Here is a 55,456-nt window from a genome sequence, read left to right as displayed (position 1 = left end):
CGAGGACGCCCTCGACAACCTGTGCCAGGCGCTGCCCAACGTCGAGGTCCGCACCAGTTCCCGGGTGACGGCGCTGCACGACGACGGCCTGCGGGTGGTGCTGACCGTCGAGAACACGGAGCGGCCGGTCGAGGCCCGGTACGTCATCGCCTGCGACGGTGGGAACAGCTTCACCCGCCAGCATCTCGGTATCGAGATGGAGGATCTGCGGTTCTCCGAGCCCTGGATGGTGTGCGACTTCCGGCTCAAGCGACCGGTGAACCTGCCCATGGCGCGTCAGGTCTGCAACCCCGCCCAGCCCGAATCGATCATCTCCATCGGACCCGACCACCACCGGTTCAGCTTCATGCTGAACTCCGAGGCTGACTTCCCCGTCGAGTCGCAGCCCGAGAGAGTGTGGGCCCGCGTGGCGGATTTCATCGACGAGGACGTCGCCGAGATGATCCGGGTCGCCACGTACACCTTCCAGTCCCGGATCGCGCACCGCTGGCGCGAGGGTCGGGTGGTCCTCGCGGGCGACTCGGCGCACCAGATGTCTCCTTTCCTGGGGCAGGGCATGTGCTCGGGCATCCGCGACGCCCAGAACCTCGCTTTCAAGCTGGACCGCATCCTCGCCGGCCAGAGTGACGACGGGCTGCTCGACACCTATCAGACCGAGCGCGAACCCCACGTCCGCGCCATCATCCTCAAGGGCAAGGAGCTCGGCAGCGTCCAGACGATGCGCGATCCCGTGGCGGCCGCCGTCCGGGACGAGCAGTTCCTCGCTCGCCGCAGGGCCAACCACAAGCCCGACAAGTTCGTCTTCCCCGGCATCGGACCGGGTCTGCTCGCCACGGGAGCCACGCCTGCCCGCGGACAGCTCATGATCCAGGGCACGGTCACGGTCGACGATGCGACCGGGCGATTCGACGAGCGCCTGGGCTACGGCTTCCAGCTCCTCGTGGGTCCGGACCTTCACAGCGGAGTGACGCCGGAGCTGCTTGACGGCGCCGAGGCCCTAGGAGTCGGTGTGCATCTGCTCGACTCCGGCAGCGGCGTTCACCACGGCCCCGTCGAGACCACCGCCCGTGTCGTCGCCGATACCGAGGGCGCCTACGCCGACTGGTTCGCCGCCAACTCCGCGGCCGCCGTCCTCGTCCGGCCCGACTTCTACGTCTACGGCACAGCCACCACTCCCGCCGAGCTCCGGCAGCTGCTGGAGGACCTCGAGAGAGGCCTGACGGCCACCTCACACTCGCTGGCCTCGGCCAGGTAGGAAAGGACTCCCATGACCACCACCAGCGCCCGCCCCAAGCGGGCATCCCGTCGGGTCCTCGACGGCAGGCTTCTCCTTGTCATCGCCTGGGTCGTCTCCTCCCTCGAGGGCTTCGACCTCGCGGTCTACGGCGTTTCCGTGCCGGCCCTGCTGCAGGACCCCAGCCTCGGCGTCGACCCGATCGCCGCCGGTGCCATCGGTTCGATGGTCGGACTCGGAATGCTCGTCGGTGCCGCCCTGGCCGGCGCGGTCGTGCACCGGACCGGGCCCCTCCGTCTCATCATCGCCAGCGTCGGAGTCTTCTCCGTCGGCATGCTGCTCAGCGCCGCGGCGCCCAGCGCCGAGGTGTTCGGCGTCGGGCGGCTCGTGGTCGGACTCGGCCTCGGCGTCGCGCTGCCGACCGTCAACGCCTACGTCGCGGACCTCAGTGCCCCGGCACGCCGCAGCCGCAACATCGGCATCATCATGAGCGGCTATGCGGCCGGTGCGCTGCTCGCCCCGCTCACCGGGGCGGCGCTCCTGCCCGAGACCTCCTACCGGTGGCTCTACGTCCTCGGCGTGATCCCGGCCGTGCTCGTCGCCCCCTTCCTGCGGCGACTGCCCGAGAGCCCTGCCCACCTGCTCCGGCGCGGCCGGACGGACGAGGCCCGCGCCATCACCGAGCGTTACGGCCTCCCCGAGCCGAGGAACCACACGAGCCGCCCCGGGCGCTGGCTCGGGCTCGCGGCGCTGCTCGCTCCCGGCGTCCGCGGCGCCACTCTGCTCTTCTGGGTGATGTCCTTCTGCGGACTGCTGCTCGTCTTCGGTATCAGCGCCTGGCTCCCCAGCATGATGCAGGCCGCCGGCTACACCCTCGGGTCTGCGCTCCTGCAGACGGCCGCGATGTGGGTCGGCGTCGGGGTAGGGGTCATCGTCGGCGGGCACGTCGCCGACCGTATCGGCCCGAAGCGGGTGGTCGTCCTCGCATTCTTGGTGGGCACGTTGAGCCTTGTGCTGATGAGCCTCAACCCGACGGTGTGGATCCTCTACGTGCTGATGTTCGTCAGCGGGTTCGGGTTCATCGGCTCCCAGATCCTCGGCAACGCCTTCATCGTCACCCGGTACCCGGACGACCTTCGTGCCAGCGGCCTCCCATGGGCGCTGTCCGTCGGGCGGCTGGGTGCCATCGTCGGCCCCACCCTCGGCGCCCTCGTGCTCAGCTCCGGGCTGTCGACGCAGTGGAACTTCTACGCCTTCGCCATCCCGGCCCTGGTCGGTGCGGCGGCCACCGCGCTCGTCCCTCAGGTCCGGGTCCGACAGAAATGAGTGAGGCCCCGGCCGTGGAACCGACGGTCTTCGAGAGCTGGTCGCAGCGGGTCGTGCTCGGCACCGGTGCGGCGCGAACAGCCCTTGCAGGTGAGATCGAGCGGCTCTCCGCGAGCCGGGTCCTCCTCCTCGCCACCGAGCAGGAGCTGCCGTTGGCTCGCGAGCTCGCCGCCTCGCTGCCCGTGGTAGCGACCTTCACCGGTGTGCGTCCGCACGTTCCGGTGGAGGTCGCCGAGGCGGCGCGCGCACTGGCGAGGTCGAACGACGCAGACCTGCTGCTCAGCGTCGGCGGCGGCTCCACCACCGGCACCGCCAAGGCGGTCGCCCTCTCGGACAGGCTGCCGATCCTGGCTGTTCCGACCACCTACGCCGGGTCGGAGGCCACGCCCGTGTGGGGATTGACGGAAGGTGGTCGCAAGGTCAACGGCGCCGATCCTGTGGTGCTCCCCCGCGCAGTGGTGTACGACCCGCAACTGACCGTGACCCTTCCCGAGGCCATGACGGTTGCTTCCGGGCTCAACGCGGTAGCCCACTGCGTGGACTCGCTGTGGGCGCCCCAGGCGAACGCTGTCAGTACCGCTCTCGCGGTCGAGGGCCTGCGGTCCCTGGCACAAGCCTTACCGACCCTTGTCTCCGACGGAGGAGACCTGACCGCCAGGCGGCAGGCGCTCGAAGGGACGTACCTCGCCGCCGTGGCGTTTGCCGCCGCCGGCTCCGGGATGCACCACAAGATCTGCCACGTCCTGGGCGGGGCGTACAACCTGGAGCACGCCGCGATGCATGCAGTCGTCCTGCCTCACGTTCTCGCGTTCAACACACCCTCCGCTCCTGAGGAGGCGTCCCGGGTCGTGAGCGCGTTGGCCTCCGCAGGCTTCGGCGGACATGGCTCCGCCGTAGGGAGCCTGCTCGCCCTGTACGACGTGCTCGGGGCCCCCCGGTCGCTGGGCGCCCTTGGGCTGTCCGAGACCGACGTCGACGAGGCCGCCCGGCTCTGCCTGGAGAAGATCCCGCCATCGAATCCTCGGCCGGTGGGTGTGACTGATCTTCGAGCGCTGCTGCGCAGGGCGCAGGCGGGCCAGACCCCCACTGACCCGCCCGCAGCAACCTGACCGAACAAGACCCGGACAAGGAAGAAACCATGACCGACACCGTCGACATCGTCCCCGCGCCGCCCGAGGGCAGTGAGCAGGAAGCGCGCGAGCGGCTCGTCACCGAGCAGGTGCTCGCGAGCTTCGAGTCCTCCCCGGACGAGCGCCTCAAGGAGATCCTCCAGGCGGTTGCCCGTCACGCCCACGCCCTCGTCCGCGAGGTGCGGCTGACCGAGGCCGAGTGGGAGACGGCGATCGAGTTCCTGCGCGCCTGCGGGGACATCACCACCGACACCCGCCAGGAGTTCATCCTCCTCTCCGACGTCCTGGGCATCTCCATGGAGACCATCTGCGTCAACCAGCCCGCCACCGGAGACGTCACCGAGGCCACCGTGTTCGGGCCCTTCTTCGTCGACGACGCCCCGCTGGTCGAGCTCGGCGGGGACATCGCCCAGGGCGCGGCCGGGGAACCCTGCTGGGTGAGCGGCACGGTGCGCGACACCGACGGCAAGGCGATCCCCGGCGCCCGCATCGAGGTCTGGGAGGCCGACGACGACGGCTTCTACGACGTGCAGTACACCGACGGGCGCACCGCCGGCCGGGCGCACCTGTTCGCCGACGACGACGGCTCCTACCGGTTCTGGGGCGTCACCCCGACGCCGTACCCCATCCCGCACGACGGCCCCGTCGGGAAGATGCTCGAGGCCACCGGCCGCTCGCCCATGCGGGCCGCCCACCTGCACTTCATGGTCACCGCCCCCGGCTACCGGCGCCTGGTCACCCACATCTTCGTCGAGGGCGACCCCCTGCTGGCCACCGACGCCGTCTTCGGCGTCAAGGACTCCCTCGTCAAGACCTTCACCCAGCACCAGCCCGGCGAGCCCACCCCCGACGGCCGCCAGATCCACGGCACATGGAGCGAGACCACTTTCGACATCGTGCTGCCGCCTGCCGAAAGATAGGTTCGTGCCGTCACCGGCGGTGCGAAGGTCGTCGGGTATGAGCGGGGGAGAAATGGCCGCGAACGGTGGTGAGGACGGGCAGCGACAGGGAATTCAGTCGGTCGAGGTGGGGATGCGGGTGCTGACTGCCCTTGAGCGAGGTGGGCAGCCGATGTCGCTCTCACAGATCGCCCTTGGCAGCGGGATGCAGCCGAGCAAGGCGCACAGGTATCTCGTGAGCCTGTGCCGTACGGGCCTGACCTACCAGCTCCCGTCGGGTCTGTATGACCTCGGGCCGACGATGAGGCGGCTCGGAGCAGAGGCTCTTCGGCGCACGAACGAAGTTGCCGTCACCTCGGACTACGCCAGCATCCTGCGCGACACGACCGGGCACTCCGTCAACGTCGCCGTGTGGGGGGACGACGGGCCGATCGTTGTCAGATGGGCTCATGGGTCCCACCCGCTGGCTGTGACCGTCCGCGTCGGGGCCACGTTGCCGCTCCTCGCCTCCAGCATCGGGCTCGTCTTCGCGTCGTTCCTCCCTCAGCCCATGGTCGGCAGCGCCATCACGGCCGCCCAGAAACGGGCGGGCTCGACGTGGACGGACGAACGCGTACGCACAGAGACCGCGAAGGTGCGGGAGGCCGGATACGCCGTGACTTCCGGCGGCGTCATACCTGGCATCTCATCGGTGGCGGCCCCCGTCTACACGGCGACCGACCCACTTCCGCTGGCGATGTCGGTCGTCCTGCCCGACGACCAGGGGACGCCCGCCGAGCTCGAGCGCGTCGGCCGGGCTCTCCTCGACATGACCCTGACCATCTCGCGGGAGCTCGGCGTCGCGCGTTAGAGCGATTTCGCGCAGTCGCCGTCGAGGGCGAGGGGCGACGCGATGGCTGCGGTCTCTCGTCATCTCTCGGGCGGCTCCTTCGACGCCATCGAGGAGCTCGGCCGCGGTGCCGCTGCCGGTTCACCCTCGGAGCGGCACCTGAGCAGCAGGGCCAGGAGTCCCAGTCAGCTGCCCGTGCCGGGCTGAGTCCCGGCGGTCCCCGCGGTCCCGGCGGTCCTGCACGCACGTGCGGCCCCGCCTCGGCGGGGCCGCACGCTTGCCGGGTCAGGGCCCGGTCGTCATGCCTCCGGGACGCCGATCCGGTCCAGGAGCGTGCCGGCGACGTCCTGGAAGTACTCGGCACCCCACTCGGTGAGGTACCCCGCCTCGACCTGGGCGGCGTCGACCTCGGCGATGAGGGCGAGGTACTCGGCCCGGGTCCCGTACGTCGTCGCGAACTCCTCGGCGGTCATGAGCTCGTCCGAGCCGTAGACCGCACCCGGCTTGGCCCCGCCGAGGTACTGGCCGAGCGGGTGCTCGATCAGGCCGTAGCGCACGCCGCCGGTGACGTTGCCGTCCTCGGCGCGGACCAGCGCGCCGTCGGCCTGGTCGAACCACTGCGACGGCGCAGCCTCCTGGTTCTTCCCGCTCCAGGACACGAGCGCGTCGGCGGCCGCGATGATCGTCGGCTCGAGTGGGTAGAGGCTGAGCGCCTCCCGGAACGCCGGGTCGTGGACCTGGGTGTTGGGCAGCCGGCCGGACTGGTAGATCTCCTCGTCCGCCGGGATGACCGGGGAGAGCAGGTCGGTGTGCGGGGTGCCCGGCACCTGCCAGTGCCGGCGGTTCGCCGGCAGGTCCTTCTCCGCGAGGGTGCGCGCGCCGAAGAGGCCGGCGTCGCCCTCGGAGGTGACCGTGATGAACGGGACGTCCAGCTCCGGCTCGGACCCGGGCACCGTGACGAAGCCGTCGCTCTCACCCTGGCGCAGCGGTCGCTCGAGCACCGCGCCGACGCTGTTGAGGTAGCCGTCGAAGACCGGCCCGCCGTTGGCCTCGGTCACCGCCTCGTGGAAGTTCGTGGCGTAGGTGTTGAGGTAGACGCCCGACTGCGACTGGCCCATGAGCAGCACGGTCTTCGCCTTCTGGCCCCCGAGCACGTCGCGGCCCTCCTTGGCGTCCAGCAGCGTGCCGACCTGCGTGATGATGTCCCACGCGAGGCCCTCCTCGGCGCCGGGCACGACCATGAACGGGTTGAACGAGGCGGGGTCGGCCGGATCGGCGACGATCGGCTCGCGCTCGACGTCCGCGACGTCCCAGGTCAGCTCCGCGTAGCGCTCCGGGTCGTAGTTCTTCAACGCGTCCACCTGGATCGGCTTGGAGGTGACCCCGATGACGGTGTGCCCCTCCTCCATCGCCCAGTCCCACATGCGGCGCCAGTGGTCCTCGCCCGGGAAGCCGTTGGAGGCGTTCAGGATGTCCACCAGGACGACGCCCGAGGAGTCCGACCTCTCCGTGGGCCGCCGCACGAGGATGTTGTTGACGTAGGGCACAGCCTCGTCGACCACCTGGAGCTCGCCGCCGGCGCTGTCGTAGACGTTGGCGGTGCCGGAGAGGAAGTACTCCTCCTCGACGTAGCCGCGGTCGGCGACGTCGAACGGCTCGCGGGCGCGCTCCATCGAGGACCACAGGTGGCTCTCGTCGGTCTCGGCGACCGGTCCGGCGACCTCCGGCACGGCCGTGAGCGAGTCGACGAGCGGGTCGGGCTCGGCCGGCCGGTGGGCGGAGGCCGGGACGGCGGCGAGGGTCAGCCCGAGGGTGCCGGCGCAGGCGGCGCTCAGGCCGACGAGCAGCGGACGGCGAGGGGAACGGGGCACGAGGCTCTCCTTGGGAACGGCGGTGTTCGGTCGCCCCCGATGATGGACGGGCCCCTCGCGGATGGAAACCGGTTGCCATCATTTGCCCGCGCCCGGCGCGGACGTGGCCGATACGGCTCAGCGGTGCAGGTACGCCGCCGCCGCCCGCACGGCGCCGGTGATCCGGTCGACGGCGGGGGAGCGGAGCCGCCAGCGCTGCCAGTACAGCGGCACGTCGACGCGGTCGCGGGAGCCCAGCCGGACCAGGCGGCCGGTCTGGAGATCGTCGTCGAGCTGGTCCTCCGGCACCGCACCCCACCCGAGCCCTGCCCGTACCGCGGCCAGGAAGCCCTCGGAGGAGGGGACGACGTGGGTCGGCGGCGTCGTCGTCACCCCGCGTCTGGAGAGCAGCCGCTGCTGCAGGTCGTCCTTGGCGTTGAACCGCACGACCGGCATCCCCGCCCAGTCGACGGCGCGGCCCCTCGTCCAGCGCCGGACCAGGTGCGGCGTCGCCACGGGGAGGTAGCGCATCGTCCCGAGCCGCTCGACCGAGCAGCCCTGCACCGCGACGGGGTCCGAGGTGACGGCCCCGAGGACGGTGCCGGTGCGCAGGAGCGCCGAGGAGTGGTCCTGGTCCTCCACGTGCAGCCGCACGGTGACGTCGCCCCACGACGCGCAGTCCTCGAGCACGGCCCTGAACCACGTGGCGAGGGAGTCGGCGTTGACCGCGACGGGAAGGTTCGTGGCTCCGGCCTCGTCCCCGGCGGAGAGCTCGGCCAGGGCCTCGCGCTCCAGGAGCTGCTGCTGACGCGCCATCCGCAGCAGCACGGCGCCGGCCTCGGTGGTCCGGCTCGGCGTCGTGCGCAGCAGGAGCACCTGCCCCACCTGGCTCTCGAGCGCCCGGATGCGCTGGCTGATCGCCGACGGCGTCACCGACAGGCGCCGCGCCGCCGCGTCGAAGGTGCCCTCGTCCACGATCGCCACCAGGGCGGCCAGCTGCTCCGGTCTGGCGTGCATGAAGCGATCCTAATGACGGTGAAGAAAGTTTCGCTTCACTTAAGCGAGGCGCGCGGTTAGTTTCGATGGCGTGACCGCCGCCCTGCCGGGCCTGCTGACCGGCCTCTCGCTCATCGTGGCCATCGGCGCCCAGAACGCCTACGTCCTCAGGCAGGGGCTGACCCGCAACCACGTCGGTCTCGTCGTCGCCATCTGCGCCCTCTCCGACGCCCTGCTCATCGCGATCGGCGTCAGCGGCGTCGGCGCGCTCGTCCAGGACCACCCCACCGCCATGACGGCGCTGCGCTGGGTCGGTGCCGCCTACCTCGCCGGCTACGGCGTCCGGTCGCTGTGGGGCTCCCGGAAGCCCCAGGCGCTGGACCCGCTGGAGGGCAGGGCGTCGGGACGCCGGACCGTGGTCACCACCACCCTCGCGCTCACCTACCTCAACCCCCACGTCTACCTCGACACCGTTCTCATGCTCGGATCCATCGCGAACCAGCACGACGGCGGGCGCTGGTGGTTTGCGATGGGCGCCGCCGCCGGCAGCGTCCTGTGGTTCACCACCCTGGGCTTCGGTGCCCGCGCCGCCTCGCGCCTCATGAGCCGGCCCGCCACGTGGAGGGTCCTCGACGTCTGCATCGGCGTCGTCATGATCGCCCTCGCCGTCCGGCTGCTGCTCGGATGAGCCACGCCCCGGCGGTGCGAGCTCGGGCGGCGAAGCGCCGGCCGTAGGAGGACCCTGAGAGGGACATCCCCGGACCGGCTGGCCCTTGCCCTGGAGAACCATGGACACGACCACGATCACCGTCCGCCACAACGCCGACCGCCACCGCTTCGAGCTGATCGACGACGACAGGGTCATCGGGAAGGCCCACTACCTGCCCGGCGACGGCACGGGGGAGCGGGTCTTCTTCCACACGGTGGTCGACGAGGCGTACGAGGGGCACGGCCTGGGGTCGAAGCTCGCGACGTTCGCCCTCGACGAGACCGTCGCCGCCGGGCTGAAGATCGTCCCGGTGTGCCCCTACATCCACGCCTTCCTCGGCCGGCACCGCGAGTACGCCGCGGACGTCGTCGAGGTCCGGCCGGAGCACCTGGACACCTTGCGGCACTGAGGCGCCGAGCGACCTGCGCATCCGGGCGACGACCCGGGGGCGCCGCCGTCGGGACGGCGGCGCCTCGTGGTCAGGACTCCCGGAACAGCATGCCGGCGACGGCGCGCGCGGCGGCCTCGGGATCCTCACCGACGTCCGGAGGCAACGCGCCGTTGAGCCAGAGGCTGGCGAAGCCGTGGACGAGGGACCACGCGGCGATGCCGGCCACGCGCACGTCCGCCCCGCGCTGGCCGGTCGGGACCGATCCCGCCCCGGCGTAGAGGGCGGCGCCGGTGCGCTCCTGAGCGACCAGCAGGTCGGGATCGTCCCGGTGGTACAGATCGGGCCGGAACATCACCTCGAAGTGGGCGCGGTGCTCTACGGCGAAGCGCACGTACGCCACACCGACCTCGTGAAAGTCGTCCGTGCGCTGCTGCGCGTCCGTCAGCGCCTCCGCCAGCAGCTCGTACCCCTCGACCGCCACGGCGGTGAGGAGCCCCGCCTTGTCGCCGAAGTGATGGGCCGGCGCCGCGTGGGAGACGCCGGCACGCCGTGCCAGGTCCCGCAGGCTGAGCCCGGCCGGGCCGACCTCCGGGATCGCCGCCACGGCGGCGGCGAGGACGGCGCGGCGGAGGTCGCCGTGGTGGTACGGGCGGGTGGTGGACGGCACGAGGTGAGCATAGCGGTGATCTAGGCATTGACAAGTTAGAGGGTGGCGCCTAGGGTTCCTTGCACTGGCAACTTGTCAGTGGCTAGATCTCGCTGGAGGATCGCATGGCACCGCTCATCGTTCTCGTCGCCGTCACGCTGGCGGTCCGGGCGGCCGGGGCCGCCGGGGTCCCACGTCTCCGCTCGTGGCCCGTCGCCCTCCGGGCCGGCCTGGCCGCGATGTTCACCCTCACCGGCGTCAGCCACTTCGTCGGGATGCGGGAGGAGCTCATCAGCATGGTTCCTCCCGTGCTCCCGGAGCCGGGTCTCCTCGTCACCGTGACGGGCGCGCTGGAGCTGGCCGGCGCGGTCGGGCTGCTCCTGCCGCGGACCGTGGCCTGGGCGGCGGGTGGCCTGAGCGCCCTGCTCGTCGTGATGTTCCCGGCGAACGTCTACGCCGCCGTGAGCGGCGCCGCCCTGGAGGGGGCCCAGACGATGGGCCTGTTCCCGCGGACGCTCGTGCAGGTGGTCTTCCTCGCCGCGACGATCGCAGTGCTCAGGACCTACGTCTCGCGTCGCCGGGCTGCCTCCAGGACGGTCGCGGCGAGACCTGCGGTGCCCTGACGGGCCGCAGGTTCCGGGCCTGCGGGGCGCTGGGAATTTACTTCCGGGCAACTTGCTTGTATGGAGAGCATGTGTGTGCACCCATCTGTCCAGACCCGGAAGGGGCCTGATGAACGCCGGCACCAAGAAGACCGCTGCCCAGCGGACCGTCGACGACGACACGGCGGTCGAGCTCTGGGGGCGCGTGATTCGGGGCTTCGAGGCCACCAACGGGCGCGTGCACGCCGCGATCAAGGCCGCGTTCTCGCTCAACCCGGCCGAGGCGCAGACCATGCTGCAGCTCGGTGGGGATCCGAGGCGCCGAGCGCCGATGAACACGCTGGCTCGTGCCGCGTCCTTCACGAGCGGCGGCTTCACCAAGATCGCCGACAAGCTTGAGAACCGGGGGCTGGCCGTGCGGACGGCCTGCGCCGAGGACCGCCGGGTCACCTACCTCGAGCTCACGCCCGCGGGGGTCGAGATCGCCGCCGAGCTGCGCTGCCTCGTGGCGGACATCAACCGCTCCCAGTTCGTCGCGGTGCTCGGCGCCGAGCGGGCCACCCTGGTCGCCGACGCCATGCTCGAGCTGTACGGCGCGAACGGCACGAGCGGGGCCTGACGCCCGCCGAAGCGCCAGTTCCGGAGCCCTTCTCAGGGCGCCGGGGCTGGCGCTTTCTCGTACCCCCGTGCACTCGGTGACTGTCCTCACAGCGTCGCCCCGGAATGTGCTCAGGCTGAGAACACTTAGCGTCTATGTATCTTCCAAGAAAGGCGTTCGCTCCGAGTGGGCGCCCATGAGAGGGGCAGGACAATGAGTCAGCGGGTTCTCATCACGGCCGGAGCCAACGGCATCGGCCTCGCCATCGCGCAGGCCTTCGCCGCCGCCGGGGCCAGGGTTCATATCGCAGACGTCAACGCGGAGGCTGTCGAGGCCGTCACCTCGGCGAACGAGAACATCACCGGGTCCGTGACCGACGTGAGCGACCCTGCCGCCGTCGACGCCCTGTTCGCCGACGTCCGCCGTGAGCTCGCCGGGCTCGACGTCCTGATCAACAACGCCGGCATCTCCGGTCCCACCGCCCCGGCCGAGCAGCTTCCCTTCGACGCCTGGAACGCCGTCGTCAACGTCATTCTCCACGGCACCTTCCACGTCACCCAGCGCGCGATCCCGCTGCTCAAGGACTCCGACGCCGCGTCCGTGGTGACCATGTCGTCCCTCGCCGGCCGTTTCGGCTACCCCAACCGCATCGCCTACTCCACCACCAAGTGGGCGCTGGTGGGCTTCAGCAAGACGCTCGCTCTCGAGCTCGGCGAGTTCGGCATTACCGCCAACACGATCCACCCCGGCGCCGTCAAGGGTCCGCGCATGGCCGCCGTCCTCGAGGGCCGCGCCACGGCCAACGGCACCACCGTGGAGCAGGAGACCACCAACGCGCTGAACAACCAGTCGATCAAGGACTTCATCGACCCCGCCGACATCGCCGCGCTGGTCCTGTTCCTGACGGGCCCGCACGGTCGGACCATCTCCGGCCAGCTCTTCCCCATCGACGCGGACTCGAAGGCGGCGTCATGATCGCCGCCGACACCCGCACCCTCGCCTCCGCCGCCACGACGGAGAGCCGGACCGGCGCCGTGGACGCGGCCCCGGTGGCAGCTCCGGCAGCCCCGGCCAAGCAGCCCTGGCGGGGCCGCATCTTTTACCTAGTCGGCCTGATCCTGCTGGCGCTCTCCCTGCGCCACGCGGTCACCGGCATCTCCCCGCTGCTGGGCCGCATCGGCGCGGACGTCGCCCTGGGCGCCGTCGGCACCACGATCCTGGGCATGCTGCCGACGATCGCCTTCGGCCTCGCCGGGTTCATCGCCCCCGCGTTCATCCGCCGGTACGGCCCGGCCCGGATCGCCGTCGTCGCTCTCGGACTGGGCGCCGCCGGGACCATCCTGCGCGTGCTGGGGGACTCCCCGGTCGGCTTCCTGCTGTTCGGCCTGGTCGCGCTGTTCGGCATGGGCATGGGCAACGTGGTCGGCCCGCCGCTGGTCAAGCGGTACTTCGCGGACCGACAGGCCACCGCCATGTCCGTCCTGACCCTCATGACGCAGGCCGGCGCCACCATCCCCGCCATGCTCGCCGTGCCGATGGCCGACGCGGTCGGCTGGCGCACCTCCGTCGCCTCCTACGCCGGGCTCATGATCCTCGCGGCCCTGCCCTGGACCCTCGCGGCCGTGCGCTCGGGCAGGGCGGACAAGGCCGGCACGACGGCGGCCGCACCGGCGCAGAAGTTCGGCGCCCGGAAGCTGTTCACCAACCCGGTCTCCCTCGGGGGCGCCATCTTCTACGGCATGGCCGCCCTGAACACCTACGCCATGCTCGCCTGGCTGCCGACCATCTTCCAGGCGCAGGGCCTCAGCGAGGGCGAGGCCGCGGGGATGTACTCCATCTACACGTTCCTCACGCTGCCGATGGCCCTGATCACCCCGATCATCGCCTCCAGGCTGAAGAACCCCCTCCTTCTCGGCGCCGTGTTCCCGATCGCCTCGGCCGTCGGCTATCTCGGCATCATCACCGCCCCGGGCGCGGGCGCCGTGTGGGCCTTCGTCGCCGGCATCTCCGGCGGTGCGTTCCCCTTCGCGATGGTGATGTTCAACCGCCGCACCCGCACGCCCGAGGGCTCCGCCGCGGTCACCGGGTTCAGCCTGGGCATCGGCTACGCGTTCGGCACCGTCGGGCCGTTCCTCGGCGGGCTGCTGTCGAACCTCACCGGCGGCTGGACCGTCCCGCTGCTCGTCTTCGCGGCCACCGCCGCCGTCATGGTCCTCGGAGCCGCGCTCCTGAGCCGGGACCGCACGTTCGAGGACGTTCCGGCCACCAGCGCCACGCCCCGCTAGCACCAGCGCAACCAGCGCCACCCCAGGTGGCACGAGCGCAACCAGCGCCACCCCAGGTGGCACGAGCGCAACCAGCGCCACGGCCACCGTCAGTAGTCAGAGAGAAGTGACAGTCATGAGCAACACCTCCCGCACCATCGCCGTCGTCGGCACCGGCGTCATCGGCGCCAGCTGGGCCGCGTACTACCTCTCCCGCGGGTTCACCGTGGTCGCCGCCGACCCCGCCGGCGGCGCCGAGGACCGCCTGCGCACGTGGGTCGAGCAGTTCTGGCCCGCGCTCGAGACTCTCGGGCTCGAGGAGGGCGCGTCGAGGGAGAACCTCCGGTTCACCGCCTCGATCGCCGACGCCGTGCGCGACGCCGAGTTCGTCCAGGAGAACGGTCCCGAGCGCCTCGAGATCAAGCGCTCCATGCTCGCCGAGATCGAGTCCACCCTGGCCCCCACGGCCCTCGTCGCGACGTCGTCCTCGGGCCTGCTGATCTCCGACGTGCAGGAGGGGATGAAGCACCCCGAGCGCATGGTCCTCGGTCACCCGTTCAACCCGCCGCACCTCATCCCGCTCGTCGAGGTCCTCGGCGGCCGGCAGACCTCCGCCGAGAGCGTCGACCGGGCCCTCGCCTTCTACGCCGAGATCGGCAAGAAGCCCATCCGCATCAACAAGGAGGTGCCCGGGCACGTCGCCAACCGGCTCCAGGTGGCCCTCTGGCGCGAGGCGTTCCACCTCGTCCAGACCGGGGTGGCGAGCGTGACGGACATCGACACCGCAATCTCCTACGGTCCCGGCCTGCGCTGGGCCCTGCTCGGCCCCTTCCTCAACCTGCACGCCTCCGGCGGCGACGGCGGCATCACCCACGTGCTCGAGCACATCGGCCCGGCCCAGCGCGAGTGGGCGCGCACCCTGGGTGAGTACCCCGAGACCGACGACTACATCGCCGTCATGGCCGAGGGCGTGGAGGAGGAGCTCGCCGGGCACGACTGGGACGAGACCCTCCGCCAGCGCGACGAGGTGCTTCTCCAGCTCCTCGCCGCCAAGAAGGCCAAGCAGCAGCTCCCGTAGCCCCGCGACGCGGAGATCGGCGCCCCAGCGCTTCGTGCCTCCGCGCGATGCATCGAGCACGGCAGGCCGCCCCCGTCCGGGCGCGGCCTGCCGCTTCTGTGCGCGCCGGGGCGTCCGCCGTCGCTGTTCCCCGGGCCGCTCAGTCGGTGCCGGTGTAGGTGAAGGTGAGGATGGAGCCGGGGTTCTCGAGCTCGGTGGTGGCGTCGCCGTTGGTGCCGCGGGCCAGGCCGCTGCTGTCGGTGGCCACGAAGATGGTGCGGCCGTCGGGGGAGACGGCGGTGTCGCGGTAGCGGTTGACGCTCTCGAACAGCGGGAGCGGGCCGTCGATGCGCACGCCGTCGTCGTCGAGGACGGGCAGGCGGTACAGCGTGCCGTGCTTGAGGGTCGGCATGAGGAAGGAGTTCTCCCAGCCGGGGATGGCGTCGTCGTCGTAGAACTCCAGGCTCGACGGCGCGACGGTGGGGTAGCAGATGAAGAACAGCCCGGAGGGCTCGCAGGCCTCGCCGCTGAAGTCATGGCCCGTGGGCACGGTGAAGAAGGTGCGCAGCGGCGGCTGGAAGTCGGGGGAGTAGAACTCCGACTCCTGCATCTGCGGGACGGTACCGGGTATGTCGAAGGCGTTGTACTGCTCGGGGGTGCAGCCCTCCCAGGCGGCCCAGTTGCCGAAGACGTAGGCCTGGTCGTCCTGGTAGCCGGCCACGTACGGCCAGCCGTAGTTGCCGCCGGCGACGATGAGGTTGAGCTCGTCGTCGCTCTTGGGGCCCTGCTCGGAGGAGTAGACCTCGTCGTCCGGCCCGAGGCTGAGGCCCTGGGGGTTGCGGTGGCCGTAGCTGAAGACGTGGCTGCGCACGCCGTCGATGCGCGGGTTGTCCCGCGGGATGGTGCCGTCCTGGTTCAGGCGCAGGGACTTGCCCTGGTAGGCGATCCAGTTCTCGTCGTCGACCTCGTCCTGGGTGGGCAGGCGCTGGGCCCGGTTGACCTTGCAGGCGTTGAGGTCCTGGAGGTTGCCGCGGTCGCCGATCGTGTAGAGCAGCTTGCCGTCCGGGGCGAGGATCATGCGGCCGGAGTTGTGGTCGTCGCTGGCGTAGAGGCCGTCGATGAGGACCGTCTCGGAGTCGGGGTCGAGGACCTCGTCCTCGGCATCCCAGGTGTAGCGGGCGATGCGCTGGCGGCGGTCGATGGTCTCGTCCTCGGGCGGGGTGCCCTCGCCGTCGTAGGTGTAGGAGAGGAAAACGTACTGGTCGCGGTTCTTCTCGAGCAGGTCGGGGTGCAGCACCATGCCGAGCAGGCCGTCCTGCTCGCCCGGCGTGGCCAGCACGTCGGGGACGGTCAGGGCGAGGGACGTCTCGCCGGTCTCGGGGTCGACGCGGCTGACCTCGCCGCTGGTCCGCTCGGTGACCCACAGCATGTCGTCGGGCCCGTAGATCACCTCGAACGGGTCGGACAGGCCGGTGGTGAGCACCTCGCGGGTGAAGTCGTCCTCGATGGCCGGGGGGCCGCCGTCGTCGTCGCCGCGGGAGTGCGCCGCGGCGGCGGTGGAGGTCATGAGCAGAAGGGCGGCGCCGAGCGCCGCCGGAGCAGTCTTCATCGTCTGTCTCCGCCCGGGCGGGGCGCTGCCCCCGACCCGGGGTCATGGGGGATGTCGGGCTCGGCGACGGCGGAGCGGGCGGCTGGCGTCGTCACGGGCTGCGGCACCGTGGGCGCCGGCAGCGACTGCGGCAGGGCCATGGGTGGGCGACCGGTACTGGGGCGGGACGTCATGGTCCTGGGGAAGCGGGTCGCCGGTGCGACCCTACGTCCGCCTCCGGCGCGCCCGCTACGGGCCGGGGCCGGTCCGGTGGACGTCACCTCGGCGGGCCGCCACCCGCAGCCCGGGGACACCTACGCTGGCGTCATGACGAACCTCGAGACCCGGCCGCAGGAGCAGGTGTGCCTCACCGGCCCCGGCACCTCCGCCGTCGAGCTGATCGAGCCGCGCGACGTCCCCCTCGGCGGGCCGCGCGCGATGACGGTGCGGCGCACGCTGCCCTCGAAGCAACGCTCGCTGATCGGCGCGTTCTGCTTCGCCGACCACTACGGGCCCGACGACATCTCCGCCTCCGGCGGCATGGACGTGCCCCCGCACCCGCACGCGGGGCTCCAGACGGTCACCTGGCTCTTCGAGGGGCAGGTGCTCCACCAGGACGCGCTCGGTTCGGTCCAGACCATCCAGCCCGGCCAGCTCAACCTCATGACCGCCGGGAACGGGATCTGCCACTCCGAGGAGGGCACCCTCAGGCGGTTCCCGGCGCAGGGACGCCTCCACGGCGTCCAGCTCTGGACCGCCCTGCCGGACGCCGACCGCGCGGGCGAGCGCGCCTTCGAGCACGTCGCCGACGTGCCGGTGTTCGATATCGACGGCGCCCGCGTGCAGGTGTTCATGGGCACCCTCGGCGGCGTGACGTCGCCGGCGCGGGCGTACTCGCCGCTGGTCGCCGCGCAGCTCGACATCCCCGCGGGCGCGCGCGTGCGCCTGCCGGTGGACGGGGCGTTCGAGCACGGCATCCTGCTCGACGGCGGCGACCTCACCGTCGACGGCACCGCCGTGCCGGAGGCGTGGCTGGCCTACCTCGCGCCGGGGCCGGGCGAGATCCTCCTGGAGGCTGGCGAGGCCCCGGTGCGGGCGGTGCTCATGGGCGGCGTCCCGTTCGGCGAGCAGGTGCTGATGTGGTGGAACTTCGTCACCCGCACCCACGAGGAGGTCCTCACCGCCCGGGCGCAGTGGCAGGCGGCGATCGCCGGCGAGCCCGAGGGGGTCGCTCGGTTCGGTCGCGTCACCGGGTACGACGGCGCACCCCTGCCCGCCCCCGAGCTGCCGCAGGTGCGGCTCAAGCCCCGCGCCCGCTAGGGCGCCGAGCGGCGGAGAACCTCGCCGCGGATCACCGGGGCGTCGAGCGCTGCAGGGCCGCCGCCAGCGGCTGCCGGCCATCTGTCTAGGTCAGTCCGAGCGGCAGCCACGCGGGCAGCAGAGTCGGTGGCCCTGTGACCGACGCCACCGTCGGTGACGGAAGAGATTGAAGATTCATGCAGTTGCATGGAGCGAAGGGCGCGAGTCCTTATCGGAACGCCACGAACCACAGGAGAGTCATGACCAAGATCGCCATCGTCACCGGCAGCATCCGCCCCGGCCGTCAGAGCCTGAACGTCGCCAACTGGGTCAAGTCCATCGCGGACCAGCGCCAGGACGCCGAGTTCGAGATCGTGGACATCGCCGACTTCAACCTGCCGGTCTGGGCCGAGGCCACGCCGCCGTCGTGGGGCCCCGCAGCCTCCGCCGAGGGCCAGGCCTGGTCCGCGAAGATGGCCGAGTTCGACGGCTTCGTCTTCGTCGTCTCCGAGTACAACCACTCCATCACCGGCGCCCTGAAGAACGCGCTGGACTACCTGGCCGCCGAGGTGAACAACAAGGCCGCGGGCTTCGTCTCCTACGGCTCCGCCGGTGGCGCCCGCGCCGTCGAGCACCTGCGCGGCATCCTCTCCGAGATGCAGGTCGCGCACGTGCGCAACGCCGTGCTGATGTCCCTGTTCACCGACTTCGAGAACTTCTCAGTCTTCACCCCGACCGAGCCGGCGACCGCCTCGGTCGAGCCCATGCTGGACCAGCTCGTCTCCTGGACCAAGGCCATGGAGGCCGTGCGCGCGGGCGACTTCGCCCCGGTCGGCGCCAACGCCTGATCCTGCCGGAACGCCCGGGGCGTCGGCGACGGCGCCCCGGCTCCCGCACAAGAACCCGACGGCGGCACTTCCGTGCCGCCGTCGGGTTCTTCATGTCAGCCCGTGCTCAGTGCCTAACGCGCGGCGCGGAGCACCTCGACCTGGGCCGCGAGCGCCTCGACCAGCGCGGCCGCCTGCTCGACGTCGAGGCCGTCCTCGGTGCGGGCCTCGAGGTGCAGGCGCGGGCCGTTGCCGTCGTCGACGATGACCGTACGGAGCTCTCCGGCGCCGACCCGGGTGACGACGATGGGGGAACGGCGCATGTGCGCGGCCTTGTCCGCCGGGTCGGTGATCTGGGTCGGGTCGGCCCAGGCAGGGGCGAGCGCGGTGACGGTCACGGGAAGGTCCTTCCGAAGGTGTGGCGAGGAGAGCCTTAGGGTTCTGAGCGGAACGCTACTAGCCCCCGTCACTGGTTTCGACCCCGAGTTTTCGGCGCGATCCGGCCATAAACTCGCCCTCCGGCATCCCGTGAGGTCCGGGCCCCGGGGATGCGCGCGTCTGCGGGGCGCGGTGGCGCAACTCACAGGCGAGGTTCGACCCTGAGAGGAACCAGGGTCGGGCCGTGCCGGTTCCAGGGTCCGGTCAGGGCCCGTCCCGGATCCGCCGGTTCGGCCGAATCGGTTGACTCGTCGTGACATCCCCGGCGGGCGGCCCACGGCCGATCGCCCGGGGCGGACCGACCTGAGGGCAACCATGATCGAGGCACACAACCTCACCAAGCGCTACGGCAGCAAGACCGCCGTCGACAGCATCAGCTTCACCATCCCGCCCGGCACCGTCACCGGGTTCCTCGGCCCCAACGGCGCCGGGAAGTCCACCACGATGCGCATGATCGTCGGCCTCGACCGGCCGACCTCCGGCACGGTGACGGTCAACGGCAAGCACTACGCGCAGCACCGCTCGCCGCTGAGGGAGGTCGGCGCGCTGCTGGACGCCAAGGCCGTGCACAGCGGTCGCAGCGCCCGGTCGCACCTGCGGACCATGGCCGCCACCCACGGCATCCCCACCAGGCGCGTGGACGAGGTCATCGAGATGACCGGCCTCGCCGGGGTGGCGGGCAAGCGGGTCGGCGGGTTCTCGCTGGGAATGGGCCAGCGGCTCGGCATCGCCTCCGCCCTGCTCGGCGACCCGCGCACGCTGATCCTCGACGAGCCGGTCAACGGCCTCGACCCCGAGGGCGTGCAGTGGGTCCGCCACCTCACCCGGCAGCTCGCGGCCGAGGGCCGCACCGTCTTCCTCTCCTCCCACCTGATGTCCGAGATGGCGCAGACGGCCGACCAGCTCCTCGTCATCGGCCGTGGGCGGATCATCACGGCCGGTGCCGTCCAGGACGTCATCGACGCCGCCACCGGTGCCGTCGTCAGGGTGCGTTCGCCGCAGGCCGCCGAGCTCGTGCCGCTCCTGCGGTCCGCCGGCGCCACCGTCGAGCCGGCCGGCGACGGCGCGTTCGCCGTTCACGACTCCGCCGCCGAGCAGATCGGCGAGACGGCGGCCCGCCACGGCATCGTCCTGCACGAGCTCACGGTCCAGCGGGCGAGCCTGGAGGAGGCCTACATGACCCTCACCCAGGACGCCGTCGAGTACCGCTCCGAGACCACCCACGAGGCCATGGAGGCCGCCCGATGAGCACCACCACCACGACCCCGCCCGCCGGCCCTGGGGCCGGAGCGTCCGCCGTCGCCCCGTCCGCCGCCCGCCCCGACTCCACGACGACGACCGGGCCCGGCCCCGACGGGTCCGCCGTCGCCGACTCCGTCGGCGACGCCCGCCTCGGTTTCCTCGGCGTGATGAAGGGCGAGTGGATCAAGCTCCTCTCCCTGCGCTCCACCTGGTGGACGATGGGCATCACCGTCGCCGTGATGACCCTCCTCGCGCTCGCGATGTCCTCCTCGCTCGACGTGATGACCGTCGAGGGCATGCCCGCGGGGGTCCAGCTGCACGGCGCCGAGTTCGTGATCGGCGGGTACCAGTTCGGCACCGTCACGATCGCGGTGCTCGGCGCGCTCCTCATGACCGGCGAGTACTCCACCGGGATGATCCGCTCCACCCTCGCCGCCGTGCCGAGCCGCCTGCCCGTCCTCGCGGCCAAGGCCCTCGCGCTCGTCGTGCTGACCGTCGTGGTCAGCGCCGTCAGCATCGTCGGTGCCTACCTGGTCTCGCGCCCCTTCCTCGCCGACTACGACCTCGTGCCGTCCCTGGGCGACTCCCTCACGTGGCAGGCGTTCGGCGGCATGACGTTCTTCTTCATGGCGGCTGCGTTCATCGCCCTGGGCCTCGGGGCGGTGCTGCGCCACACGGCCGGCACGATCACCACCGTCCTCGGCCTGCTCCTGCTGCTGCCGGGCGTGCTCCAGTTCGTCCAGATCGATTGGGTCCAGGACCTCGTCGCCCTGCTGCCGCTTCCCGCCGCAGTGTCCTTCCTCGGCCTCAGCGGGATGTTCGGCACCAACGAGGTGCTCACCGCCTGGCAGGGCGTGGCCGTCGTCGGCGCCTGGGCCGCAGCCGCCCTCGCGGCGGGCGCGGTCAGCCTGCGCCGCCGCGACGCCTGACGGGGCGCCAGCAGCGAGCTGGCTGCTCCGCAAGATCGAGGTCCCGGCCGTGACGACCGGGACCTCGGTCGTGCCGTCTGGCGGCCCCCGCTCAGCACGCTGAGCCCGCTCTCACCTTAAAGAGCAGGAATAAGCACAACAATAAGGTGCGCGGCGGTGCGCTATCGTCGGCCGCAGAACTCGAGCCAGCGACGAGGGTGACGTGATGTCGGGCAGGAATCTCTACCAGAAGGTGCTCGAGGAGTTCGGTCACTCCATCGTCACCGGTGTCTTCCCGCCGGGCCACCACACGACCGTCGCCGAGCTCGAGGCGCGGTACGGCATCTCGCGCTCGGTCGCGCGCGAGGTTGTCCGCGTGCTGGAGAACCTCCGCCTGCTCCGCTCGAGCACCAAGGTGGGCATCGTCGTGACCGAGCCGTCCGAGTGGAACCTGCTCGCGCCCGAGGTGATCCGCTGGCGTCTGGACAGCTCCGGCAAGGCCTTCCAGCTCAGGACGCTCACCGAGCTGCGCCGGGGGATCGAGCCGACCGCGGCGCGCTACGCCGCCCAGCGCGTGACCTGGCAGCAGATCCAGGAGCTGCGCCGGTCCGCCGCGGAGATGAAGGAGCTGGGGCGGGCGGGGAAGGGGGACTCCCAGGAGTTCCTCGCCGCCGACATCCGCTTCCACGCGGCACTCCTCGCGGCCAGCGGCAACGAGATGCTCGCCGCCCTGGAGGGGACGATCAGCGCCATCCTCCGGGGCCGCAACGAGCTGGGTATGACCCCCGCCCTCCCGGCCGACGAGAACCTCGACAACCACGTCGCCCTGGCCGACGCGCTGGCCGACGGCGACGTCCAGCGCGCCGAGCGCCTCGCCGCCGCCATCGTGGACGTCGTCGAGCAGGAGGTCATCCAGCCGGCGGTGGGCTGACGCCAGAAAGGGGCCGGGCCGGCGGCTGCCGGCCCGGCCCCTTCCCGGAGGCCCGTCAGGCTACGGAGACCCCCATCATGTCGAGCAGGGACAGCAGGCCGACGGCGAACACGGCGATCGAGGAGATCACCAGGTAGAGGGTGAAGACCGAGCCGTCCTTGACGCGGTCGTCCGTCTGGGTCCGGCTCAGGTACCAGACGGCCACGACGATCGCGATGAGGAACAGGGCGTTGCCGATGCCGGCGATGACGATCATCGCGACGGGCGACTGGACGAAGAGGTAGAACACGCCCCAGACGATCGGAAGGGCGATGAGCAGGGCGCGCAGCCACTTGTTCCGGGCGTGCAGGTCGCTCCAGTCGAACGCGCCGAACAGCGAGAGCGTGTTGGAGATCTGCCGGGCGAAACCGGGCACGTTCGCCAGGACGGTCTTGATCAGTGCCGCAGCCGCGCCGAGCAGGAAGATGACCTTGGTCCACTCGCCCGCCACGTCGGTGAACATGCGGGAGAGAACCTCGAGCACCTCGCTGCCCTCGGGCACGAGCCCCTGCGGGTGCAGCACAGCGGCACCCAGCACGAAGAAGGCGGCGGTGGAGATCGTGTAGATGACCCAGGCGAGGAACGCGTCCTTCTTCATCACGGAGATCCAGCCGCGGGCACGGTCCACCCACGCCTGCGAGCCGTCGTTGGGACCGGTGAAGCGGGCGTAGCCCTTCTCGACGCACCAGTAGGTGTAGGCCGTGATCTCGCCGGCGCCCACGCCGGTCATGCCGAACATGGCCAGAGCGATGCCCATGGTCCCGGCCTGGATCTGGAACTGCATGCCCTCGGCGATGTCGGTGCCGGACCACGCGAACGGCGTGAACTGGATGCCCACGACCATCGCGATCACGAGCAGGGTCACCAGGGCAACGAGCACGGTGGAGATCTTCTCGACGACGCCGTAGCGGTTCGTCATGTGCAACGCGATGGCCATGACGACGATGACCGTCACCCAGGTGGCGATGGAGGCGAAGGAGAACGGGTCCCCTCCGACCGGCATGACCATGCTCAGCGCCAGGGCGCCGGTGCCCAGCACGCCGCCCTGGCCGATCACGATCTGGATGATCATGAGCAGGCCGATGTACGAGATCCAGCTGCGGCCCGCGATCTTCGGCGGGACGTCGTTGTAGCCGGTGATCGAGGTCTTCCCGGTGGAGATGGACCAGCGGGCGAGCTCGATCTGCACGGCCACCTTGACGAAGGTGGAGACGAGGACGAGCCAGAGCAGCAGGAAGCCGACCTCGGCGCCGAGCGCGGTGGCGGTGATCAGCTCGCCCGAGCCGACGACGGCGGCGCTGGTGACGAACCCGGGGCCGAAGAACTTCCAGCTCGCGCGCCATCCGCGCGGCGGGTCCAGCACATCGGCCGGGTCGAGCTTGTAGGGGTCACGAATGTTCGTGGGGGTGGACGAGGGATCCGCGCCACGGGCGCTGGTCGTCACTGACATGCCTGGTCCTCTCGGTGTGCGAGTTCAGGCCGACGGCAACGACGACCAACTGAACGTCGCTGTCGCAGGCTTCGGCTGCGGGGCCCGAACCGGTCGACGTTGAGACACGGCGAAGGCCCGCAGATTGGGAATACTAAACACGCCCTTTGAGCAACATCCAAATCGCTCCGCCCCGTGAGATACCGCACGCCAGGCTCCGAAACGCCTCGGTCGGTCGTGGCGCGGCCTACCGTCGAGGCATGTTGCGGAAGGCCGGGCCGAGGCGGCCCCCGAGGTGGCGCACGCCGCTGCTCGTCGCCGTCGCGGTGGCTGTCCTCGGTGGCGTGGCCGGGGCGTTCGACGACGCCGAGGCCCCGGCACCGGCGACCACGGTCGCCGTCGGAAGTGCGGCTCCGACGACGACGGGACCCGGCCCGGCGCCCGCACCGAGCGTTACGCCGAGCGCGACGCCGAGCGCGACGGCGGACGCGACGGCCGACGCGGCGCCGTCGGCCTCCGCGTCGGCCGGGGCGGTGACGCAGGCCCGGCCGGGGACCGCGCTGGCCGCCGTCGCCGGTCTGGAGGTCAAGGGACGCGCCCCGAAGACGGGCTACGACCGGGAGGCCTTCGCGTACCGCGCGTACGACCACGACCGCAACGGCTGCGACGTCCGCAACGACATCCTCCGCCGCGACCTCGTGGACCTGGTGATCGGCCCCGGCACGGGCGGTTGCGTGGTGGAGTCCGGCACGCTGCACGACCCCTATTCCGGCACCACGATCCCGTTCGTCCGCGGCGCCGACACCTCCGGTGACGTCCAGATCGACCACGTCGTCGCCCTCAGCGACGCCTGGCAGAAGGGTGCCCAGGGCTGGGACGCACCCACCCTGCGCGAGTTCGGCAACGATCCGCTCAACCTTCTCGCCGTCGACGGCCCGCTCAACAGCCAGAAGGGCGACGGCGACACCGCCACCTGGCTGCCGCCCAGCGCCGGCTACCGCTGCGAGTACGTCGCGCGGCAGGTCGCGGTGAAGGTGGAGTACCGGCTGTGGGTCACCGCCGCCGAGCAGGACGCCATGGTGCGCGTGCTCTCGGCGTGCCCGGACCAGCCACTGCCGGCACGCGAGACCGCGCCGCTGATGCCCGAGCTGGCGGCCGCACCCGCTCCCCAGCCCGCCCCGGTGCCGGAACCGGCCCCAGCCCCGGCACCGGGTGGCTCCGGCGCCGGCACCGATCCGCGCTTCAGTTCCTGCGCCAAGGCGCTGGACGCGGGCTACGGGCCCTACGTCTCCGGCGTCGACCCCGAGTACGGCTGGTACCGCGACGGCGACTCCGACGGGACGGTCTGCGAGTAGCCGCCGTCCCGGCGACGCCTAGACCGGCGGGTTCGCCGACGGCCCGCGAAGGCCCGTCCGTTCGCCCGCGAGGCGGAGGGAACGGGAATAGCCTCAGAGCCCTCGGGCGGCAGCGGCGCCACCCGCAGACGCCAGACGCTCCGGTACGCGGTGGGATCGATATGCGAACGAAACGGCATCTCAGGCGTGCGGCGGTGACGGGTCTCGCCGTCACGGCGATCCTTGTGCTGGGCGCTCAGGCGGCGGCGGCCCAGGGTAGTGAGGCCGGCGGGGCGGGGAACGCCTACCTCATGAACGACGACTGGCGTCGCAACGCCAACCGGGTCTTCACCTACGGCCGGGCCGACGACCGCGTCTACGTCGGTGACTGGAACGGCGACGGCATCGACACGCTCGCCGTGCGCCGCGCCAACGTCTACCACTTCGCCAACGGCCCGAGCGGCGGACCCACCTCCAACAGCATCGTCTACGGCAGCGCGGGCGACACGGTGCTGATGGGTGACTGGGACGGCGACGGCGACGACACCCCCGCCGTGCGCCGCGGCAACGTCTACCACCTGAAGAACAACCTCTCCAGCGGCCGGGCGGACCGGGTCGTCATGTACGGCCGGTCGAGCGACACGGTCGTCGTCGGCGACTGGGACGGCGACGGCAAGGACAGCTTCGGCGTCCGCCGCGGCAGCACCTACTACTTCAAGAACAGCCTGTCCGGCGGGCCCGCCGACTACACCGTCACCTACGGGGAGGGAACGGAGGTGGTGTTCGTCGGCGACTGGGACGGTGACGGCAGGGACACCCCCGCCGTCCGCCGGGGGAACGCCTACCACGTGTCCGACGACTTCTCCGGCGGTCCTGCCGACCGCGTGCTCAACTACGGCCGAACTGCCGACACCACGCTGGTCGGGGACTGGGACGGCGACGGGACCGACACTCTCGCCGTGCGCCGCAGTGCCGCGGCGGCCAGCCCCTTCGCCCCCGACCGGGCGTTGCGGGACGTGGTGCGCAAGGCGCTCCTCGGGGCCTCGCACCAGTTCCCGGACATGCTCGGCACCTACTCGACCGACGCCGGGTTCGCCGACCTCAGATGGGCCTTCCGCAACGTCGACACGCGAAGGAACAACTTCTTCTCGGTAGCCGGCTGCACGGTCGACGATGCCGGGGACGCGCGCTGCTCCGTGTACTACCGCGGTGCCAAGCGGTTCGGCCTCGACCCCGACGTCGTCGTGGGCACCGTCCACCTCGTCGAGGATGCGCGGACGGCCTGGCAGGTGACTCGTTACGACTCGTACGTCACCTGGTACGGCGACCTCCGGTACTACTGAGCCGCACCGACCAGAGTCGAGCGACCGGTGGGTGAGCCGAGCCGGGCCGTGCCGGCGCGGCCGGCGCGCCGGGCGACCACCGCCAGGACCGCGCACCCCGCGGCGAGCAGCACGCCGTGGCCGATGCGGCCCGCCGGTGCGACGAAGAACTGCGGCAGGTACAGCATCAGGCCGAGGCCGGCCATCAGCCCGCCGGCCCGGCTGAGCGCGCCCGCGTCCCGGAGCGCCGCCGCCAGGGCGACTCCCGCCGCGGCGAGAACGAGCAGGCCTGCGCCGAAGAAGGTGATCGCCACCGGCTGGTACCGGAAGGCGCCGGCGAGCTCGAGCAGGCCCGGGTCCGCCTCCGTCACGGCGCGCTCCGCGATCACCTGCAGCGCGAAGGTCTCCCCGCCGTAGTACGGCAGCACCAGGCTCACCCCCAGCCACGTCAGCACGGCCGCGACGGCGGCGGGCCGCTGCCGGAGGCCGGGCGCGGTGCGCCGCAGCGACCACACCGCGACGGTGAGCGCCATGAACGCCAGCATCCCGACGGAGTGGGCGAGCACCCAGGCGGTCGAGGACATGGCCTCGGCGCCCGCGAGAGTGACCTCGTCGCTGTAGGGGCGCAGCGCGGGGTAGACGACGAACGCGGCGCCGGCGAGGGCGAACGCGACCGCCGTGACGTCTCGGTCGGAGGGTCGGGGGACGGCCATGACGGTCTCCTGCCAGTCGTTGGAGAGCGGTGCTCTCGGTTTCCATCATGGTGACGCGTGGGGCCAGCAAAAGCAAGAGCGGTGCTCACATTTGTGACAAGCGCTCTCGGGCTTGGCATCATCGCTGCCATGGCCGAACCAGCCCCGCCCGTGACCGCCCGCGCCCGTGCACGCGCGGAGCTCAGCCGGGACATCAAGCGCCTCGCCCTGCGGCAGCTGGCCGACGAGGGGGCGGGCGCCCTCTCCCTGCGGGCGGTCGCGCGCGAGCTCGGCATGGTCTCCTCGGCCCTGTACCGCTACTTCGCGAGCCGGGACGAGCTTCTGACGGCGCTGATCGTGGACGCGTACGGCGATCTCGCGGAGACCATCAGCACGGCGACGGCGGAGGTGGAGCCTGGGCGGTTCCGGTCGCGCTGGGGCGCTGCCTGCCACGCCCTGCGCGGCTGGGCCCGGCGGGAGCCGCACCGGTTCGCGCTCATCTACGGCTCCGCCATCCCCGGCTACCGCGCGCCGGCCGACACGATCGCCCCCGCCACGGCGGTGATGACGGCGCTGGCGGGCATCGTCGACGGCGCGGCCCGCGCGGGAGCGCTCGCGGACGTGGACGGCGAGGCGGTCGGCGGCGAGCTCGCGGCCCAGCTCGACGGCGTGGCCCACGTCCTCGGCGAGCACAGCCCGGCCCCCGTGCTCGCCACGCTCGCCGGCGCGTTCGGGCAGCTCATCGGCATGGTCAACCTTGAGCTCGCGGGCCACTTCGTCGGCGGCTTCGAGCCCGCCGACGCGCTCTTCGACCGCACCGTGCGGCAGATGGCCGCCGGCCTGGGGCTGCAGGACCTCGACGAGCCGGGTCGCGCGGCTCCGGAGCCGCCGGCCTGACCGCCGCGGGCCAGCGTCAGAGCGCGTACTGCCAGACCAGCACCGCCAGCGCCGCGACGGCGGCGATGACCCCGACGATGGTGCCGACCCCCGGTCGCCTCGCAACCTGGTACTCGCCCGGACGCGGACCCGACGCGGGCGGCGCGGGCGGCGCGGCAGCGGCGCGGGCGACGGGTGACGCCCCACCGGCGCGGGCGACGGGTGACGCCCCACCGGCGCGGGCGACGGGTGACGCCCCACCGGCGCCGGCGACGGGTGACGCCCCACCGGCGAGGGCGCCGAACTGCTGCGCCAGGCGGGCGAGCAGGGCGTCCACCTGCTGCTGGTCGTACCCCTCCCGCAGCTTGGTCGGCTGGAAGCGCGCGGTGCGGCACAGCTCGGCGGCGGCGACGGCGTCGAGGGGACCGCCCGCCTCGTACGACCTGAGGATCTCCGTCACCGTGTCGAGGAAGTCGTCCACCTGGTCCTGGTCGTAGCCCTCGCGGAACCTGGTCGGCTGAAACTTCGTCATCAGCACGGCGTCGGCGGTGAGGCTCGTCATGCGCACTCCTTCGTGGGCTGGACGGCCGGGTGGTCTGCGGGTGGTCGGCCGGATGGTGGTGCGGTGCTGGGACCGATCCTTCCAGGGCGTCCCGCCCTGCGTGCCCAATTCGGACGGTGACGTGAGCGCGGGTCCGGGACCGCGTGCCCCACCCAGTCCGGCGTGGTGCATGACGGCCACCGACATGAGCCCGCGCCGCCCCGGCGCGCGGCGGGCCCTCCTCGGCCAGGGTTGTTGACGCGCGGTCAGACCCGCCGGCGCTCGGCTAGAGCTGTCGACGCCCGCGCACCCGCTCCGCGACGAGCTGCGCGGCCTCGCCCGGCTCGCTGTGCTCCCACACGCGCACCACCGCCCAGCCCGCGGCCTCCAGGAGGGCGGTGGTGTCCGCGTCGCGGGCCTGGTTGGCGGCGAGCTTCTGGGACCACCAGTCCGCGTTGGCGCGCGGCTGGGTGCCGTGCTCAGGGCAGCCGTGCCAGAAGCACCCGTCCACGAACACCGCGACCTTCGCCCGGGTGAAGGCGATGTCGATGGTCCGGCGGCGGTTACCGGGCACCGGGTAGTTCACCCGGTAGCGCAGGCCGGCCGCGTGCAGCTGCCGGCGCAAAAGCAGCTCGCAGCCGGTGTCCCGCCGAGCCGCGACGGACATCCGCCGCGAGACAGCCGCCGAGGAAGCGCCCGGATGGGGCGGCACGCGCAGGGTCATCGTGGTCCTCCGCCGCCCAGCGTAGGCCGGCGGTTCGCACGGTCCCCGCGGTCCTCGCGGTCCTCGCGGCGCTCGCCGCGCTTGCGGGCCTCGCCGGCCTCGCGGGGAGGAGGCGGAGGGCCGGCCAGTCCGCTCCCGCCCGGGCCGACGGCCGCTCGGATGAGCCACGCCGTCGCCCAGACCGCTCCGGCGACGACGCCGGCCAGCACAACCGTCGACACCACCAGAGCGCCGACGCCAGGGCCGGACGCGCCGCCGAGTTGGACCCAGATCGGGGCGAGGAGAAGGCCCAGAACGGCCACGCCACCTGCCACGAGCAGCACGCGCGCGCTCCGCCGTCGTTCCAGGGCCGTGGCGAGGGCGCCGGGAAGCAGCGCGACGAGGAACGTCATGGTGACCAGGAACGTCTCCGCCGTGCCCGCGTCCGGCCGGCTGCCGGTCGCCACGGCGAGCAGCCGCAGCAACCAGGCGACCGCTCCCCCCGCGGTTCCGCCGATCCCCAGCGTGACGACGACGGCGGTCAGCACCCGCGCGCCGGTCGTACGCCCGCGCCGGGGGAGCGAGGAGGGCGACATGGTGATCCGTTCTCGGGCCGACGCGGCTGCCGTCGCCCCCAGGCTACGGTCGCAGCCCGAGCGGGTCATCGGTAGCACACGCGACGGCACGTTCCTGTTGCAGATGAAGTGCTCCTGCGCAGACGAAGTGGTCCTAGGCACGCTTTTCGGGCCCAGAAGCACTTGGCCGTGCGGACGGCGCTATCACGGGCTCGCCGCTCGGCCGGCCGGGACCCACGGTGGTCGGGCGACGCCCATCCACGGGCACGCCGCTCGGCCGGCCGTGACGCGCGCCTCTACCCGGCCGGCCGGGACGCGCGCCCCTACCCGGCCGGCCGGGACGCTCGCCTCTACCCGGCCGCCGCCCGAGTGCCCGGCCCCAGCCGTCGGGCGAGCAGCGCTGCCGAGACGCCACCCAGGGAGAAGGTCAGCGTGGCGACGAGGACGAGCGCGAGCGGCGCCGTCCACCCGCCGGTGGCGGAGTTCAGCGCGCCGGCCAGGGGCGCCGCGAACGTGGCGGCCACGTACCCGCCGGCCTGCACGCGGGCCGACATCGACGCGGCCTCGCGGTCGGTCCGCGTGACCCGGGCGATGATGGACAGGATCGCGGTGAAGCCACCGCCCTGCGCGACGCCGCCCACGATCGACCACGTCGTGAAGGACTCGGGCGCCACCATCAGCCCCACCGGCAGGGTCGACCAGAGGATCCCGATGAGCGCCACCGGCACCCACGCCGGGGCGCGCCCGGCGATGGCCGGCACGCCGAGCGAGCCGGCGACGGCGGCGATCTGGAACAGCGACGCCGTCGCGCCCGAGGCGGCCTGGTCGAGGCCGCGGGTGTCCGCGAGCAGCGTGGGCAGCCAGGCGGTGACGGCGTAGTAGGAGAACGACTGCCCGCAGAACGCCAGGAGCAGCAGCCAGCCGATGCGCCTGATCTGCTCGGAGCTGCTCGCCGCCTGGTCGGCCGCGGCGTCCGGGGTGGCCCCCGCCGCGGATCTCGTGGTCGGTCCGGCCGAGTCGTCGCCGGCCGAGTCGTCGCCGGGCGTGGCTCCGCCGGGCGCGGGAGTGCCGGCGGGCCGGTGCCGCTTCGCCGCGTCGGACGCCGCCCGGCGGCGGGCGAGCCACAGCCAGAACGCCGCTCCGACGGCGGCCAGCACTCCCCAGGTCAGCAGCGCCCAGCGCCAGCCCACCGCCGCGGCGAGCGGGGCGGTGCCGAGCGAGGTGATCATCGAGCCGACGTTGAGCGAGGCGGTGTACACGCCGGTGACGGCCGAGGCCCGGCTCCAGTGCACGTCGCGCCGGATCACCACGGGGACGACGATGTTGCCGATCGTGATCGCGGCCCCGATCACCACCGTGCCGGCGAAGAGCGCCCACGCCGGCCCCGCCGAGCGGACGACCGTGCCCGCCAGGACGCCGAGCAGGCACGCGACGACGGCGAGCTCCGGCCCGGCCCGGCGGATCACCCGGGTCGCGACCGGGGTGGCGAGGGCGAAGAAGAGCACCGGGAGGCTTGTGAGCAGGCCCGCGGCGATGGTCGAGAGGCCGAGGTCCGCCCGGATGTCCCCGACGACGGGGGCCGGCGCGACGATCGGCCCGCGCAGGCTGAGGGCGACGAGCGCGACGCCGCCGACGACGGCCCACGGGAGGGCTCCCCGCTTGGGGGACGGCGGGGAGGTGGACATCGGCACCGATGGTAGGCGGCCGCCGCGGGGGCACCGGCGCCGGTCCGGCAGGCGGCCGGCGTGACAGCGCCCGCCGGCGTGGCCAGACTCGTGCCATGAGCGACGGCGCCACGCCCTGGGTGCTGCACGTGGACCTCGACCAGTTCATCGCGGCGGTCGAGATTCTGCGGCGTCCCGAGCTCGCGGGCCTGCCGGTCGTCGTCGGCGGGCGGGGGGACCCGACGGAGCGGGCGGTCGTGGCCACGGCGTCCTACGAGGCTCGCGCGTTCGGCGTCGGCTCCGGCATGCCCATGAAGATCGCGGTGCGCAAGGTGCCCGACGCCGTCTTCCTCCCGGTGGACGCGCCCGCCTACGAGGCGGCGTCCGAGCAGGTGATGGCGGCCCTGCGCGACCTGGGCGCCGTCGTCGAGGTGCTGGGCTGGGACGAGGCCTTCCTCGGTGCGGTCACGGAGGACCCGGAGGCCCTGGCCCGGCGCGCGCAGGAGGCGGTCCTCGCCTCCACGGAGCTGCACTGCACCGTCGGGATCGGGGACAACAAGGTGCGGGCGAAGATCGCGACCGGGTTCGGCAAGCCGCGGGGGATCTTCCGGCTCACGGCGGAGAACTGGTTCGAGGTGATGGGCGAGCGGCCTACGCGCGACCTGTGGGGCGTCGGAGCCAAGATCTCCCGACGGCTCGCCGACCACGGCATCGGGACCGTCGCGGAGCTCGCCGCGGCGCCCCGCGAGGCGCTCGTCGCGGAGTTCGGCCCGCGCATGGGTGTCTGGTACGGCGAGCTCGGCCGCGGCATCGGGCCGGCCGTCGTCGACGACAGCCCGTGGATCGCGCGCGGGCACAGCCGGGAGACGACGTACCAGCACAACCTCACGACGCCGGCGGAGGTGACGGCCGCCGTGCGCGAGCTCGCGGAGCAGGTGTTCGAGGACACGGCGCGCGAGGGGCGGCCGGTGTTCCGCGTGACGCTCAAGGTGCGCTACGCCCCGTTCGTCACCAAGGCGATCGGGCACAAGCTGACGGCGCCCACCAACGAGCGCGACGACGTCGTCGCCGCCGCCGTCGAGCTGGCGGGACGGATCGAGGCCGGCCGGGAGATCCGGCTGCTCGGGGTGCGTGCGGAGATGGTCATGCCGGAGGAGGGCGACACGGCCGAGCGGACCCCGGTGCGCGGGCGCCTGTGACGGGTGCGAGGAACTAGAATTGGCCGTGAGCTCACGACGGTGTGCGCAGTGAACTCACTGGGAAACTCGTGGCGTGGCGGACGGTCCCGCCAAGCTCGTCGGAAGGACATCCCATGTGGCTCAAGGACATGCTTCCCCCACCCCCGGCCGGTACCTCCTGGTCGCTCCACCGGCGCGGGGACTCGGTTCAGCTGCGGCTGCACGCCAAAGGAATTCTCGGGCACGAGCTCGCCCGCTGGGGTACCGAGACGTTCTCGCACCTGACCCCCGACCCGGTCACCGCCCTGACGGAGGTCGCGACCCAGATGGCCGCGGAGCACCGAGCACGGAGCGGTTCTCAGTCGGCCGCGTGACCTGAGAGCGCCTACGGGCGCAGCGGTCACCGGAACGACGGCGAGCCGCCGGCACGACGGCGACCGGGCACCGGTACGAGGGGGAACGTCGCGGCGTCCTACGCGCCGGCGAGGAACGCCCTCACGGCGGCGGTCAGCGCCGCGGGGTCGTTCACGTGCGCGAGCTCGCGGGCGGAGTGCATCGACAGCAGCGGCACCCCGACGTCGACCGTGCGGATCCCGAGCCGGGTCGCGGTGAGGGGGCCGATCGTCGACCCGCACGGGACGGCGTTGTTCGAGACGAACTCCTGCCACGGCACGCCGGCCCGCTCGCACGCCCGCGCCCACAGGGCGGCGCCGTGCGCGTCGGTGGCGTAGCGCTGCTTGGCGTTGATCTTCAGCAGCGGGCCGGCGCCCAGCACCGGGTGGTTGGCCGGGTCGTGGCGCTCGGGGTAGTTCGGGTGGATCCCGTGACCGGTGTCGGCCGAGACGCACCAGGAGCCGGCGTACGCGCGCCGGACCTCCTCGGCGGTGCCGCCCGACACGCGGGTGAGGACGCCGTCAAGGAGCGGCCCGGACGCGCCGGAGCGTGACTCCGAGCCCAGCTCCTCGTGGTCGAACGCGGCCAGCACGCTGACGTGCGCGGCGTCGTCGGGCGCGTCGACGAGGGCGACGACCCCCGCGTGGACCGAGACGAGGTTGTCCATGCGACCCGCCGCGAACAGGGAGTCGTCCAGGCCGAACCGGCGCGGCTCCTGCGTGTCGGCGGTCAGGACGTCGTACCCGGCGACGTCCTCCGCGACCAGACCCGCGCCGGCGGCCAGCCGCTCGAGGATGTCGCCGTGGTCCCCGACCCCGAAGACCGGGGCGGTGTGCCGCTGCTGGTCGAGGGTCACGCCCTTGTCGTTGACCGACCGGTCGAGGTGGATCGCCAGCTGCGGGATGCGCAGGAACGGACCGGTGCGCACGAGGTGCTCCCGGCCGTCGCGGTCCACGAGCCGGCCGGCCAGCTCGAGCTCGCGGTCCAGCCAGGAGTTCAGCAGGGGGCCGCCGTAGACCTCGACGCCGGCCTGGAGCCAGCCGTGCGCGGTGAGGGTGGGGCGGGGCTTGAGCTTGAAGCCGGGGGAGTCGGTGTGGGCGCCGATGATCCGGAAGGGGGTGATGGGCCCCGCCGTCGCCGGGCGGACCCACGCAACGACCGCGCCGTCGCGCACGACGTAGCACCGCCCGGTGCTCTCCCACCCGGCGGCCTCGTCGAGGCGCGTGAACCCGGCCAGGTCGAGGCGGCGGGCCACCTCGGCGGCGGCGTGGTAGGAGGACGGGGAGGCGGTGATGAAGTCGGCGAGGTCGGCGATGTGGTCGGCAGGAGCAGGCACCGCACCATCCAAGCACGCACCGCCGACCGCGTGGAGGCGGACCTCACCGCCGCGACCGTTGCCGCGGCGGACCGGACCGTGCCACCCTGGCAGGGCCCGGAACGGGCACCGGACGAGGGAGCTGTACCCGGCGAGCGACAAGACGGCCACGAAGGAGAGCTGTCATGTCCTGGATCGTCCTGGTGCTGTCCGGCGTCCTCGAAGCCGTCTGGGCGACTGCGCTCAGCAGGTCCGAGGGCTTCACCCGCCTCGTCCCGACCGTCACGTTCTTCGCCGCCCTCGGGCTGAGCATGGCCGGCCTCGCCTACGCCATGCGGTCGCTGCCGGTGGGCACCGCCTACGCCGTGTGGGTGGGCATCGGGGCTGTCCTCACCGTCACCTACGCCATGGCGACCGGGCAGGAGGCGGTCTCGCTGATCAAGATCCTGCTGCTCGGCGGGATCGTCGGCTGCGTCATCGGGCTGAAGCTGATCCACTGACGGTGGGCGCCGGTGCGGTGTCGGTGGCAGCGCGGCGATCCTGACCTCGGTGCCGGTGGCAGCCCCGTGATCTGCCGGTGCCGGTGCCGGTGCCGTTCCGGGCCCGGTTCCCCGCGCCCTGGCGCAGGCCCTTTGGCCGTCCTCCGTGCCTTCCGTCTGACTGCGTGTGGTGGGAAAATTCTGGTGGATCCCGGAAGTCAGCTCCGGGAGGTGGCTCATCGGCGGACGCGATCAGCAGCGATCAGGCGGGAGCGGGGCCGCTCCGGCCCCGGCGGTGTGCGGGCACCTCCTGTGCCCGCGAGACCAGGGATGACCGACGATGATGACGACGGACGAACGCACTGACCTGTTCCGGCGCACGATGGACGCCGTGTGGCACCGCGGCGAGATCGACGCCTGCGACGAGCTCTACGCGGAGCACTGCATGTTCCACGACCCGACGTTCCCGACGAACGGCGTGGCCGGCTTCAAGGAGTTCGCGCGCACGCTGCGGGCCTCCCAGCCCGACCTGCACATGGACATCCAGGATGTCGTCGCGAGCGGGGACATGCTGGCCTACCGGTACACCTTCGGCGGGACCGCGAGGGAAGAGTTCCGCGGTCTGCCGGCGACCGGCAAGTCGTACGTGATGAACGGGATGGGCATGTGCAAGTGGGAGGGTGACCGGGTTGTCGAGGAGTGGGTGGTCTACGACATGCTCGGCGCCCTGCAGCAGGTGGGGCTGATCCCCGAGCGGATCACGCACGAGACGAGTGCCTGAGCGCCTCGACCCGGGCCCGCGACGACCGCGTCGCGGGCCTTTCTCATGCGGCGGCGTCGCCGTCGACGTAGTACCAGCGCCCGTCCTCGCGCACGAACCGGCTGACCTCGTGCATCTGGCCGCGCCCGACGGCGGAGCGATGGTGGGCCACGAACTCCACCAGCCCCGTCTCGTCGAAGGGCCCGCCCGCCTCGGCGCGCAGCACGTCGAGGCGGCGCCACTCCGTGCCGTCGGCGAGGTCGAGATCGTCCGGCCGGGTGCTGGGGTGCCAGGTGGCCAGGAGGTACGCGGCGTCCTCGACGGCGAACGCGCTGTAGCGCGAGCGCATGAGCGCCTCGGCCGTCGGGGCGTAGGGGCCACCGGCCGCGAGGCCCGCGTGGAACCGGCCGCAGCAGTCCGCGTAGGTCTCGCCGGACAGGCAGGGGCAACGGGCGTCGTCGGCAAGGGCGGGCACGCGGCCATTCTGCCGCCGCCCCGGCCGAGACGCCCGGCCGGGGCGCCTCGCCCGGGGCGCCCGCCGGGGGCGCCCGCCCCGGACGTTCGGCACGGGGACCGGCCGGGTGCCCCGGTGGGGAGCCCGAGCGACCGCCTACTCGCGTGCGGCGAGGCGTGCAGGACCGGCGCGCGCGTAGCCCGGCTCGCGCCCCGGGCTGCCGGTACCCGCTACGTTGCGGGGATGGACGCAGTGATGATGCTGGTCGTGTGGGCCGTCGGCCTGCTGGTGCTGTACTTCGTGGTCCGCGCCGCTGTGAAGGGCGGCATCCTCGACGCCGACCAGGCGCGGGCCCGCGAGCGGGGCGCCGGCACATCGGCCGAGGCGTCGACCCCGTGACCATTCTGTGATCACCCCTGGACGTGTCGGTGCCAGCCCGTAGTCTCGGACGCATGAGGCTGCGAACCCGGGGTGGTGCCGCGCTGGTCGTGGCCGCCTGCCTGGCGCTCGCCGGGTGCGGCGCCGACCGCGGGTCGCCCGTCGACGACGTGGCGGCTCCCGCGCAGACCGCACCGGAGTCGCCGGCCTCTCCGCCGGCGGAGCCGACCGCACCCGCGGAGCCCCCCTCGGGTGCGCCCTCGCCCACGGCAGAGGACCCCGTCGCGCCCCCCGAGGACCCCGCGCCCGGGGTCGGCAACCGGACGCCCGGCCGGCAACCGGGGCCGCGGCCGTCCGACCCGGCCCCCACCACGCCGAGCCCGTCGGTGGCGCCCACGGAACGGCCGTCCCCGAGCACGCCGGCACCGCGCCCCACGCCGAGCCGGACCCCGCCGCCAGCCCCCGAGCAGGTGGGGGGCCCGTCGGCGGCGCTGGCCTTCGGGCAGACGTACGTCTGGGACAACGGGCTCGCGGTCACCGCCGGACGGCCGGCCGAGGTCGAGACCCATGAGAAGCAGGAGGAGGGCGGCGCCGAGACCACGGCACCCCCGTCCACCACGTCGGGCGACGAGCCGGCCGACGCGCCGGCCGACGAGGCCGGCCCGACCGACGAGGCCGGGCCGGCCACCACCACGCCGAGCCCCGCCCCGAGCGGCACCGCCCCGGCGGACGAGACCGGGGTCGTGGCCGTCGACATCGTCCTCGTCAACGGCACGGACCGGCCGATCAACACGTCGATCTTCGTGGCGATGAGCAGCGGCGGCGCGGACGCCCCGCTCGTCTACGACCCGGAGGCCGGGCTCACGGGCCCGCCCGGCACCACGATCCAGCCCGGGCAGCGGGTCAGCTTCACGATGGGGTTCGAGGTGCAGGACCCGGCCGACCTGACGATGGAGGTCAGGCCCGCGTACCACTACGTCTCCGCGCTCTTCGTTCTCCCCGCCGGCGCCCAGGGCTGACAATCGAGGCATGACCGACTCCGCCCGCCTCGTCGCCGACGTCCTGTCCGCCACCCCGCTCGTCGACGGGCACAACGACCTGGCGTACGCGCTGCGCACCACTGCCGGCTACTCCGTCGACGGGCTCGACGCCGCCCGCGACGGCCTGCACACCGACCTCCCGCGGCTGCGGGCGGGCCGCGTCGGCGGCCAGTTCTGGTCGGTCTTCGTGCCCTCGACGCTCACGGGCGCGGACGCCGTCCTCGGGACGCTCGAGCAGATCGACGCCGTGCACCGGCTGGTCGCACGCTACGACGACCTCGAGCTCGTCTGCACCGCCGACGGCGTCCGCAGCGCCTTCGCCCGCGGCCGGATCGCCTCGCTCCTCGGCGCGGAGGGCGGCCACTCGATCGGCGGGTCCCTGGGGGCGCTGCGCATGTTCGCGCGCCTGGGCGTGCGGTACATGACCCTGACGCACAACGACAACGTCTCCTGGGCGGACTCGGCCACCGACACCCCCGCGGTCGGCGGGCTGAGCGACGTCGGGCGCGCCGTCGTCGCCGAGATGAACCGGATCGGCATGCTCGTGGACCTCTCCCACACCGCCGAGACGACCCAGCTCGACGCGCTCGCCGCCACCACCGCGCCGGTGATCTTCTCCCACTCCTCCTGCCGCGCCGTCTGCGACCACCCGCGCAACGCGTCCGACGCCGTGCTCGAGAAGCTGGCGGCCAACGGTGGGGTGCTCCAGGTGACGTTCGTGCCGAAGTTCGTCTCGCCCGACGCGGCCGCCTGGGACGCCGAGGCCCGCGCCGCGCTCGAGGACGGTCAGTGGCACTGGCCCCGTGCGCCCCGGCCCGGCGAGGACCCGGCGGCCGTGGCGGAGGAGAACATCGGGCTGGACCCGGAGGTCGCCGGGCGTGAGCGGCTCACGGCCTGGGAGGCCGAGCACCCGCGGCCCCGCGTCGGTATCGACGACGTCGTCGCCCACCTCGAGCACGCCCGCGAGGTGGCCGGCATCGACCACATCGGGCTCGGCGGCGACTACGACGGCGTCGACCGCCTCCCCGACGGGCTCGAGGACGTCTCCGGCTACCCGCGGCTGTTCACGGCGCTCGCGGACCGCGGCTGGTCCCGCTCCGACCTCGCCGCGCTCGCGGGCGAGAACGTGCTGCGCGTGCTGCGCGACGCCGACGACGCCGCCTCGGAGATCCTCTGGCCGACGATGGTCTGAGGGGCGCGGGCCCGGACGTCAGCGCCGTGAGGACCACCGTCTGTGCCGAGGACCGCTGAATGGGATGCGGCCCTCAGCGCGAATGGGGGTCCTCACAGGGGCGCGCCGGGAGAGAACCGCGGGGCGGCATGGACGCCGGCCGGCTATCCGCAGCTGCCGGACCCCAGCACGGCGAGACCCTGACGGTCGCCGGGACCGAGCTCGGTGCGGCCGACGTTCTCGGCGTACATGAGCTCGCCCGGGTCGTCGACGTGGTCGAGCCCGACGAGGTGCCCGAGCTCGTGGGTGACGATCGCGCGCACCTGGGCCGCGCCGTCCGGGCGCTGCAGGATCACGGTGAGGTCGGCGGCGTCGAGGTAGACGGTGCCGCTGACGTAGCGCATCGCGCTGCCGCCCACCCCCTCCGAGACGCTGCCCGCCACGCCGACGACCTCGCCGGCGAGGTCCGGCACCTGCTCGGGACCGGTCCAGGCGACGAGGACCGGGGAGGCGTCCAGGCCGTAGCGCAGGACGTCCCGCGGCTGGCGGTCGGGGTCGGCCGGCTCGTCGGTGCGGCCCGAGTCCTCGAAGACCAGGCCGGTGGCGGCCGAGACGGTCGCGAGCGCCTCCACGACCAGTCCGGCGCCGCCGGCCGGGGCGAGGGCGTCGTTGACCACGTAGCGGATCGGCTCGCACGGGTTGTACGTCACGGGATCGCCGAGCTGCTCCTGGATGAAGGCGAAGGAACCCGCGCCCGGCTCCACCACCGGAGCCTCGGCCAGCCGGTCGCCCTCGGGACCCGCGAGGACCATGGCGCCGCCGCCGGCCGCAAGGACGGCGAGGGCGGCGAGCAGGTAGGGACCCCGCTGCCGACGAGGCGGGGCGTAGGCGGTGGGTCGGTCCCACGGGTCTGCGCCGTACACCCCTGGAGTGTGTCAGGGGGACGGCGGCCGCGGACCCGGATCAGAGCGGGTCGTGGCCCCGCTCGCCGCAGCTCTCGCAGAACCCGTCGATCTCGTGCGCTGGCCCCTCGCAGTCGACGCACCAGACCTTGACGTGGTCCGCGTAGACGTCGACGTCCGGCTCGACCTCGATCAGCGTGGCGACGGCCATGTGCAGCTCCTCCCGTCCGGCTCCAGCTTCTGACCCCCTCATCGTCACCCCGACCACCGACATCGGGGCGGAGCGACTCACCCTGGGACCGCAACGGCACAGAGAGCGCAGGCAGAGCGGCCCGCGCGGGCGGCGCCCGGCTCGGGCCGGGTCAGCGGATGCCGGCAAGACGTGGGAGCAGCGGCGTCATCGCCTCCAGGGCGTCGACCCGCACCACGTAGCGGCTGATGCCCCAGCGCCGGTGGTGCTCGGCGACGGCGTCGACGATCTCGTCCGCCGTCCCCACCAGCACGTACGGGACCGTGAGCAGCTCCTTCACGCTCACCCCGGCGTGCGCGGCCATCTCGGCGGCGACCCCCTCGGCGTCGTCGGTCACGCTCACCTGCTGCACGAGCGCCTCCAGCGCGGGCGGCACGGGCCGGCCCGCCGCACCCTCCGCGACCAGCGCCACCTGGGCGTCCACCACGTCGGCGGTCCAGCGCACGTCGTGCATGTGGCCGTCCGGCAGCGTGCGCCCGGTCCCGCTCAGGCCGACCACGTCCGCGTGCTTCCCGGCGAACCGGAGCAGCCGCGAGTTCGACGTCCCGACCGTCAGCGGGATGCGCTCCTGCACGGGCCGGGGCCGGTCGAGCCGCGCGCCGTGCACGGACAGGTGCTCGGAGTCGACGGTGACCTCCTCCCCGGCGAGCAGGTCCCGAACGGCGAGGACCACGGCCATGCTCCGCTCCACCCGCGCCGCGACGCCGGGCCGCTCGCGGCCCACCGCCCGCCACTCGGCGGGGGTGTGGCCCGCACCGAGCCCGAGCCGGGCGCGGCCGCCGGAGACGACGTCGAGCGTCGCCACGTCGGCGGCGATGTGCTGCGGCTCCCGCACGCCGCCGTTGGTGACGTAGGACCCGAGGCCGATCCGCGACGTCACCGCGCCGGCCGCGGCGAGCGCGACGAACGGCGCGGCGCCGGACCCTGGATGGTCCGCCGTCGTCAGGGCGTCGAAGCCGCGGGCCTCGACCTCCCGCGCCAGGTCGAGCCACGAGTCGCCGTCTTCAGGGAAGGCCTGGACCGTTATGGAGACCATGCGCCCAGCGTGGCGGACGGGGGTGCCGCGGCGACAGCCCTTTCGCCCCCGGCGAGCGCGGTCATGTGCCGGAGCGCGGAAACGTGCCGGAGCAAGAAGGTGCGCGGGAGCGAGAACGTGCGCGGGAGCGAGAACGTCCCCGGGACCAGGCCCCGGGGACGTTCTCCTCGTCCAGCGCCAGATCAGCCGAGCGCGTCCCGCACGGCCGCACTGTCCGTGCTCAGCAGCGCGGCGACCTCGGTCGGCACGTGCCTGCCGGACTGCGCCGCGAGCAGGTTCTCCAGCGCCACCAGCTGGTTCACGGCGGTGCCGGTCCGGCCCTCCGCGATCGCCGTGCCGGCGGCGTCGAGCAGCTGCCGCAGGCTCGTGACCGTGCCCGGGTTGGTGATCGACCCGTCGGCGACGTAGCGCTCCACCGTGGCCTGGAGGGAGTCGATCGTCGCCCCGAGGGTGAAGGTCACGCTGGTCCCGGAGCGGTTGCCCGCCGCGTCGGTGGCCTCCACCGCAAGGGTGTGGTCCCCGAGGGCGAGATCGAGGAGGTCGATCGTCGCGCCGTCGTCGACCGGGGCGCCGTCGAGGGTGACGGCGACCGCGGTGACGTCGCTGCGGGCGTCGGTGACCTCGACGTCGACCACGACGGTGTGGTGGTGGAGGTACGCGCCGGCGGTGGGGCTGACGACCGTGATCTCCGGTGCGACGTCGTCGATCACGGTGAACGTGACCTCCGAGGTGCTCCGGTTGCCAGCGACGTCCTCGGCGGTGACGGACAGGACGTGGTCGCCGAGGTCGAGACCGGCCAGGTCGACGCTCTCGCCGTCGGTGACCGTCTCGCCGTCGAGCGTGATGGCGACCTCGTGCACGCCGCTGAGGTCGTCCGAGACCTCCACGTCCACCGTGAACGTCCCGGTGTAGGAGTACGCGGCGCCCTGCGGCGTGGCGACGGCGATGGCCGGAGCGACGTGGTCCTCGGCCTGCAGCGCCGCGGCGTAGTCGCCGAGCGTCATGAAGACCGCCCCGGTGCGTCCGGCCAGGTCCTCGAGCTCGGTGAGCGTCTGCTGGTACCCGGCGAAGGCGTGGGGGTCCAGGCTGCCCTTCGTGAAGTCACCGTCGTAGGAGGTCAGCTCGAAGAGCACCTCGCACATCCCGTACCGGTCGAAGTCGTTCTCGCACCGGTCGGCCAGCGAGCTGTCGGCGTGCTGCTGCCAGTCGGAGTAGTCCTTGCCGTCCCTGGTCGGGGCGCAGAGCTCGGCGACGTCGCAGTCCACGCCGCTGTGGGCGGCGAGCCCCTGGCTGACGGGTGCCTGGCAGTTCGTCCAGGACGCCGCGCCGTTGCCGCACGCGATCTGCGACCACGGGATGTGCACCATGCCGGAGTCGTCGACGTAGGCGAAGTCCTCCCGGCCGGCGGGCTCGGCGTACCAGGCGGAGGAGACCCAGCTGTAGCCGGCGGCCTGCATGGCCTCGCCGGCGGCGTCGTCGTAGGCGTCCGTCGGCGGGATGAACCCGGTGAGCTGGTGGCTCGCCCGGTCCAGGTCGACCGTCTCGGTCATCGCGTCCTGGCCCACCTTGAGCAGGTTGAACGCGCGCGAGACGTCCATGCCACAGTCGAACTCCGCCGCCGAGGGGCCGTTCTTCTCGACGTACGGCGTGTAGACGCACGTGTGGTAGGTCCCGTGGTGGACCACCTCGAAGTTCGGGTCGTCGATCACGGAGTTGAGGAACTCGGGGGTGCCGGAGCCGGCGAGGCGCGCGGTGTCCCAGGGGATGAGCGCCAGGGAGAACGGCAGCCCCCGGTCGACGGCCTCGGTGGCGAGCGCCTCGGCGATCTCGCTGCGGTACCCCACGGACATGGCGTCCGCGCGCAGCATGATGACCGGTCTGCGTCCCCACTCCATGCGGTCGGCCTGCGCCGCCTCGTAGCTGCCGGCGCCCGGGTGGCCGGGGCGGTCGTCACGCGCGTCGCAGACGTCCCCGCGGGCGTCGCCGTCGACGTCGGACTGGTCCTCGTTGGTCGTCAGCGGGCAGTTGTCCGCCGTGTCGACCACGACGTCGCCGTCGTCGTCCGGGTCGCAGACGTCACCGAGCCCGTCGCCGTCGGTGTCGATCTGGACCGCGTTGGCCTTGTCGAGCATCAGGTCAGGGGTGTTGGGGACGGCCACGCAGTTGTCGATGGAGTCCGAGACGCCGTCGGCGTCGCTGTCCGGGGCGCTGCCGTGCAGGAGCGTGACCGGGTTGGTGATGAAGCCGGAGTGGAACCCGCGCAGGAGGTCGAGGTAGCCGTCCTGGTCCCAGTCGGTGGCCGCGACCACGTTGCTCACGAGCCCGGGGAGCCGGATGGGGGAGCAGGCGGCGAAGGAGGGTGCGGCGTCGGTGCCGGTGTTCAGGCACTGGTGGAGGGTGAACTCCCGGGCACTGCCGACCTGGCTGCCGGCGACGAGGAGGTCCCGGCGGCCGTCGTCGTCGATGTCGATGACCGTGGGCTCGTAGTAGTCCTCCGCGCCCAGGCCCGTGGTGCTGCCCTTCGCGACGACCGTCTCCGGGGCCCCGAGGGTCGGTGCGGTGGCACTTCCGACGTTGCGGTACAGGCGCACCGCCTTCTCCGCCGCGTTGGCGCCGGTGCCGACGAGGAGGTCGAGGTCGCCGTCGAGGTCGAAGTCCACGAGCTCGGGGGAGACGTAGGCGGTGGCTCCGGTCGTGGAGCCGACCAGCGCGCCCGCGGTCGTGCGCAGCGGGACGCAGTCCTCGCCCCGGACGACGGGTGCGCCCGCCTCGGCGACGTTCTCGCAGAGGAGGACTCCCTTGCTGCTGGCGTAGGTGCCGAAGAGCAGGTCCGGATCGCCGTCGCCGTCCCAGTCACCCACGGCCGGGCGCATGTACAGCGTCCACCCCGTGGTGCTGGTCGCGGTGCCGCTGGCGAAGACCGGGACCGGGGCAGCCAGGTCGCCGTCGTCCTCGCGCAGCGCGACGGCGACGCCGCCGAGCTGTCCGGAGGAGCGCAGCCCGATGACCAGGTCGTCCTGGCCGTCACCGTCCCAGTCCGCGACGGTGGGCGCCGGTGCGGAGTTCTTGTCCAGGGCGATCAGGTCGATGGTCGTGTCGTGCTCCCACGGCACGGGCGCGGCCGCGGCCCCCGGCGGCAGCGCCACGGCCAGGGCTCCCAGCAGGGCAGCTGTCGATGCGATCCCGACGGATCTGAGCAGGGCGGGACGCCCGCGCGCGGCGGTTCTCATGAGAGGGGTCTCCAGGGGGAGGGGTTTGCGGCTGGTACGTCTCGAAACGTACTCCCGGCCCGGGCCTTCCGAGGGGACTTTCGGGCACCAGGGAGCGGAAACGTCCTCCGGAGGGGACCGGCACCCTCCGTCCGGGCCCGAGGAGCGAGTGCCGCTGGCTACGCTGGACCATGGCCCCTCTGCCGGAGAAGCTGCGCCTGTCCCTGGCCCGCGGGAGCGCGGGGGACGGCGCCCCCGACTGGGTGGTGCTCGACCTCCACGGGCACTACCCGACGCACCGCAGCAACGCCCCCGTCCAGGACCTGCTGCAGCGGACCGAGTCCTTCGAGGCCCTCACGGCCCGGCTGGAGAAGATCTCCAGGGCGGCGTGGGTGCGCGGCGTGCTGGTCCGTCTCGGCGACCTCAAGGCCGGGCTCGCCACCGCGCACGCGATCGGTCTCGCCCTGGGCCGCCTGGCGGAGAGAAAGCGCGTGGTCGGGTACGTCCCGCAGGTCACCATGCGCACCCTCCTGGCGACGGCGACGCTGACGGAGGTCGTGGCCCCCGAGTCCGCCGAGGTCTCCCTGCCCGGCTTCGCCGCCGAGCAGGTCTTCTACGGCGCCTTCCTCGGCCGGCACGGCATCACCTTCGAGAACCTGCGCATCCGGGAGTACAAGTCCGCCCTGACCCGGTTCTCCGAGGACCACATGGACGAGTACAACCGCGAGCAGCTCACCGCCTACCTCCGCTCCGCGGAGCACAGCTGGCTCACGCACGTCCCGCGGGCGCGGGGCGCCGACGACGAGTCGCTGTTCGAGACGACGCTGACCAACGCCCAGCAGCTCCTCGACGTCGGGCTGGTCACCCGGATCGCGTACGACGACGAGATCGTCACCCCGGTCGACCAGCACTGGGGCCGCACCGTCGAGCTCCTGATGCCCGACCTGACGGTGCGGAAGGTCGGCCGGAAGGCCGACGGCGTCGCCGTCGTGCCGGTGGTCGGCCCGATCGTCTCGGGCCGCTCCCGGGGCACGCCGCCGCTGCCGTTCCTCCCCGGCCCGATGTCCGGGTCCGACTCGGTCGTCGCTGCCCTGCGCAAGGCCGACCGGGACGAGCACACCCGTGCCATCGTGCTGTTCGTCGACTCGCCCGGCGGCTCCGCCCTCGCCTCGGACCTCGTGTGCCGCGCCGTCGCCCGGTGCACCAAGCCGGTCGTCGCGGTCATGGGCGAGGTCGCCGGCTCCGGCGGCTACTACGTCCTCGCGCAGGCGGACCACGTGGTCGCCGACCCCTACACCATCACCGGCAGCATCGGCGTCGTGGTCGGCAAGCCGGTCCTGTCCCAGTTCGACGACCGGCACGGCCTGCGGCCCGAGGTGGTCGGCCGGGACCGCGCCCTGTTCGAGAGCCCGCACCGCCCCTTCTCCGACGACGAGCGCGCGTGGGCGGAGAAGATGATGGACGAGGTGTACGTGCGGTTCGTCGACCGCGTGGCCGCCGGCCGCAACCTCGGCCGCGAGCGCGTCGACGAGATCGGGCGCGGCCGGATCTGGAGCGGGCGCGACGCCAAGGAGATCGGCCTCGTGGACGAGCTCGGCGACCTCGACGCCGGGCTCGCCGCCGCGCGGCGCCTCGGCGGGCTTCCCGACGACGCGCCCGTCCGGACCGTCTCCGCCGGCCCGAACCTGCCCGGTCTGCCCACGTTCGGCAAGGACGCCGCCGGTGCGCTGGGGAGCCTCTGGCCGTTCGGCTCCGAGAAGGTCCTGACCTGGTTCGACCGCTCGGTGACGATCCGCTGACGCGCCGTCTCATCCCTCAGGGCTGATCCGCCGGGAAGCGTGCGCGGCTACCGTCTGCCCCACCACCGCCGGGTCGAGGAGGACCTGGCGCCGTCGAGGGGAACGGACATGTCTGGATCCGCGCTGCGCCGAGGACGGCTCCTCGCGCTGCTGGTCATGGCTCTCACGCTCGTCGTCGCGCTCGCCGTCGGGGCGAGCCCGGCGGGTGCGCACGGCAAGGGCGACGGCGACGGCGACAAGGACGACCACGGTGCCGTCCACCCGCCGGACAAGCAGTCCGTCGCCACGGGCTACGGCGGCGCCGTCACCACCCTGGACCCGTACGCGACCGCCGCGGGCCTGGAGGTCCTCGAGAAGGGCGGCAACGCCGTCGACGCCGCGATCGCCGCCTCCGCGATGCTCGGCGTCACGCGGCCGTACGACGGCAGCATCGGCGGCGGCGGGTTCTTCCTCATCTACGACGCCGAGGAGGACGAGGTCGCCTCCATCGACGCCCGCGAGACCGCCCCGCTGGCCACGCCGCCCACGGTGTTCCTCGAGAACGGCCAGCCCATCCCGTACGACGAGCGCCGGGTCTCCGGGCTCTCGCAGGGCGTCCCCGGGCTCGTGGCCGGCTGGGAGCTGGCGCTGGAGGAGTACGGCACCATGCCGCTGCACAAGCTGCTGCAGCCGGCGCGCGTGGTGGCCGAGCGCGGGTTCGTCGTCGACGCCGAGTACGTGGACCGGACCGAGGACAACCTGGAGATCTTCCGCGACTTCACCTCCTCGACCGAGACCTTCCTCGTCGACGGCGCCGCGCCCGAGGAGGGCAGCATCTTCCGCAACCCGGACCTCGCCAGGACCTACAAGCTGATCAGCCGGGAGGGCCCGGACGCCTTCTACGAGGGCGAGATCGCCGAGGCGATCGTGGACACGGTCCAGGAGCCCCCGGTCGCCGAGGGTGCCACCCGCAACGTCCGGCCCGGGCTGATGGAGCTGGAGGACCTCGACGACTACGAGGCGAAGTGGCGCGAGCCCACCGAGGTGGACTACCGCGACCACACGGTCTTCGGGATGGGCCCGCCGTCGTCCGGCGGCACCACCGTGGGGGAGGCGCTGAACATCCTCGAGGGGTACGAGCTCTCCGAGCTGCCCGAGCACGACGTGCTGCACCTGCTCGTCGAGGCCGAGGCGCTCGCGTTCGCCGACCGCGGCAAGTACCTCGGGGACCCCGACTTCGTCGACGTCCCCGTCGAGGGCCTGCTCTCCCAGGAGTTCGCGGACGAGCGCCGCGAGCTCATCCTCGAGCCGTTCGCGGCCACCGAGAAGCCCGTGCCCGCCGGCACGCCGGAAGGGGCTCCCGACGACGGCGTCGTCCTCGCCTCGGCGGCCGCCTCCGGGTCCACCATGCACCTGACGACGACGGACCGGTGGGGCAACGTCGTCGCCCTCACCTTCACCATCGAGGAGATCGGCGGCAGCGGCATCGCCGTCGACGGGTACGGGTTCCTGCTCAACAACGAGCTGACGGACTTCGCCACCGACCCCGGCCTGGCCAACTCCCCGGACGGCGGGAAGCGGCCCCGCAGCAGCATCAGCCCCACGATCGTCCTCGACCCGGACGGCGAGCCGTTCGCGGCCTACGGGAGTCCCGGCGGGGCCACGATCATCACGACCGTGCTGCAGGTGACGGTCAACCTCATCGACCTGGACATGGCGCTGCCCGACGCCATCGCGGCCCCGCGGCTGAACAACCTCAACAGCGAGAACACCAACTTCGAGGCGAGCCTGCCGGTGGCGGCGCAGGAGGCGCTGAAGGCGTACGGGCACAACCTGCCCGCCCCGACGGAGGATCCCATCGGGAACGTCAACGGCATCGAGTTCCTCGACGACGACGGCCTGCTCGGGGCAGCGGAGCCGACCCGGTTCGGCGGCGGGAGCGCCCTCGTCCTCGAGCCCTGGGCGGACTGAGGCGCCCACGGTCCCGGCCGGGCGGTGGCGTCGGCGCGGCCACCGCTCGGCCGCTCCCCGGGGCCGCGTCACCACCGCCCGGCCGTGCGCCGCGTCTCTGGCGGAGTCACCACCGCCCGGCGGCGCCGCGTCGCCCGCCGCGCACGGCGTCGCCCGCCGCGCACCGCAGCGCAGGTGACCGGGATCAGGCGACGTCGACGAACAGGTCGAGTCGCCGCGCCAGACCGAGCTTGCGCAGCACCGCGCTGACGTGGGTCTTCACGGTCGGCAGGCCGAGGCGAAGGGTGTCGGCGATCTCGGCGTTGGTGCGGCGCTGGAGCAGCAGGCTCAGGACCTCGCGCTCCCGGGGCGTGAGGCGCTCGCGAAGCCGGTCGGCGCCCGGCCGCCCGCGCCCGCCCGCGGGGCGCGGGCGCGGCACCCACACCCGCCGGCCCTCGAGGGTGGCGCGGACGGTGGCCACCAGCTGGTCGGGCGGCATCGTCTGGTCCACGAAGCTGTCGGCCCCGGCGAGGTACATCGCGGTGATCTCCTCGGCCGCGGCCCGGGCGGTGAGCACCAGGACGGCGGGACGGGCGGGGAGCTCCTTGAGCGTGCGGCACAGGTCCGGCCCGGACGACCGGCCCTCGAGCCGGACGTCGAGGACGACGAGGTCGGGGCGCCGGAGGTCGACGGCCCGGACGGCGTCCTCCACCCGCGCCGCCTCGCCGACGACCGCGAGGTCAGGCTCCTCGGCGAGCACGGCCCGCAGGCCGAGCCGGACCACGGGGTGGTCGTCGACGAGCACGATCTCCGCCATTGCGCCTCCGCCCCAGGCACGGTGAGGCCCAGCCTGCCGGTCGGCGGGCGCCCCCGGCAAGGGTGGTTGCGGGTGATCCGGGCCGGTGAGGGTGAGCCCGCTCGGAGACCAAGGCCGCTACCGGACGGGCCGGGCGCCTCTCTGCGACCAACGTCCTTCCGAAATGTCGGAAGGGCGTGCCAAGGTGTCGATGTCGTCGGCGATCGAAGGAGATCAGCATGGACAGGTTGGAGGGGCGCGTCGCGCTCATCACCGGCGCGGCGAGCGGCATCGGCCGCGCGACCGCGGAACGGCTCGCCCGGGAGGGTGCCGCCGTGGTCATCACGGACATCCAGGACGAGGCCGGTGCCGTCGCCGCGAGGGAGTTCGGCGAGTGGGGCGCACGTGCCGTCTTCGTCCACCACGACGTGACGTCCGAGGAGCACTGGACGACCGCCGTCGCACGGGCGAAGGAGGAGTTCGGCGCGCTCGACATCCTCGTGAACAACGCCGGCATGGGCGATCTCAAGACGATCGAGGACACCACCCTCGCCGAGTGGGAGCGCACCGTCGCCATCGACCAGACCGGAGTCTTCCTCGGCATGAAGTACGCCGCCGAGGCGCTCGCCGCGTCCGGGCACGGCTCGGTGATCAACATCAGCTCCATCTTCGGCACCTCGGGCGGCTTCGGCACGTCCCCGGCGTACCACGCGGCCAAGGGTGCGGTGCGGACGCTGACGAAGAACGTGGCCCTGCACTGGGCGGAGAAGGGCGTGCGGGTGAACTCGATCCACCCCGGGTTCATCGCGACCCCGATCCTCGAGCAGGCCAAGGGCACCCCGGTGGAGCAGGGCATGATCGCCCTGACGCCGATGGGGCGGCTCGGGAGGCCGGAGGAGATCGCGGCCGGCGTCGCGTACCTCGCGAGCGACGACGCCTCGTTCGTGACCGGGCTCGAGCTGTACATCGACGGCGGCTACATGGCGCGCTGACACATGGCGCGGCGACCGCGCCCGGCCCTACCGTGGAGGCATGACCTCCACCCCCTCGGACGTCCCGCGCTACCCGCACGGCGTGCCCGCCTGGATGGACCTGCTGACCGCCGAACCCGTCCCGGCCGCTGAGTTCTACGGCCACCTGTTCGGGTGGCGGTTCCGGGAGCTTGAGGACGCCCCCCGCCCGTACCGCGTGGCGAGCCTGCCGGAGGGTGGTGACGTCGCGGGCGTCGGTGCCCTCGCCATCGGCAACCCCGGCTGGACCATGTACGTCCGGGTGGACGACCTCGACGCGATCGAGCACCGGGTGCGCGACGCCGGTGGGCTCGTGCGCGAGCCGTCCCACGAGGCGTTCGACGGCGGCCGGCGCACCCGGTTCGAGGATCCGGCCGGAGCGGTCTTCGGCGCCTGGGAGGGCGGACGTCACGCGGGCGCCGAGGTCGTGAACGTGGCGAACTCGTGGAACTTCAACGAGCTGCACACCCCCGACCTCGAGGCGGCCGCGGCGTTCTACGGCAGCGTCTTCGGGTGGGAGACCACCGAGGTCGGGCCCGACCTGCGGATGGTGCGCCGCCCGGGCTACTCCGACGTCCTCGAGCGGCACGACCCCGGGATCCGCGCCCGCCATGCGGAGGCCGGCGCCCCGCCCGGCTTCACGGACGCCGTCGCATGGATCGCGGCGACGGCGGAGGAGACCCCGCGCTGGAACGTCACCTTCGCCGTCGACGATCCCGACGGCGTGGCCGCCCGGGCCCGCGAGCTCGGCGGGTCGGTGGCGACGGAGCCGTTCGACGTGAGGGGCTCGCGGGTGGCCGAGCTCGCCGACCCCCAGGGGTTCCCGTTCACGGTCAGTCGCTGGAGCCCCGGCTGAGCGCCGGTCAGCGCGCCTGGATGCGCTGGTAGGTCTCGAGGAACCGCTCGACCGGCATGCCCGCGACGGTGCGCGCGAGCAGCTCGTGGTCGACGTCGGCCGGCTTCCTCAGCCGCAGGCAGGACTTGCCCATGTCGACCCGGCCGGTGCTGGCTCTCCAGGTGGTGCGGAAGGTCTCGGCCTCCTCCGGCACGGAGTACACGCCCATCAGGTAGACCGACACGTAGTTCTTCTGGGCGCCGATGCTGACGTAGCTCAGCGGCTGGCCGTTGTAGGTGTCGGGGAACCGCTCCAGCGGGACGACCCAGCCGGGCATGCCCCAGTGCATGCCGAGCTCATAACCCGCCGGCATCGCGGCGGCGACGGTTCCGAAGACGTCGCGCACCAGGCTCCGCCGCGGCTCGGGGGCGGCGTCGAGGTACGCGGCGACGTCGTCGGCGGGCACGGTGGTCTCGGACGCGTTCATGGGGGCCAGTCCACCACGATCCGCCCACACGCAGGGCGGCGGACCGCCCACCCCGACGAGGTCGACGGCCCGCGCACCCCGACAGAAGGCGACGGCGCCCGGCAGGGTGCGGGACGCCGTCGCCATTTCCGTGGGTCGTGGTCACCCGCGTGACGGGCCACCGCGCCCTGAGCTGCCTAGCCGCGGCTGCGCTTCACGACGTCGAAGTCGTAGCTCGCGTCAAGGACCGCCAGGTCCCCGGTGGGCAGGTTCGACACCGAGACCACGAAGTCGGAGCTCGGTCCGTTGGCGCACCGGGTGTCGAGCACCGGGGTGGTGATCGTGTCACCGGTGAAGCGGTACACGAAGTTCCCGGCGCCGTCGGTGATCTCGCCCGCGGAGTCGGTGCCCGGGGTGAGGTCGCAGCTGGAGATGACCTGGAGGGTCCAGTTGTTGTCCTGCCTCCCGTCGGTCTCCACCCAGCCGTCGCCCTCCGGGGCGACCGTGGCGGCCGTGCCGTTGACCGCGACGTCGTCGACGAACCAGCCGGTGTCGAGGTACGCCGCGTCGGTGGAGTAGCGCCACCGCAGGTCCGTGGCCCCCGCCGGCACGGTCACCGAGTACTGGAGGTACTGCGGCTCGTCCACGAAGTACGCCCCGCCCGAGGTGCCGGTGATCCCGTTGCCCTCGGTGTTGTTGCCGTGCGGGTCGTCGTCGGTGGAGACCGTCTCGCCGGTGGCCACGTCGGTCACCGGGACGGTGACCCACACGCCGTCCACGAGCGCCTCGACGAAGCCGTAGTCCCAGCCCTCCTCGATGAAGTGCCAGTTCCAGAAGGTCACGGTGTCGCCGCCGGTCACGGCGGTCTCCAGCCCGAGCACGGTGTCGGACTGGCTCGCGTACCCGCCCCACCAGTGGGTGGCGCCGGAGTGCGGCGCGACCTCGGAGGAGGCCTCACCCTCGAAGTCGAGGGAGACGGAGGGTCCGGGGTTGCGGAACTTCTCGTAGGAGACGCCGAACGGCAGTGCGTCGCCGGCGGGCCGGTTGGCCAGCCGGTCCCACTTCGCCTCCGGCTGGGAGCCGATGTAGCTGCCCCGGTCGTCCCAGAACTCGTCGTTGGCGATGTCGATCGTCCACCCGCCCGAGGCCGGGCCGAGGTCGAAGTTCTCGAGGTCCCACAGCGCCGAGTCCTCGTCGTCGAGGTACATCGTCACGGCCCAGTCCTGGAACAGCTCAGCGGCGGACGCCAGGTCGGCGCCGGTGCGGGCGATGAACTCGTCGATGGCGTTCTGGACGCCCTCCATCGAGTCGGCCTCCTCGGCGAAGATCAGCTTGATCAGCAGGTCGCCGGCCGCGTCGTCGTACTGCAGGTCCGGGGTCAGGTCACCCCCGCCGTTGCCCCCGGCCTGCTCCCACAGGTAGGCGAAGTAGCTGAAGGACGCGCCGTAGTTCTCCAGGCCGCCGCCCCACCGCGTCAGCGAGGTCTCCCGGTGGAAGACCTGCTGGTAGGTCAGGTGGCTGCCGGTCATGTCGAAGCCGTTGAGGAACGCGGCCATGTCGGCCAGACCCTCGTCGACCCACGACAGCTCCCCGGCGTCGGAGTAGTTCATGAGCAGGTGCTCGAGCTCGTGGGCGATGACGCCCTCGTAGAGCTCGGGGCGGTCGTTGGCCGGGTCGCCGTCGCTCCACGGGGCGTCGCTCGGGTCCTCGCCCACCCGGTTGTCCCACTCGAGGGCGTCGAGGACGATGACGTTCATGCCCAGCGACGTCATGAAGTCGGGCGCGAAGTAGCCGGCGGTGTAGGACGTGACCGAGCAGTCGTAGTAGAAGTCGTCCTGGACGTTGTAGACCAGGGTGACGAGGGAGTCGCTGGCGGGGTCGTCCGGGTTCGCCGGGCCCATCTCCCCGAAGTGCTCCTCGTTCACCTGGACGATCTGGTCGGCCAGCGTGTCGCCGAGGTAGTCGATCTGCGCCTGGGTGAGCTCGTAGTCCTCGGCGCTGCGGTCGGCGCACGGGACGAACTCGTCGTCGGGGTTGTGGTCGAAGGACGGGTCGAGGCTGTGCACGCCCTCCGCGCCCTCCAGCGCACCGACGGGGACGTAGACGTAGACCGGGGTGCCGTCCGCGGTCGCGCCGTCGTAGGCCAGCTCGAACGGCTGGTAGTAGGTGCCCCCGGCGGCGCTGTCGTTGATCGGCACCGTGATCTGGGCGTCCCCGGCGCTGCCGAGGTCGGCGGGCGGCTCCGCCGAGTGGTCGGCCGCGGCGGGCGCCGCGAGGCCGGCGAGTGCGAGTGCGGCGGCCGAGGCTCCGACCACCGCACGGGTGACTGACTTGCTCATCGTTCCCCCTCCCGCCCCTTTCCGGGGCGAGGTCGGCGGGTCGGGAATGGAGCAGCGAGGTCGTCGACGACCCCACCCCGGCCCGGACGAACCGGGCACGGCGTCGTGCCCGGGCCGCCAAGGTAGCGGCACCGTCCCGAGGAATCCAGAGGTTGTCCGGATTTAACCCGGATGAAAACGCGGCCGGCCGGCGCCACGGGGGCGCCGGCCGGCGGTCGGTCAGTCGCGGGGATCGGCGATCGCGCCCCGGGCGGAGCTGCGGTCAGCCCCTGCCCCGGGGTCGGGATCAGCGGCCCGGGTGCTGCGCGTCGGCGAAGTCCTCGGCCGCGGCGACGGCGATGTCGGGGTGGTCGGAGAAGATCCCGTCCATGCCGGCCTCGAGGAAGACCGTGATCTCGCCGGCCAGGTCGCCGTGCTCGGCGGGGTCGGCGGAGGAGCGGAACTCCGTGGGCAGGAAGGTGTTCTCCGCCCGGAAGGTCCAGCCGTGAACCTCGAGGCCAGCGCGGTGGGCGTCCTCGATCACCGGTGTCGGCTCGCCCAGCGTGCCGTCGGCGTTCCGCGGGATCATGACGTCCTTGCACGCGCCGAGGATGTCCGCGTACTCCGCGATGCCCTCGAGGCCCTCGGCGGTGGTGAGGTCCTTGTAGGTGCGGGAGTCGCCGGCGGCGACGAGGTCGTACGGGGCTCCCGAGCAGTTGACCAGCTGGGCCAGCGCCACGTCGGTCAGGCCGTCCAGGTCCTTCAGGTTCCCGGTCTCGAAGCTCTGGATCACCACCGGGTCCTGCTTGTCTCCGTAGCCGTTGGCCTCGAGGATCTCGGCGACGCTCTCCTCCATCGACAGCCCGACGGAGTCGAAGTAGGTGGGGTGCTTGATCTCCGGCGCGATGCCCATCGGCTCGCCGTCGCAGGTGCGGGAGTGGCGGGCGAGGTCGACGACCTCCTCGAACGTCGGCACCACGTAGAGGCCGTCGTACGCCGTGTTCGCGGGCCGGGTGGCGGGGATGCGCTCCTTGGCACGCAGGGTGCGCAGCTCGGCGAGCGTGAAGTCCTCGGTGAACCAGCCGGTCAGCTGCGCGCCGTCGATCGTCTTCGTGGTGCGGCGGTCGGCGAACTCGGGGTGGTCGGCGACGTCGGTGGTGCCGCCGATCTCGTTCTCGTGGCGGGCGACGAGCACGCCGTCCTTGGTGGAGACGAGGTCGGGCTCGATGTAGTCGACGCACTGGTTCATCGCGAGCTCGTACGCGGCGAGGGTGTGCTCGGGCCGGTAGCCGGAGGCGCCGCGGTGCCCGATCACCTCGGCCGGGTCGTTCGACCCGGCCTGGGCGCCGCTGGCGCCGCCACGGTTCGTCGGCTCGAGGTCGAGGACGATCATCTCGGTGTCGTCCGGCGTGCCCGGGTAGCGGGCGTCGTTGCCGGGGTAGTTGTTGTCGTTGCCGACGAGCAGACGCCCGTCGGCGAGCTGGAGCACCACCTCGACGGACTGCATCGGGAAGGCGAACTCCTCGCCGACGCCGTACGCGCCCGCCGAGGACTCGGTCCCGATGAGGTGGGGGTTGGCGATGTCGAGGAGGTCGACGACGAGCTCCTTCTCGACGTAACCGGCGTCGTCCGTGCTGCGCAGGTCGATCTCGTACACGCGCTTGGTCACCGAGGCGGGCCCGTCGAAGTCGTCCCGCTCGAGGATGAGCAGGCGGTCGTTCTTCACCATGAAGGCGTCGCCGACGAGGTTGGCGTCGGTGTCGGCCTCGTACTGCCAGGTCGCCCCGGTGTACTCGCCCGTGGTGGTGTCGAACTGGAAGATCCAGCGGCGGCGCTGCTCGTCGTCGTCGGTGATCGCGCCCTCGAGGATCGGGTAGAGGTAGCGGCCGTCCTTCGAGCCGGCCATCGCCTCGAAGCCCTTGGAGCTGCGGATCAGGGGCTCCTCGCCGTCTGCCAGGTACGGGCTCTGCGGGGACTCGAGCTCGCCGTCGGCGCCCTCGCGCAGGTCCGGGAGCGGGACGGGCGCCTCGAGCAGCTTGCCCGTGGCGTCGACGTGCAGGAGGAACGGCCCGAACTCCTCGCCGATCCAGAACGTGCCGTCCTCGGCGCGCACCAGCGACTCGACGTCGAAGTCGTTGCCGGTGAGCAGGCGCTCCTCGGTGCCCTCGTTGACGATCGGGAAGTCGATGTGGCCATCAGGGTCGCGCAGGGAGATGAACTCGTCGACGGCGATCTCGCCGGCCCCGCCGTCCACGGTCTCCCAGTCCGGGGTCACGCGGTAGACGCGCAGGAGAAAGTCCGCGGAGTTCTGCTTGTTGCCGAAGCCGTTGTCCGGCATGGCCCAGAACGAGCCGTCGCCGTTGTCGACCATGGCGGAGAAGCCCGGGATGACCTGCCCGTCGAACGGACCGGTCCGGCCGTTGGCCGGCGTGACCGCGGCACCCGACGCCGGACCCTCCGCGAGGTGGTCGGCGGAGAGGGTGGCGCGCTGCTCGAGCGTGGGGACCAGGTGGGGGCCGCGGCCCCGGTCTGAGGTGGCGGCGGCGGAGGCGGCGGGAGCCGGTGCGGCCGCGGCCACCATGGGCACGGTGAGGACGGTTGCCGCGGTCAGCGCTGCGGCTGCGAGTGTTGTACGCATGGGCCCGAAAATAGGCTCTTCAGAATTGAGGGTGTAGTCGGGGTCTGAATCCGCCGGCCTCGAGGAGTGATCGGGCGATGTAGTTGGTGAGGTTGCGGAAGCCGAGGGCGGAGCCGCGCAGGTGCTCGAGTCGGCCGTTCATCGCCTCGGTAGGGCCATTC

General features: G+C 72.6%; 53 protein-coding genes and 1 riboswitch (1 of these 54 cut by a window edge). Of the genes, 31 read left to right on the top strand and 22 right to left on the bottom strand.

Annotated features, from left to right (window positions below; translation table 11 throughout):
- The 5 genes in view from mhpA to ABD774_RS16095 are tightly spaced (at most 37 nt apart) and all read left to right on the top strand, a layout consistent with a single transcriptional unit that may run on beyond the window.
- Positions 1-1,255 carry the 3' portion of a bifunctional 3-(3-hydroxy-phenyl)propionate/3-hydroxycinnamic acid hydroxylase MhpA gene (gene mhpA / locus ABD774_RS16115; RefSeq protein WP_345043320.1) on the top strand. It extends 317 nt beyond the left edge of the window, so only the last 1,255 of its 1,572 coding nucleotides appear in the window; its start codon lies off the left edge, out of view; it ends in the stop codon at positions 1,253-1,255.
- Between the two features lie 12 nt (positions 1,256-1,267).
- Complete coding sequence (locus ABD774_RS16110) at positions 1,268-2,560, top strand: MFS transporter (RefSeq protein WP_345043318.1); 1,293 nt, start codon at positions 1,268-1,270, stop codon at positions 2,558-2,560.
- Complete coding sequence (locus tag ABD774_RS16105; RefSeq protein ID WP_345043316.1) at positions 2,557-3,669, top strand: maleylacetate reductase; 1,113 nt, start codon at positions 2,557-2,559, stop codon at positions 3,667-3,669. Before ABD774_RS16110 ends, ABD774_RS16105 begins: the two co-directional genes overlap by 4 nt.
- 29 nt (positions 3,670-3,698) lie before the next feature.
- A complete protein-coding gene (locus tag ABD774_RS16100) occupies positions 3,699-4,610 on the top strand; it encodes a dioxygenase family protein (protein WP_345043313.1) in 912 nt (303 codons plus the stop codon).
- Positions 4,611-4,647: 37 nt separating this feature from the next.
- The gene (locus ABD774_RS16095; protein WP_345043398.1) at positions 4,648-5,439 is read left to right on the top strand and encodes an IclR family transcriptional regulator; all 792 of its coding nucleotides are present in this window, start codon (positions 4,648-4,650) and stop codon (positions 5,437-5,439) included.
- A 278-nt stretch (positions 5,440-5,717) separates the two neighbouring features.
- On the opposite strand, the gene ABD774_RS16090 is transcribed toward ABD774_RS16095, so the two are convergent.
- Both ABD774_RS16090 and ABD774_RS16085 read right to left on the bottom strand, forming a co-directional pair.
- Positions 5,718-7,289, bottom strand: coding sequence for an alpha/beta hydrolase domain-containing protein (locus tag ABD774_RS16090; RefSeq protein WP_345043311.1), 1,572 nt, complete (start codon positions 7,287-7,289; stop codon positions 5,718-5,720).
- Positions 7,290-7,406: 117 nt separating this feature from the next.
- A complete protein-coding gene (locus tag ABD774_RS16085; RefSeq protein WP_345043309.1) occupies positions 7,407-8,285 on the bottom strand; it encodes a LysR family transcriptional regulator ArgP in 879 nt (292 codons plus the stop codon).
- 70 nt (positions 8,286-8,355) lie between these two features.
- Here ABD774_RS16085 and ABD774_RS16080 point away from each other — a divergent pair, with 70 nt between their 5' ends.
- Together ABD774_RS16080 and ABD774_RS16075 are read left to right on the top strand one after the other, a co-directional pair.
- Entirely contained in the window at positions 8,356-8,952 is a 597-nt protein-coding gene (locus tag ABD774_RS16080) for a LysE/ArgO family amino acid transporter (RefSeq protein WP_345043307.1), read from the top strand.
- 100 nt (positions 8,953-9,052) lie between these two features.
- On the top strand, positions 9,053-9,382 hold the full coding sequence (locus ABD774_RS16075; protein ID WP_345043304.1) for a GNAT family N-acetyltransferase: 330 nt from the start codon (positions 9,053-9,055) through the stop codon (positions 9,380-9,382).
- 70 nt (positions 9,383-9,452) lie between these two features.
- On the opposite strand, the gene ABD774_RS16070 is transcribed toward ABD774_RS16075, so the two are convergent.
- On the bottom strand, positions 9,453-10,031 hold the full coding sequence (locus ABD774_RS16070; protein WP_345043302.1) for a TetR/AcrR family transcriptional regulator: 579 nt from the start codon (positions 10,029-10,031) through the stop codon (positions 9,453-9,455).
- Between the two features lie 104 nt (positions 10,032-10,135).
- On the opposite strand from ABD774_RS16070, the gene ABD774_RS16065 reads away from it, so the two are divergent.
- The 5 genes from ABD774_RS16065 (at position 10,136) to ABD774_RS16045 (ending at position 14,552) form a co-directional block, all read left to right on the top strand.
- Positions 10,136-10,633 carry a DoxX family protein gene (locus tag ABD774_RS16065; protein WP_345043299.1) on the top strand — a complete coding sequence of 166 codons (498 nt, stop codon included), beginning with the start codon at positions 10,136-10,138 and terminating at the stop codon, positions 10,631-10,633.
- A 109-nt stretch (positions 10,634-10,742) separates the two neighbouring features.
- Positions 10,743-11,231, top strand: coding sequence for a MarR family winged helix-turn-helix transcriptional regulator (locus tag ABD774_RS16060; protein WP_345043297.1), 489 nt, complete (start codon positions 10,743-10,745; stop codon positions 11,229-11,231).
- A 192-nt stretch (positions 11,232-11,423) separates the two neighbouring features.
- Positions 11,424-12,185 carry an SDR family oxidoreductase gene (locus tag ABD774_RS16055; protein ID WP_345043295.1) on the top strand — a complete coding sequence of 254 codons (762 nt, stop codon included), beginning with the start codon at positions 11,424-11,426 and terminating at the stop codon, positions 12,183-12,185.
- Positions 12,182-13,495 carry an MFS transporter gene (locus tag ABD774_RS16050; RefSeq protein WP_345043292.1) on the top strand — a complete coding sequence of 438 codons (1,314 nt, stop codon included), beginning with the start codon at positions 12,182-12,184 and terminating at the stop codon, positions 13,493-13,495. The genes ABD774_RS16055 and ABD774_RS16050 overlap by 4 nt, the downstream gene beginning before the upstream one ends.
- 115 nt (positions 13,496-13,610) lie before the next feature.
- Entirely contained in the window at positions 13,611-14,552 is a 942-nt protein-coding gene (locus ABD774_RS16045; protein ID WP_345043290.1) for a 3-hydroxyacyl-CoA dehydrogenase NAD-binding domain-containing protein, read from the top strand.
- Positions 14,553-14,691: 139 nt separating this feature from the next.
- Here the strand turns inward: ABD774_RS16045 and ABD774_RS16040 are convergent, their stop codons facing one another.
- The gene (locus tag ABD774_RS16040; RefSeq protein WP_345043288.1) at positions 14,692-16,140 is read right to left on the bottom strand and encodes a glucose/sorbosone family PQQ-dependent dehydrogenase; all 1,449 of its coding nucleotides are present in this window, start codon (positions 16,138-16,140) and stop codon (positions 14,692-14,694) included.
- 306 nt (positions 16,141-16,446) lie between these two features.
- On the opposite strand from ABD774_RS16040, the gene ABD774_RS16035 reads away from it, so the two are divergent.
- A complete protein-coding gene (locus tag ABD774_RS16035) occupies positions 16,447-17,439 on the top strand; it encodes a pirin family protein (RefSeq protein WP_345043285.1) in 993 nt (330 codons plus the stop codon).
- 239 nt (positions 17,440-17,678) lie between these two features.
- Positions 17,679-18,266, top strand: a complete 588-nt coding sequence (locus ABD774_RS16030) for an NADPH-dependent FMN reductase (protein WP_345043283.1) — start codon at positions 17,679-17,681, stop codon at positions 18,264-18,266.
- Between the two features lie 113 nt (positions 18,267-18,379).
- Here ABD774_RS16030 and ABD774_RS16025 read toward each other — a convergent pair whose 3' ends face one another.
- Positions 18,380-18,643: a hypothetical protein gene (locus ABD774_RS16025; protein ID WP_345043281.1), complete on the bottom strand. Its 264-nt coding sequence runs from the start codon at positions 18,641-18,643 to the stop codon at positions 18,380-18,382.
- Positions 18,644-18,998: 355 nt separating this feature from the next.
- Here ABD774_RS16025 and ABD774_RS16020 point away from each other — a divergent pair, with 355 nt between their 5' ends.
- The 3 genes from ABD774_RS16020 (at position 18,999) to ABD774_RS16010 (ending at position 21,764) form a co-directional block, all read left to right on the top strand.
- Positions 18,999-19,931, top strand: coding sequence for an ABC transporter ATP-binding protein (locus ABD774_RS16020; protein WP_345043278.1), 933 nt, complete (start codon positions 18,999-19,001; stop codon positions 19,929-19,931).
- Positions 19,928-20,854 carry an ABC transporter permease subunit gene (locus ABD774_RS16015; protein ID WP_345043276.1) on the top strand — a complete coding sequence of 309 codons (927 nt, stop codon included), beginning with the start codon at positions 19,928-19,930 and terminating at the stop codon, positions 20,852-20,854. The genes ABD774_RS16020 and ABD774_RS16015 overlap by 4 nt, the downstream gene beginning before the upstream one ends.
- Before the next feature lie 205 nt (positions 20,855-21,059).
- On the top strand, positions 21,060-21,764 hold the full coding sequence (locus ABD774_RS16010; protein ID WP_345043274.1) for a FadR/GntR family transcriptional regulator: 705 nt from the start codon (positions 21,060-21,062) through the stop codon (positions 21,762-21,764).
- Between the two features lie 55 nt (positions 21,765-21,819).
- On the opposite strand, the gene ABD774_RS16005 is transcribed toward ABD774_RS16010, so the two are convergent.
- Positions 21,820-23,253: an Nramp family divalent metal transporter gene (locus ABD774_RS16005; protein WP_345043271.1), complete on the bottom strand. Its 1,434-nt coding sequence runs from the start codon at positions 23,251-23,253 to the stop codon at positions 21,820-21,822.
- A gap of 239 nt (positions 23,254-23,492) precedes the next feature.
- Between ABD774_RS16005 and ABD774_RS16000 the strand changes: the two genes are divergently transcribed.
- Positions 23,493-24,587 (top strand): GmrSD restriction endonuclease domain-containing protein, encoded by a 1,095-nt coding sequence (locus tag ABD774_RS16000; protein WP_345043269.1) that lies wholly within the window; start codon positions 23,493-23,495, stop codon positions 24,585-24,587.
- Positions 24,588-24,781: 194 nt separating this feature from the next.
- The gene (locus ABD774_RS15995; protein WP_345043266.1) at positions 24,782-25,909 is read left to right on the top strand and encodes a hypothetical protein; all 1,128 of its coding nucleotides are present in this window, start codon (positions 24,782-24,784) and stop codon (positions 25,907-25,909) included.
- On the opposite strand, the gene ABD774_RS15990 is transcribed toward ABD774_RS15995, so the two are convergent.
- Positions 25,903-26,601, bottom strand: a complete 699-nt coding sequence (locus ABD774_RS15990) for a hypothetical protein (protein ID WP_345043264.1) — start codon at positions 26,599-26,601, stop codon at positions 25,903-25,905. The two genes, ABD774_RS15995 and ABD774_RS15990, sit on opposite strands and share 7 nt — an antisense overlap.
- Before the next feature lie 129 nt (positions 26,602-26,730).
- On the opposite strand from ABD774_RS15990, the gene ABD774_RS15985 reads away from it, so the two are divergent.
- Positions 26,731-27,477 carry a TetR/AcrR family transcriptional regulator gene (locus ABD774_RS15985; protein WP_345043262.1) on the top strand — a complete coding sequence of 249 codons (747 nt, stop codon included), beginning with the start codon at positions 26,731-26,733 and terminating at the stop codon, positions 27,475-27,477.
- Positions 27,478-27,493: 16 nt separating this feature from the next.
- On the opposite strand, the gene ABD774_RS15980 is transcribed toward ABD774_RS15985, so the two are convergent.
- From ABD774_RS15980 to ABD774_RS15965, 4 genes are all read right to left on the bottom strand, one after another.
- Positions 27,494-28,018 (bottom strand): DivIVA domain-containing protein, encoded by a 525-nt coding sequence (locus ABD774_RS15980; RefSeq protein WP_345043259.1) that lies wholly within the window; start codon positions 28,016-28,018, stop codon positions 27,494-27,496.
- A 265-nt stretch (positions 28,019-28,283) separates the two neighbouring features.
- A complete protein-coding gene (locus ABD774_RS15975; protein ID WP_345043257.1) occupies positions 28,284-28,721 on the bottom strand; it encodes a very short patch repair endonuclease in 438 nt (145 codons plus the stop codon).
- Entirely contained in the window at positions 28,718-29,296 is a 579-nt protein-coding gene (locus ABD774_RS15970; RefSeq protein ID WP_345043255.1) for a hypothetical protein, read from the bottom strand. Before ABD774_RS15970 ends, ABD774_RS15975 begins: the two co-directional genes overlap by 4 nt.
- Positions 29,297-29,625: 329 nt before the next feature.
- A complete protein-coding gene (locus tag ABD774_RS15965) occupies positions 29,626-30,960 on the bottom strand; it encodes an MFS transporter (protein WP_345043252.1) in 1,335 nt (444 codons plus the stop codon).
- A 95-nt stretch (positions 30,961-31,055) separates the two neighbouring features.
- On the opposite strand from ABD774_RS15965, the gene ABD774_RS15960 reads away from it, so the two are divergent.
- Together ABD774_RS15960 and ABD774_RS15955 are read left to right on the top strand one after the other, a co-directional pair.
- The gene (locus tag ABD774_RS15960) at positions 31,056-32,138 is read left to right on the top strand and encodes a DNA polymerase IV (protein ID WP_345043250.1); all 1,083 of its coding nucleotides are present in this window, start codon (positions 31,056-31,058) and stop codon (positions 32,136-32,138) included.
- A 113-nt stretch (positions 32,139-32,251) separates the two neighbouring features.
- A complete protein-coding gene (locus ABD774_RS15955) occupies positions 32,252-32,491 on the top strand; it encodes a hypothetical protein (protein WP_345043247.1) in 240 nt (79 codons plus the stop codon).
- A 98-nt stretch (positions 32,492-32,589) separates the two neighbouring features.
- Here ABD774_RS15955 and ABD774_RS15950 read toward each other — a convergent pair whose 3' ends face one another.
- On the bottom strand, positions 32,590-33,846 hold the full coding sequence (locus tag ABD774_RS15950; RefSeq protein WP_345043245.1) for a M18 family aminopeptidase: 1,257 nt from the start codon (positions 33,844-33,846) through the stop codon (positions 32,590-32,592).
- Positions 33,847-33,935: 89 nt separating this feature from the next.
- Positions 33,936-33,999: riboswitch (guanidine-III (ykkC-III) riboswitch) on the top strand.
- 11 nt (positions 34,000-34,010) lie between these two features.
- Between ABD774_RS15950 and ABD774_RS15945 the strand changes: the two genes are divergently transcribed.
- Together ABD774_RS15945 and ABD774_RS15940 are read left to right on the top strand one after the other, a co-directional pair.
- A complete protein-coding gene (locus tag ABD774_RS15945; RefSeq protein ID WP_345043242.1) occupies positions 34,011-34,325 on the top strand; it encodes a DMT family transporter in 315 nt (104 codons plus the stop codon).
- A 319-nt stretch (positions 34,326-34,644) separates the two neighbouring features.
- Positions 34,645-35,085, top strand: coding sequence for an ester cyclase (locus ABD774_RS15940; protein WP_345043240.1), 441 nt, complete (start codon positions 34,645-34,647; stop codon positions 35,083-35,085).
- Positions 35,086-35,128: 43 nt separating this feature from the next.
- Here the strand turns inward: ABD774_RS15940 and ABD774_RS15935 are convergent, their stop codons facing one another.
- Positions 35,129-35,539: a YchJ family protein gene (locus ABD774_RS15935; RefSeq protein ID WP_345043237.1), complete on the bottom strand. Its 411-nt coding sequence runs from the start codon at positions 35,537-35,539 to the stop codon at positions 35,129-35,131.
- A 222-nt stretch (positions 35,540-35,761) separates the two neighbouring features.
- On the opposite strand from ABD774_RS15935, the gene ABD774_RS15930 reads away from it, so the two are divergent.
- Genes ABD774_RS15930 through ABD774_RS15920 form a run of 3 tightly spaced genes read left to right on the top strand, consistent with a single transcriptional unit; the run spans position 35,762 to position 38,128 of the window.
- Entirely contained in the window at positions 35,762-35,917 is a 156-nt protein-coding gene (locus ABD774_RS15930; protein WP_345043235.1) for a hypothetical protein, read from the top strand.
- 53 nt (positions 35,918-35,970) lie between these two features.
- Positions 35,971-36,915, top strand: coding sequence for a hypothetical protein (locus ABD774_RS15925; protein WP_345043233.1), 945 nt, complete (start codon positions 35,971-35,973; stop codon positions 36,913-36,915).
- 10 nt (positions 36,916-36,925) lie between these two features.
- The gene (locus tag ABD774_RS15920) at positions 36,926-38,128 is read left to right on the top strand and encodes a dipeptidase (RefSeq protein WP_345043231.1); all 1,203 of its coding nucleotides are present in this window, start codon (positions 36,926-36,928) and stop codon (positions 38,126-38,128) included.
- A 143-nt stretch (positions 38,129-38,271) separates the two neighbouring features.
- On the opposite strand, the gene ABD774_RS15915 is transcribed toward ABD774_RS15920, so the two are convergent.
- From ABD774_RS15915 to ABD774_RS15900, 4 genes are all read right to left on the bottom strand, one after another.
- On the bottom strand, positions 38,272-39,030 hold the full coding sequence (locus ABD774_RS15915) for a matrixin family metalloprotease (RefSeq protein WP_345043228.1): 759 nt from the start codon (positions 39,028-39,030) through the stop codon (positions 38,272-38,274).
- Positions 39,031-39,070: 40 nt separating this feature from the next.
- Positions 39,071-39,220: a hypothetical protein gene (locus ABD774_RS15910; protein WP_345043226.1), complete on the bottom strand. Its 150-nt coding sequence runs from the start codon at positions 39,218-39,220 to the stop codon at positions 39,071-39,073.
- A gap of 151 nt (positions 39,221-39,371) precedes the next feature.
- Positions 39,372-40,295 carry an LLM class flavin-dependent oxidoreductase gene (locus tag ABD774_RS15905; protein WP_345043224.1) on the bottom strand — a complete coding sequence of 308 codons (924 nt, stop codon included), beginning with the start codon at positions 40,293-40,295 and terminating at the stop codon, positions 39,372-39,374.
- Between the two features lie 182 nt (positions 40,296-40,477).
- Positions 40,478-43,525 carry an FG-GAP-like repeat-containing protein gene (locus ABD774_RS15900; RefSeq protein ID WP_345043221.1) on the bottom strand — a complete coding sequence of 1,016 codons (3,048 nt, stop codon included), beginning with the start codon at positions 43,523-43,525 and terminating at the stop codon, positions 40,478-40,480.
- Positions 43,526-43,695: 170 nt separating this feature from the next.
- Between ABD774_RS15900 and ABD774_RS15895 the strand changes: the two genes are divergently transcribed.
- Together ABD774_RS15895 and ggt are read left to right on the top strand one after the other, a co-directional pair.
- Positions 43,696-45,303: a S49 family peptidase gene (locus tag ABD774_RS15895; RefSeq protein ID WP_345043219.1), complete on the top strand. Its 1,608-nt coding sequence runs from the start codon at positions 43,696-43,698 to the stop codon at positions 45,301-45,303.
- 108 nt (positions 45,304-45,411) lie between these two features.
- Positions 45,412-47,253 (top strand): gamma-glutamyltransferase, encoded by a 1,842-nt coding sequence (ggt, locus tag ABD774_RS15890; protein WP_345043216.1) that lies wholly within the window; start codon positions 45,412-45,414, stop codon positions 47,251-47,253.
- 184 nt (positions 47,254-47,437) lie between these two features.
- Here the strand turns inward: ggt and ABD774_RS15885 are convergent, their stop codons facing one another.
- Entirely contained in the window at positions 47,438-48,049 is a 612-nt protein-coding gene (locus ABD774_RS15885; RefSeq protein WP_345043213.1) for a response regulator, read from the bottom strand.
- Between the two features lie 218 nt (positions 48,050-48,267).
- On the opposite strand from ABD774_RS15885, the gene ABD774_RS15880 reads away from it, so the two are divergent.
- A complete protein-coding gene (locus tag ABD774_RS15880) occupies positions 48,268-49,020 on the top strand; it encodes an SDR family NAD(P)-dependent oxidoreductase (RefSeq protein ID WP_345043211.1) in 753 nt (250 codons plus the stop codon).
- Positions 49,021-49,060: 40 nt separating this feature from the next.
- Entirely contained in the window at positions 49,061-49,894 is an 834-nt protein-coding gene (locus tag ABD774_RS15875) for a VOC family protein (protein ID WP_345043209.1), read from the top strand.
- A gap of 7 nt (positions 49,895-49,901) precedes the next feature.
- Here the strand turns inward: ABD774_RS15875 and ABD774_RS15870 are convergent, their stop codons facing one another.
- The 4 genes from ABD774_RS15870 to ABD774_RS15855 form a co-directional block, all read right to left on the bottom strand.
- Positions 49,902-50,360, bottom strand: coding sequence for a DUF1801 domain-containing protein (locus ABD774_RS15870; RefSeq protein WP_345043207.1), 459 nt, complete (start codon positions 50,358-50,360; stop codon positions 49,902-49,904).
- 176 nt (positions 50,361-50,536) lie between these two features.
- A complete protein-coding gene (locus ABD774_RS15865; RefSeq protein WP_345043204.1) occupies positions 50,537-52,678 on the bottom strand; it encodes a hypothetical protein in 2,142 nt (713 codons plus the stop codon).
- Between the two features lie 286 nt (positions 52,679-52,964).
- Positions 52,965-55,295 carry an esterase-like activity of phytase family protein gene (locus ABD774_RS15860; protein WP_345043202.1) on the bottom strand — a complete coding sequence of 777 codons (2,331 nt, stop codon included), beginning with the start codon at positions 55,293-55,295 and terminating at the stop codon, positions 52,965-52,967.
- A gap of 19 nt (positions 55,296-55,314) precedes the next feature.
- Positions 55,315-55,456, bottom strand: a 142-nt coding sequence (locus ABD774_RS15855) for a transposase (RefSeq protein ID WP_345043396.1), incomplete at its 5' end; no start/stop codon positions are given.

Source organism: Georgenia daeguensis (assembly GCF_039537705.1).
GTDB lineage: Bacteria > Actinomycetota > Actinomycetes > Actinomycetales > Actinomycetaceae > Georgenia > Georgenia daeguensis.
The sequence above is the reverse complement of the archived record's forward strand: the minus strand, read 5'-3'. Positions and strand labels throughout refer to the sequence as shown.

Excerpts from the sequence above, each read along its gene's own strand:
- ABD774_RS16055 (WP_345043295.1), top strand. The coding sequence starts at position 11,424 with ATGAGTCAGCGGGTTCTCATCACGGCCGGAGCCAACGGCATCGGCCTC.
- ABD774_RS15930 (WP_345043235.1), top strand. The coding sequence starts at position 35,762 with ATGGACGCAGTGATGATGCTGGTCGTGTGGGCCGTCGGCCTGCTGGTG.
- ABD774_RS15875 (WP_345043209.1), top strand. The coding sequence starts at position 49,061 with ATGACCTCCACCCCCTCGGACGTCCCGCGCTACCCGCACGGCGTGCCC.
- ABD774_RS16000 (WP_345043269.1), top strand. The coding sequence starts at position 23,493 with ATGTTGCGGAAGGCCGGGCCGAGGCGGCCCCCGAGGTGGCGCACGCCG.
- ABD774_RS15975 (WP_345043257.1), bottom strand. The coding sequence starts at position 28,721 with ATGACCCTGCGCGTGCCGCCCCATCCGGGCGCTTCCTCGGCGGCTGTC.
- ABD774_RS15865 (WP_345043204.1), bottom strand. The coding sequence starts at position 52,678 with ATGAGCAAGTCAGTCACCCGTGCGGTGGTCGGAGCCTCGGCCGCCGCA.
- ABD774_RS15970 (WP_345043255.1), bottom strand. The coding sequence starts at position 29,296 with ATGTCGCCCTCCTCGCTCCCCCGGCGCGGGCGTACGACCGGCGCGCGG.
- ABD774_RS16020 (WP_345043278.1), top strand. The coding sequence starts at position 18,999 with ATGATCGAGGCACACAACCTCACCAAGCGCTACGGCAGCAAGACCGCC.
- ABD774_RS15870 (WP_345043207.1), bottom strand. The coding sequence starts at position 50,360 with ATGAACGCGTCCGAGACCACCGTGCCCGCCGACGACGTCGCCGCGTAC.
- ABD774_RS15945 (WP_345043242.1), top strand. The coding sequence starts at position 34,011 with ATGTCCTGGATCGTCCTGGTGCTGTCCGGCGTCCTCGAAGCCGTCTGG.
- ABD774_RS16035 (WP_345043285.1), top strand. The coding sequence starts at position 16,447 with ATGACGAACCTCGAGACCCGGCCGCAGGAGCAGGTGTGCCTCACCGGC.
- ABD774_RS16060 (WP_345043297.1), top strand. The coding sequence starts at position 10,743 with ATGAACGCCGGCACCAAGAAGACCGCTGCCCAGCGGACCGTCGACGAC.
- ABD774_RS15920 (WP_345043231.1), top strand. The coding sequence starts at position 36,926 with ATGACCGACTCCGCCCGCCTCGTCGCCGACGTCCTGTCCGCCACCCCG.
- ABD774_RS16100 (WP_345043313.1), top strand. The coding sequence starts at position 3,699 with ATGACCGACACCGTCGACATCGTCCCCGCGCCGCCCGAGGGCAGTGAG.
- ABD774_RS16015 (WP_345043276.1), top strand. The coding sequence starts at position 19,928 with ATGAGCACCACCACCACGACCCCGCCCGCCGGCCCTGGGGCCGGAGCG.
- ggt (WP_345043216.1), top strand. The coding sequence starts at position 45,412 with ATGTCTGGATCCGCGCTGCGCCGAGGACGGCTCCTCGCGCTGCTGGTC.
- ABD774_RS16095 (WP_345043398.1), top strand. The coding sequence starts at position 4,648 with ATGAGCGGGGGAGAAATGGCCGCGAACGGTGGTGAGGACGGGCAGCGA.
- ABD774_RS16085 (WP_345043309.1), bottom strand. The coding sequence starts at position 8,285 with ATGCACGCCAGACCGGAGCAGCTGGCCGCCCTGGTGGCGATCGTGGAC.
- ABD774_RS16030 (WP_345043283.1), top strand. The coding sequence starts at position 17,679 with ATGACCAAGATCGCCATCGTCACCGGCAGCATCCGCCCCGGCCGTCAG.
- ABD774_RS15880 (WP_345043211.1), top strand. The coding sequence starts at position 48,268 with ATGGACAGGTTGGAGGGGCGCGTCGCGCTCATCACCGGCGCGGCGAGC.
- ABD774_RS16005 (WP_345043271.1), bottom strand. The coding sequence starts at position 23,253 with ATGTCAGTGACGACCAGCGCCCGTGGCGCGGATCCCTCGTCCACCCCC.
- ABD774_RS15925 (WP_345043233.1), top strand. The coding sequence starts at position 35,971 with ATGAGGCTGCGAACCCGGGGTGGTGCCGCGCTGGTCGTGGCCGCCTGC.
- ABD774_RS15955 (WP_345043247.1), top strand. The coding sequence starts at position 32,252 with ATGTGGCTCAAGGACATGCTTCCCCCACCCCCGGCCGGTACCTCCTGG.
- ABD774_RS16010 (WP_345043274.1), top strand. The coding sequence starts at position 21,060 with ATGTCGGGCAGGAATCTCTACCAGAAGGTGCTCGAGGAGTTCGGTCAC.
- ABD774_RS16050 (WP_345043292.1), top strand. The coding sequence starts at position 12,182 with ATGATCGCCGCCGACACCCGCACCCTCGCCTCCGCCGCCACGACGGAG.
- ABD774_RS15940 (WP_345043240.1), top strand. The coding sequence starts at position 34,645 with ATGATGACGACGGACGAACGCACTGACCTGTTCCGGCGCACGATGGAC.
- ABD774_RS15900 (WP_345043221.1), bottom strand. The coding sequence starts at position 43,525 with ATGAGAACCGCCGCGCGCGGGCGTCCCGCCCTGCTCAGATCCGTCGGG.
- ABD774_RS15885 (WP_345043213.1), bottom strand. The coding sequence starts at position 48,049 with ATGGCGGAGATCGTGCTCGTCGACGACCACCCCGTGGTCCGGCTCGGC.
- ABD774_RS15905 (WP_345043224.1), bottom strand. The coding sequence starts at position 40,295 with ATGGTCTCCATAACGGTCCAGGCCTTCCCTGAAGACGGCGACTCGTGG.
- ABD774_RS16040 (WP_345043288.1), bottom strand. The coding sequence starts at position 16,140 with ATGAAGACTGCTCCGGCGGCGCTCGGCGCCGCCCTTCTGCTCATGACC.
- ABD774_RS15860 (WP_345043202.1), bottom strand. The coding sequence starts at position 55,295 with ATGCGTACAACACTCGCAGCCGCAGCGCTGACCGCGGCAACCGTCCTC.
- ABD774_RS15965 (WP_345043252.1), bottom strand. The coding sequence starts at position 30,960 with ATGTCCACCTCCCCGCCGTCCCCCAAGCGGGGAGCCCTCCCGTGGGCC.
- ABD774_RS16075 (WP_345043304.1), top strand. The coding sequence starts at position 9,053 with ATGGACACGACCACGATCACCGTCCGCCACAACGCCGACCGCCACCGC.
- ABD774_RS15990 (WP_345043264.1), bottom strand. The coding sequence starts at position 26,601 with ATGGCCGTCCCCCGACCCTCCGACCGAGACGTCACGGCGGTCGCGTTC.
- ABD774_RS16105 (WP_345043316.1), top strand. The coding sequence starts at position 2,557 with ATGAGTGAGGCCCCGGCCGTGGAACCGACGGTCTTCGAGAGCTGGTCG.
- ABD774_RS16045 (WP_345043290.1), top strand. The coding sequence starts at position 13,611 with ATGAGCAACACCTCCCGCACCATCGCCGTCGTCGGCACCGGCGTCATC.
- ABD774_RS15980 (WP_345043259.1), bottom strand. The coding sequence starts at position 28,018 with ATGACGAGCCTCACCGCCGACGCCGTGCTGATGACGAAGTTTCAGCCG.
- ABD774_RS15985 (WP_345043262.1), top strand. The coding sequence starts at position 26,731 with ATGGCCGAACCAGCCCCGCCCGTGACCGCCCGCGCCCGTGCACGCGCG.
- ABD774_RS16065 (WP_345043299.1), top strand. The coding sequence starts at position 10,136 with ATGGCACCGCTCATCGTTCTCGTCGCCGTCACGCTGGCGGTCCGGGCG.
- ABD774_RS16110 (WP_345043318.1), top strand. The coding sequence starts at position 1,268 with ATGACCACCACCAGCGCCCGCCCCAAGCGGGCATCCCGTCGGGTCCTC.
- ABD774_RS15960 (WP_345043250.1), top strand. The coding sequence starts at position 31,056 with ATGAGCGACGGCGCCACGCCCTGGGTGCTGCACGTGGACCTCGACCAG.
- ABD774_RS15910 (WP_345043226.1), bottom strand. The coding sequence starts at position 39,220 with ATGGCCGTCGCCACGCTGATCGAGGTCGAGCCGGACGTCGACGTCTAC.
- ABD774_RS15895 (WP_345043219.1), top strand. The coding sequence starts at position 43,696 with ATGGCCCCTCTGCCGGAGAAGCTGCGCCTGTCCCTGGCCCGCGGGAGC.